Raw genomic sequence first — 53,891 nt, 5'->3', positions numbered from 1 at the left:
AAGTAGGCGTGGGCGTAGGCCCCGATGCCGAGGAAGGCCGCATGGCCCAGCGACACCAGGCCGGTGTAGCCGACCAGCACCATCAGCGAGACGCCGCAGATGCCGTAGATGAACACCCAGGAGATCTCGCCGACCGAGTAGTCGTCGAGCAGCAGCGGCAGGACGAGCACGGCGACGGCGAGCAGGCCGTACCAGAAGGCATCGACCTTGTCGCGGAAGATGCGGATGTCCTGGTTGTAGGAGGTCTTGAACGGGAAGCGCATGACCGCCTACACCTTCTTGCGCGCGAGCGAGCCGAACAGGCCTTGCGGCCGCACGATCAGCATCAGCAGCAGCACGATGTAGGGCGCGGTGTCCTTGAAGCCCTCCGGCAGGGTCGCGCCGGCATAGAGCTCGATCAGGCCGATGATGATGCCGCCGATCAGCGCTCCCGGGATCGAGCCGAAGCCGCCCAGCACCGCCGCCGCGAAGGCCTTCAGCGCCACCGCGAGGCCCATGTTGATGTCGATCAGCGTGACCGGCGCCAGCAGGATGCCGGCAGCCGCCGCGACGCCGGCCGAGATCGCCCAGATCAGCGAGAAGATCAGCTTCACCGGAATGCCCATGTAATAGGCGGCGAGCTGGTTCTGCGAGGTCGCCTGCATGGCGACACCGATCCGGGTGTGGTTGAAGAAGGCGTAGAGCACGCCGCACAGCACCAGCGTGCCGAACACGATCGACAGGTACTGGTGGCTCAAGGTGACGCCGCCGACCGTCCAGACGCCGCCGAACGGTGTCGGCAGGGTGTAGATCTCCGAGCCCCAGGTGACGCTCGCGAAGGTGCGGAACATCGCGCCGAGGCCGATGGTCAGCATGACGACGGCGAACTGCGGCTGGCCGATCACCTGGCGCAGCACCACGCGGTCGAGCAGGGCGCCGAACGCGCCGACCGCGACCACGGCGATCAGGAAGCCCAGCCAGTAGTCGAGGCCCCACCAGACGACCGACATGTAACAGACGAAGGCGCCCAGCATGAGCAGGTCGCCCTGGGCGAAATTCACCAGCTCGGTCGCCTTGTAGATCAGGACGAACCCGAGGGCGACCAGGCCGTAGATGCAGCCCACCGCCAGCCCGTTGAGGGTCAGTTGGAGAAAAATAACCAGTTTCCAGCCCCTGCAGACGTGCGGTCTGTTGCCGCGTGTTGCCTGCCAATATGAACGGCTGTTCAGCAGTGTCAACGAGCGATACGCTGTTCCAATGTCCGAAAACGAATCGCGGCGCGTCGCCCTGCCGGAAGCGGTGCCGGCGAGCCCGTTTTACACGGAAGAGCACGTGGCCTTCCGCGCCACCGTCCGACGCTTCGTCGACCGCGAGCTGATGCCTCACGTCGACCAGTGGGACGAGGCCGAGGAGTTTCCGCGCGAGCTCTACAGGAAGGCGTCGGCCGCCGGCCTGCTGCAGCTCGGCTTCCCGGAGGAATATGGCGGCGTCCCGACCGACCCGTTCTTTGGCATCATCAAGGCCGAGGAAATGGCGCGGCACGGCAGCGGCGGCCTCAACGCCAGCCTGAACAGCCACACCATCGGCTGCCCACCGATCGCGGCGCTCGGGCCGGAATGGATGAAGCGCAAGGTGCTGCCCGAGGTGCTGGCGGGCGACAAGATCAGCGCCCTCGCCATCACCGAGCCGAGCGGCGGCTCCGACGTCGCCAACCTCCGGACCACGGCGCGGCGCGAGGGCGGCCACTACGTGGTCAACGGCTCCAAGATGTTCATCACCTCGGGCGTGCGCGCCGACTACTTCACCGTCGCGGTGCGCACCGGCGGGCCGGGGGCGGGCGGCGTGTCGCTGCTGCTGATCGAGCGCGACCGCGCGGGCTTCTCGCGCACCAAGCTCAAGAAGATGGGCTGGTGGGCCTCCGATACCGCACAGCTCTTCTTCGACAACGTCAGGGTGCCGGTCGAGAACCTGATCGGCGTCGAGAACAAGGGCTTCATCGGCATCATGCTGAACTTCAACCAGGAGCGGCTGGGCATGTCGGCCGGCGCCTGGGGCTATGCCAAGGTCTGCCTCGACGAGGCGATCGCCTATGCCCGCGAGCGCCACACCTTCGGCAAGCCGCTGATCGCCAATCAGGTGGTGCGCCATCGCCTCGTCGACATGGCGATGCGCATCAACGCGGTGAAGTCGACGCTCGAGCTGCTGGCGTATCGCGTGGGGCAGGGCGAGAAGCCGGTAGCCGAGATCTGCATGCTGAAGAACCTCGCCACGTCGGCGATGGAGTTCTGCGCCAACGAGGCGATGCAGATCTTCGGCGGCGCCGGCTACCTGCGCGGCGCCAAGGTCGAGCGCATCTACCGCGAGACCAAGGTGATGGCGATCGGCGGCGGCTCGGTCGAGATCATGAAGGACCTCGCGGCCCGGCAAATGGGGCTGTAGGAAGAGTAAAGATCCCTCGCTGCGCTCGGGATGACAGCCCCCTTTGTCATCCCGAGCGCAGCGAGGGATCCTTAGCGTTCAGGAGCACGGTATGGCCAACCCTCCACTCACCACCCCCGACGAGCGCGTCGCGTTCTTCCAGCAGCTCTTCTCCGATTCCATCCCGCACAACAAGGCGCTCGGCATCAAGGTGCTGGCGGTGGCGCGCGGGCTCGCCTCGATGCGCCTCGACTGGCGCAGAGAGCTCGTCGGCAACCCCGAGACCGGCGTGCTGTCCGGTGGCCCGATCACCGCGATGCTCGACAGCTGCTGCGGCATGGCGGTGGCGACCCTGCTCAAGGAGCCGAAGCCCTTTGCTACCCTCGACCTGCGCATCGACTACGCCAAGCCCGCCGACCCCAAGAGACCGGTGATCGCCGAGGCCGAGTGCTATCGCATCACCCGCTCGGTCGCCTTCACCCGCGCCTTCGCCCACCAGGGCGATCCCAAGGATCCGGTTGCGGCTGCGGCGGGCACCTTCATGCTCGGCACCAAGGGCGAGGCGACCAAGGCGCAGATGGTGAGCCGGGGGCTCCGCCAATGAGCACCAGCAGCCTGATCAAGCGCCTCGACGAGGCACGCAAGAAGGGCGACGTCGCCCGCCTCGCCGAAGCAATCCCTTACGCCAAATGGATGCACATCGCGCCGGAGAACACGATCGGCGAGCTGCTGACCCGCATGCGCTATCACGAGGCGCTGATCGGCAACACCCATCTGCCGGCGATCCACGGCGGCACCCTGGGCGCGCTGCTCGAGATGGCGGCGATCTTCCATCTCTTGTGGGAGACGCGCAGCAACACCGTGCCGAAGATCGTCAACATCACCGTCGACTACCTGCGCTCAGCCGGCCCGCGCGACGTGATCGCCGCGGCCAAGGTCACCAAGCAGGGCCGCCGCATGGTCAACGTTTTCGCTGAAGCCTGGCAGGACGACCGCTCGCGTCCCGTCGCCTCGGCGTCGGCGCACTTCCTGGTGCAGTCCGACGACGAGCCGTCGTCACTCTGAGAGGCGCGGGCTGAGCCTGGCCGGCAGGCGCCAGCCCAGGAACAGCACGATCAGGCCGCCGATCGCCGCCACGAAATAGACGTTGCGCAGCGACAGGGCCATTGCCGTGATCAGCGAGCTGATCTGCTCGACGCCGAGCGCCTGACGCAGGCCCGGCTCCATGAGCTGGTCGGCGACGTGCGGCGCATCGGGAGCGTAGTGGGCGAGGCCGGCATTGAGCAGCGCGCCGAACAGGGCAGCGCCGGTCGATTGGCCGACGATGCGCATGAACATGTTCGACGCGGTCGCGGCGCCGCGCTCGCGCAGGGCCGCCGCGGCCTGCACCGAGACCAGATAGGTCGTGTTGCACGAGCCCATGCCGAGCCCGACCAGCAGCGCACCGAAGACCGGCCACGCGAGGCCGCTGTGCGGCGTCATGACGACCAGAACAAGGCTGCCCAGCGCCAGCATGGCGCCGCCCAACATGGCGCTTGCCCGGTAGCTGCTCCGGAGCATCAGGCGGCCGGCGCCGACGCTCGCCACCGCCCAGCTGATCGACATCGCCGCCACCACCGCGCCGACCGCCGACGCGCCGCGGCCCATCACGCCCTGCAGGTAGGTCGGCAGGAAGCCGGTCACGCTCATCATCACCGCGCCGATCGCGAAGCTGCCGAAGTTGCCGAGCGCGATGACCTTGTTGGTCCAGAAGCGGATCGGCAGCATCGGCGCCGGCGCATGGCGCTCGTGCCGCACCAGCGCCCAGAGGGCCGCGATGCCGATCACGGTGCAGGTCACCAGCAGCCAGAGCGGGATCTGCGCCGCCTGGATCATCGCCAGCATCAGCGCGCCGGCGCCCACCGTCAGCAGCAGCGAGGCGACGATGTCGACCGACGGCGGCTTGTGCTGCGGCTGCTCGCGCAGGAAGGCGCCCAGCATCGCCATCGCGATGGCGCCGATCGGCAGGTTGACCCAGAACACCGCCGACCAGCTCGCATGCTGCACCAGGTAGGCGCCGAGGGTCGGGCCGATCACTGCCGAGATGCCGAACACGCTCGACAGGTAGCCCTGGACCTTGGCCCGTTCGGTCGGGGTGTAGACATCGCCGACGATGGCGTAGGCGACTGGTTGCACGGCGCCGGCGCCCATGCCCTGCAGGGCGCGGAAGGCGATCAGCCAGTACATGTCGTGCGCGAAGCCGCACAGGGTCGAGCCGATAAGGAAGATGCCGGCGCCGGCGAAGAAGACGTTCCTGCGGCCGTAGAGGTCGCTCAGCCGGCCGTAGATCGGCACGCTCACCGCCTGGAACAGCAGGTAGGCGACGAACACCCAGGAGAAGAGGTGGAAGTCGCCCAGCGAGCCGACGATGCTGGGCATCGCCGTGCCGACGATGGTGTTCTCCACCGCCGCCATGAAGGTCGCCATCATGCAGGCCGCCAGGATCAGGTGGCGGCGTCCGCTGACAACCGGCGTGTCAGCCGGGGCGTTTGGAGAGGTCGATGCCATAACGTTCGGCGTTGCGCTTCATGTAGGCCTCGCGCGGCTCGACCGCAACGCCGCGCGCCGCTGCATCGACCATGTCGAGGAAGGTGTGCCAGCCCATGGCGTTCAGCTTCACGAAGGCTTCGAGCACCGGCAGATGCGTCAGCGTCAGCCTTCCGCCGTCGAGCTCGAGCGTGAGATAGGACTCAGGGTAGTCCGATTCCGTCTGACCCGGCATGAAGACATTCCAGGTATACGCGAGCTTCTGCTGCGGTTGGCACCGCGTGACGGTTCCCTTGATGTGACCGCCCATCAGGCTGACCACACCGCCGACGCGGGCTTCGATCCGTCCGTCCTCGCCGTACCAGCCCGGCAGGCGTGTGGCATCGGTCAGCACCGCCCAGATCGTTGCCGGTGCAGCGTCGATGGTCCGGTCGAAGCGCACCATATGCGCATGGGTGAATTGCGCGTCTGCCGTCATGGACTTTCTCCGCTCATGCAGTAAACAACGCCCGCCATGGATTTCGATTCCCTCCGCACGGAACGTGACGACGTGGTGCGCGACCAAGCTTCCTTCGAGGCCTACCGCGCACCGGGCGACCTGATCGATTCAAATCACCCGAAAATCCTGTCCTATGCAAGACAGGTCGCGGGCGACGGCAGTGACCGTGAACGGGCGTTACGCCTCTATTACGCGGTGCGCGACGACCTGCGGTACGATCCCTACAACACGCCGATGAAGCGCGACGCCTATCGCGCCAGCACGACCCTGGGGGCGGGGCACGGTTATTGCGTCAACAAGGCCGGGCTGATGGCGGCGGTGTGCCGTGCCGTCGGCATCCCGTCGCGGGTCGGCTATGCCGACGTGCGCAACCACATGACGACGAAACGGCTCAGCGAGCTGATGGGCAACGATACCTTCTATTACCACGGCTACACCGAGGTCTGGCTCGACGGCCGCTGGGTGAAGGTGACGCCGGCCTTCAACAGGGAGCTGACCGAGAAGTTCGGCCTCAAGCCGCTCGACTGGGACGCCTCGAGCGATTCGATCTATCACCCCTACGATCTCAGCGGCCGCCGGCACATGGAGTATCTCGCCTATCGCGGCGTGTTTGCCGACATTCCGTTCGACGAGATCCGCGACGCTTTCCGCCATTACTACCCGCGCATGACCCTCGAGCAGGAGAAGATGCCGCTGGGCGGCTCCCTCGGGGGCGACTTCGGCGCCGAAGGTGCTGCGGAAGCGACCAGGAAGTGAAGGTCGCGCCGCGGTCCGCCGCCTATCTCGCGCTCCTGATCTCGCTGTCGAGCTTCGGTCCGCTGACCATGAGCATCTACACGCCGGTCATGCCGCTGATCGGCAGCGACCTCGGCGCGGGCCCCGATGCGGTGAAGTTCACGCTCACCACCTACATGCTGGGCTTCGCCGTCGGCCAGCTCTTCTACGGCCCGCTCAGCGACCGCTTCGGCCGCCGGCCGATCGTCCTGCTGGGCGTCGCCTTCTTCACCCTGACGACGTTCGGCTGCGCCTTCGCGCCGTCGATCGCCGGCCTGATCGGCTTGCGCATCCTGCAGGGACTGGGCGCGGCCTCGGGCGCGGTGCTGGGCCGCGCGCTCCTGCGCGATGCCTACGACGCCAAGGAGATGCCGCTGGTCATGAGCTGGATTGCGCTGGCGATGAACGTGTCGCCGGCGATCGCTCCGTCGATCGGCGGCTTCCTCGGCCAGCAGTTCGGCTGGCGCGCGACCTTCTGGTTCGTCGGCGGCTTCAGCGTCCTGTTGTTCGTCGCGGTGGCGCTGCTGCTCGGCGAGACCAACCGCTTCCGGAGCACCAAGGTCGATCTCGCCAACCTGACCCGCGGCTCGGGCGAGATGCTGCGCAACCCGCGCTTCCTGGGCTACGTGCTGACGCTGGGCTTCGCCTTTGCCATCAACTTCGGGATGCTGGCGGGCACCCCCTTCATCCTGCAGGACAAATTGGGCTTCTCGCCGCGCGAGTTCGGGCTGATCGTGCTGCTGTCGGTGAGCGGCTTCACCGCCGGCAATTTCGCCAACAACCGCCTGGTTGGCCGCGTGCAGCCGGTCGCGCTGCTGCGCATCGCCGGCTGGTTCCACGTCGTGGCGCTGATCGTCATGGCGGCGCTGTCGCTGGCAGGCATCCAGACCTGGTGGGCGATCATCGGCCCGCACATGGTGCTGAGCTTCGGCTCGGGCATGATCGGCCCCAACGCCAGCGCCGGCGCGGTCAGCCTCTATCCGCGGCTGGCCGGCACTGCCTCGTCGTGGGTCGGCCTCGCCCAGATGGGCATGGGCGCGCTGGGCACGGTGATCGTGGCCGTGCTGACCGCGATCGGCAGCGACTACTTCGCCATGCCGCTGGTGGTCGGCCTGCTGCCGTTCGCGATCGCCACCGTGCTGGCGGCGCGTCTGATCACGGTCACACCGCTCGCGCGATGAGCTCGACCGGCGCGAACACGCCGGCTTCGAGCAGCGCCCGCATGTTGCCGACCTTCTGGACGGCAGTCTCGCCCATCACGACCGGCGGGCCGCCTGTCCGCTGCTGCATCGACTGCAGCCCGGCCTCACGCCGGTTGCGCTCCTTCACGACCTCGAAGCCCGCTTCTTTGAGTGCGGCTTTGTACGCTTCCGGCGTGGCGATGTGGTTGGTCGCAGGCTCCGACGACCACGGCACGGGATAGCTGAAGGTACCGTCGCTCTGGCGCATCGCGTCGTAGATCGCGAACACGCCGCTGGGCTTCAGCACGCGGCGGATGCCGGCGAAGACCGGCTTCTTGTCGGCGATGTTCATGCCGACATGGATCATGTAGGCGCCGTCAAAGCTCGCTGCGTCGAAGGGCAGGGAGCCGGCGCTCGCCTGCCGGAACGAGACCTTGTCGGCCATGCCGACCCGCTTCGACAGCGCCTTCGCGACCTCGACATATTCCGCAGTGAGGTCGATGCCCTCGACCTGCCAGCCGCGCTCGGCGGCAAAGAAGCGCGCCGGGCCGCCGATGCCGCAGCCGACATCGAGCACCTTGGCGCTGGCCGGCAGGTCGATCTGCTCGCCCAGCGCGGCCGTCGCGGGCCGCCCGCCGATATGGAACTCGTCGACCACGGCGAGATCGGCGTAGGTCAGCGTCTCCAGGTTCTTGCCGGCGCGCTGCACGGCGGCGAGCAGTGCGGCTTCCAGGTTTCCGTGGGTGTAGTGCTGGGAGACGGTTTGCTCGAGGCTCATGCTTTCCTCCGCCGGGCGGCCGGGCTAAATCCTCGCGCAGGATTGCGAGGAGAGGAAATACCTATGGCGAACATGCTGAAAGACAAGGTGGTGCTGGTCACCGGCGCCGGCGGCGGCATCGGTCGCGAGATGGCGCTGCTGGCTGCCAAGGAAGGCGCCAAGGTGGTGGTCAACGACCTGGGCGGCGCCGTCGACGGCGAGGGCTCGGGCAACGCGACCCCGGCGCAGAAGGTCTGCGACGAGATCGCGGCGGTCGGCGGCAAGGCCGTGCCCAACGGCGACAGCGTGGCCGATCCGGCCGGTGCCGAGCGCATGGTCAAGGCCGCAGTCGAGAACTTCGGCCGCATCGACGGCGTGATCAACAATGCCGGCATCCTGCGTGACCGCATCTTCCATCGCATGAGCCACATGGACTGGAAGATGGTGATCGACGTGCACCTCAACGGCTCGTTCAACGTCAGCCGCGCCGCCGCCAACTACTTCAAGGAGCAGAAGTCGGGCGCCTTCGTGCACTTCACCTCGACCTCGGGCCTGGTCGGCAACTTCGGCCAGGCGAACTACTCGGCGGCGAAGATGGGCATCATCGGCTTGTCGCGCTCGATCGCGCTCGACATGGCGGCGTTCAACGTCCGCTCCAACTGCATCTCGCCGTTCGCCTGGACGCGCATGATCGGCACCATCCCCGCCGACACCGACGCGCAGAAGGCCCGCCTCGAGCGGTCCAAGAAGATGACCCCGGCCAAGGTCGCGCCGATGGCGGTGTTCCTGCTGAGCGACGCGGCGCAGGAGGCCGGCATCACCTCGCAGATCTTCGGTGTGCGCATGAACGAGATCATGCTGTTCAACGCCAACCGCCCGGTGCGCTCGGTGCACAATTCCGAGGGCTGGACCTTGGAGGCGATCGCCGAGCACGCCGTGCCGTCGATGAAGCCCTACTTCACCGACCTCAAGCGGTCGCCCGAATATTTCACCTGGGATCCGGTCTGATCATGGCCACGCCTGCGCGCAAGAACGAACCGAAGATCGATGCCGACGACGTCCTCGCCGGCATCGTCGAATGGGTGTCGATCGAGAGCCCGAGCCACGACGCCAGGTCCGTCAACAAGGTGGTCGACCATGTCGAGGGCCAGTTTCGCGACCTCGGTCTGAAGCTCGACCGCATCCCCGGCCGCGACGGCTTCGGCGACATCCTGGAGTGCAAGACGACGCCTGACATGAGCCAGCAGGCCGACGGCAAGGGCATCCTGGTACTGGCGCATCTCGATACCGTCCATCCGATCGGCATGATCGAGAAGGACCTCAAGATCCGCCGCGAGGGCGACAGCATCTTCGGGCCCGGCATCTACGACATGAAGGCCGGCGGCTACATCGCTTACTACGCGCTGCGCCACCTGATCCGGCAGGGCAAGAAGACCAGGCTGCCGGTCACCTTCCTGTTCATTCCGGAAGAGGAGGTCGGCAGCCCGACCTCGCGCGCCCGCATCGAGGACGCCGCCCGCGGCCACAAGTACGCGCTGGTCATGGAGCCCGGTCGCGACGGCGACCGCGTCGTCACCTCGCGCAAGGGCGTCGGCCGCTTCACGCTCAAGGTGAAGGGCGCCGCCAGCCATGCCGGCGTCCGCCACCAGGACGGCCGCAGCGCCATCGCCGAGATGGCGCGGCAGATCGTCCGCATCGAAGCCAAGACCGACTACGAGCGCGGCATCACCTGCAATGTCGGCCTGATCACCGGTGGCACCGGTGTCAATGTCGTGCCGGCGGAATGCGTCGCCGAGGTCGACCTGCGCGTGCCCTCCCAGCAGCTCGCCGAGGAGATGACGCACTGGTTCCTGGGCCTCGAGCCGATCGGCAAGGACGTCGAGCTGACGGTCACGGGCGAGATGAACCGGCCGCCGTACCAGAAGGATGCCGGCATCGCGTCGCTGTTCGAGAAGGCGCAGGCGATCTACGCCGAGATCGGCAAGGAGCTGAACGACGTGCCGCTCACGGGCGGCGGCAGCGACGGCAACTTCACGGCGGCGCTCGGCATCCCGACGCTCGACGGCCTCGGCGCCGACGGCAAGGGCGCGCACGCCGCCTACGAGCAGATCTACTATTCGTCGCTGGTGCCGCGGACCTATCTCTGCACGCGCCTGCTCGAGACGCTCGACTGATGACCACCGTCTATCATGCGACGAACACGCGCTCGATGCGCGTGCTCTGGGTACTGGAAGAGCTGGGCGTGAAGGCCGAGATCAAGAGCCTGCCGTTCCCGCCCAGCAAGCTGCAGCCCGACTATCTCGCGGTCAATCCGACCGGCACGGTGCCGACGCTGGTCGATGGCTCGGTGCGGCTCACCGAGTCGATGGCGATCTGCGAGTACCTCGCGGCGAAGCACCACTCGTCGCTGCTGGTCGGCCCCGGCGATCCGGCGCGCACCGACTTCGTGCAATGGCTGTGGTACGGCGAGTCGACGCTGATGACGCCACTGTCGCGCATGGCGACGGTCGGCCGGCTGCAGCGCAAGGGCGCCGACATCGATGCCGTCCTCGAAGACGCGCGCGGCAATGCCGGCGTGCGCCTGACCGCGCTCGAGTGGCGCCTCGAGGGCCGCGACTTCCTGGTCGCGGGGCGGCTCACGCTGGCCGACATCTCGGCCGGCTATCCGCTGCACCTGGTCGGCCTGTTCGGCATGGATCGTCTGCTCGGGCCGCGTTCCACGGCCTATCGCGAGCGCCTGCGCGCGCGTCCGGCCTATCAGCGGGCGATCGCCGTTCCCTGACCGACCGCGCGGGCGGCGGCCTGCATGTCGTGAGCGAGATCGATGGCATGCGCGCGGCCGAGCTGGCCGCTGATGCCGACCGCCGCGATGCCGCGTGACAGAGCGCCCCCGTCCAGCACCGGCACCGAAACGATGGTGACGCCCGCGATATAGGTGTCGCGGTCGATGCTGTAGCCCTGGCGGCGCGTCGTCTCGACCTCCTTGCACCACGCCGGCCAGCTCGGCGCATTGTCCCAGCGCAAGGCCTTGAAGCGCTTCTCGAGCTCGGCGGGCGGATGGCTGCCGAAGGCGGCGACGCAGCGGCCGGTGGCGCTGATCAGGGTGGGGAAACGGCTGCCGACATCGACATGCAGGCGGACCGGCGCCGCGCTGCGCGACAGCGCCACCACGATCATGTGCTGCAGGTTGGGCAGCTCCAGGCCGATCGCGGTGACGCCGTAGCGCTTCGACAGGGCGTCGAGATGCGGCTGCACCCGCGGCGGGAAATCGTCGCTCTCCAATGAAGCGCGGGCGAGCGCCAGCGTGCCCGTGCCGAGCGTGTAGCGCTTGTCGGCGTCGACCTTCACCAGCTCCTCGGCGACCAGCACCCGCAGGATGTGCAGCGCCGTGCTCGGCACCAGGTCGAGCGCGTCGGCGATCGTCTTCATCCCCATCGGCGCGCGGGTGCGGCCGAGCAGGCGGAGGATGGCGATGCCGCGCGAGAGGGCAGGGACGGCGCGAACGGTCATGATTGTCTATATACAATTAAAAATGCCTCTGGACAATCAACCCATGGCGAAGGCACCTTCGCGCGCGATGAAGCTCACCGACTTCACGAGTTACGCCGACGCGCAAAAGCATTTCGCGAGCGCCAGGCTGTGGGAGCTGTTCGACGGCGACCGCGAGCGGCTGAACATCGCGCACGAATGCATCGACCGGCATGTCGCCAAGGAATCTGGGGGCGAGAAGACTGCCGTTATCGTCGTTAAGGCGGCCGGCGGCGAGGAGGTCCTGAGCTACCGCCAGATCAGCGAGGACTCCGCGCGCTTCGCCCATTGGCTGGTCGCCAAAGGCGTCGTGCCGGGCGACCGGGTAGCGATCAAGCTGGAGCCGTCGCGCGGCTTCTATGCCGCGGTGTTCGGGGCGATGAAGGCCGGTGCGATCGCGGTGCCGCTGTTCACGCTGTTCGGGCCCGACGGCGTGAAGCTCAGGGTCGAGGACTGCAAGCCGAAGCTGCTGATCGAGAGCGACGATTTCCTGGCCGAGCTCGCGGCCTATCCGGCGACCTTCACGCCCAATACCCGCGGCGACGATCTGGCGATCTTCCAATACACCTCGGGCACCACGCGCGAGCTGCCGGAGGCGGTGAAGCACACCCATCGTGCCATCGTCACGGTGATGGTGGCGGCGCTCTACGGCACCGGCTTGAGGCCGGGCGACCGGTTCATCTGCCCGTCGTCGCCGGCCTGGGGACACGGGCTGTGGCACGGCACGCTGGCGCCGCTCGCCATGGGCCTGACCATCGGCTGTTACGCCGGCAAGTTCGACGCGGCGCGGCTGTTGCAGGCGCTGGAGCAGCATCGCTTCACCAACATCTCGGCGGCCGCCACGCACTACCGCATGATGCGGGTGTCGGGCGCGGCGCCGAAGCATCGCTACTTCCTCGAGAAGACCTCGTTCACCGGCGAGCCGATCGACGGCGAGACCGCCGCCTTCTGCGAGGCCGCGTTCGGCCGGCCGATGTGCAGCATGTACGGCACCACCGAGATCGGTGTGATCCTGGTGAGCTATCCCGGCGCGCCGGACTTCGCGGTGAAGCCGGGTTCGCTCGGCAAGGCGATCCCGGGCGGCAAGGTCGAGGTGCAGGACGGCGAGGGCAAGCCGTGCCTGCCTGGTGTCACCGGCGAGATGAAGGTGTGGCGACGCGACAAGTGGATCGCGACCAAGGATCTGGGGCGCACCGACGAGGACGGCTATTTCTTCCACGGCGGCCGGGCCGACGACGTCATCATCTCGGCCGGCTGGACCATGAGTGCCATCGAGATCGAGGACGCCGTCCTGAAGCATCCCGACGTGCGCGAGGTCGGCGCCGTCGGCGTGCCGGACAAGCTGCGCGGCCAGGTGGTGAAGGCTTTTGTCGTCGCCGACCGCCCGGGCGACGACGGTTTCACCCGGGAAATCCAGGATCTCGTGCGGCAGCGGCTCAGCCAGCACGAGTATCCGCGCCTCATCGAATTCGTGACCGAGCTGCCCAAGACGCCGGCCGGCAAGGTCAACCGCAAGATCCTACGCACGAAAGGTTAGAGAGATGGAACGCAGCTTTCCCAAGATCACCGAGGAAGGGCTCGACGCGCTGCGCCAGCGCATCGGCGTCAAGATCGGCCAGACCGCCGAGCCGTGGTGCCACGAGGCCACCCGCGACAACATCCGCCACTACGCCCACGGCATCGGCGACGACAATCCGCTGTGGTGCGTGCCGGAATACGCGAAGAAGACCCGGTTCGGCGACGTGATCGCGCTGCCGTCGTTCCTGTTCACCACCAGCCGCATCATCTCTGGGTACGTCGGCGGCCTGCCGGGCATCCATGCCATGTGGTCGGGCTCGGACTGGCACTGGCACAAGACGGTCAACCGCAACGACGAGATCGCCACCGAGGCCTGGCTCAAGGACCTGATCGTCCACGACACCAGGTTCGCCGGCCGCGCCGTGCAGCAGATCTATCACGTCGATTTCTTCAACCAGAAGGGCGACCTCGTCGCCGGCGCCGACAGCTGGTGCTTCCGCACCGAGCGCGACCACGCGCGCGAGAAGGGCACCAAATACAAGGAGCTGAGGCAAAAGCCGGTGCGCCGGTATTCCGACGAGGAGCTCGCGGAAGCCAACAAGCTCTATGCCGAGGAGAAGATCCGCGGCGCCACGCCGCGCTACTGGGAGGACGTGAAGGAGGGCGAGGCCCTGCCGACCATGGTCAAGGGGCCGATGACCGTGACCGGCTTCATCGCCTACGCCCAGGGCTGGGGCGGGCTCTACATCCGCGCCAACAAGCTCGCGTGGAAGCTCCAGGACGCCCATCCCGGCCTCGGCATCAAGAACCGCTTCGGCATCCCCGACTGCCCCGAGCGCGTGCACTGGGAGGAGGAGTTCGCCCACGAGGTCGGCGCGCCCGGCGCCTACGACTACGGCCCCGAGCGCGCCTCGTGGCTGACCCATCACATGACCAACTGGATGGGCGACGACGGCACCCTGCGCAACGCGACCTGCAAGATCCGTCGCCACAACCCGGCGGGCGATATCCTGTTCATCAAGGGCAAGGTGACCGCCAAGTACGTCGAGGACGGCCGCCACCTGGTCGCGATCGAGCAGGAGGCGCGCCAGCAGGACGACGAGCTGTCGATCCTCGGCACCGGCATCGTCGAATTGCCGAGCAAAGCAAGCAAGTAATCGAGGGAAGGGAGAGAAACCAATGAGGCGGGTGGTCTTGGCTTTATCGCTGCTGCTGATGTTGGCATTGCCGGCGGCGGCGCAGAATTATCCCAACAAGCCGGTTCGCATGATCGTGCCGTACCAGGCGGGGCAGGGCACCGACGTGGCGGCCCGCTTCGTCGCCGAGCGGCTGGGCAGCGCGCTCGGCCAGCAAGTCATCGTCGACAACAAGCCCGGCGCCGGCGGCAACATCGGCACCGAGGCGGCGGCGCATTCGCCCAACGACGGCCACACGCTGCTGATGGGCACGGTCGCCACCCAGACGATGAACGAGTTCCTCTATCCGTCGACCGGCTACGACTCGGCGAAGGACTTCGTGCCGGTCATCCTGGTCGGCATGCTGCCGATGGTGATCTCGGCCAATCCCGAGTTCAAAGCCGGCACGATCCAGGAGCTGATCGCTGCGGCCAAGGCGCAGCCCGACAAGATCAACATCGCGCTGCCCAGCACGACCGCGCGCCTGGTCTACGAGCTGTTCAAGGCCAAGACCGGCGCGCCGCTGTTCGGCGTGCCCTACAAGGCCTCGGCGACGGCGATGACCGAGACCATGGGCGGCCAGGTGCCGCTGATCATCGACACCGCGACCGCCACCCGCGGCCACGTCCAGTCGGGCAAGCTCAAAGCCATCGCCATCACCACGCTGAAGACCAGCGAGCTTTTGCCCGGCGTGAAATCGGTGGCGGAGCAGGGCGTCGACAGCTTCGAGGTCACCGCGTGGGCCGCGATGTACGCGCCCGCCGGCACGCCGAAGGAGATCGTGACCCGGCTCAATGCCGAGGTCGCCAAGATCCTGGCGCTGCCGGAGACCAAGCAGCGCCTGCTGCAGCTCGGCTTCGACGTCGCCGGCGGCTCGCCCGAGCAGCTCGGCGCCTTCGAGAAGCAGGAACGGGCCAAGTGGGGCCCGGTGATCAAGGCGGCCGGGCTGAAGGCCGACTGAATGGTGAAAGGGCGCGCCGCGATCGTGGCGCGCCCTTCCGTCAACGGCTACTTGGCGACGTCGTAGCGGTCGAGGTTCATCACCTTGGTCCACGCCGCGACGAAGTCGCTGGCGAACTTCTCCTTCGCGTCGGCGGTGCCGTAGACCTCCGCCAGCGCCCGCAGGACCGCGTGCGAGCCGAAGATCAGGTCGACGCGCGTGCCGGTCCACTTGACCGCCTTGGTCTTGCGGTCGCGGCCCTCGTAGACGCCGTCCTGGCCGTTGGGCTGCCACTCGGTGGCCATGTCGAGCAGGTTGACGAAGAAGTCGTTGCTGAGCGTCCCCGGCTTGTCGGTGAAGACGCCGTGCTTGGACTTCCCGGCGTTGGCGCCGAGCACGCGCAGGCCGCCCACCAGCACCGTCATCTCCGGCGCCGAGAGGGTCAGGAGCTGCGCGCGATCGACCAGCGCTTCCTCCGGCGCCATGAGCGAGCCGCCGTTGGTGTAGTTGCGGAAGCCGTCGGCGCGCGGCTCGAGCGGCGCGAACGAGTGCGCGTCGGTCTGTTCCTGCGAGGCATCCATGCGGCCCGGCGTGAAGGAGACCCTCACGTCGATGCCGGCGTCCTTGGCGGCCTTCTCGACCGCGGCGTTGCCGCCGAGAACGATCAGGTCGGCCAGCGACACCTTCGCGGCCCCGGTGTTGAATTCCTTCTGGATCGCCTCGAGCTTGCCGAGGACGGTCTTGAGCTCGGCCGGCCGGTTGATCGCCCAGTCCTTCTGCGGCGCCAGGCGAATGCGCGCGCCGTTGGCGCCGCCGCGCTTGTCGGAGCCGCGGAAGGTCGAGGCCGACGCCCAGGCCGTCGCGACCAGGTCGGAGACCGAGAGGCCCGAGGCCAGGATCTCCTGCTTGAGCGACGCTGCGTCGGCATCGCCGATCGGCGGATGATCGACCTTGGGGATCGGGTCCTGCCAGATCAGCATCTCCTTCGGCACGAGCGGGCCGAGGTAGCGCTGGATCGGTCCCATGTCGCGATGCGTGAGCTTGAACCAGGCGCGCGCGAACGCGTCGGCGAGCTGCTCGGGATGCTCGAGGAAGCGCCGCGAGATCTTCTCGTAGGCGGGATCCATCCTGAGCGACAAATCGGTCGTCAGCATGGTCGGCACGTGCTTCTTCGACTTGTCGAAGGCGTCGGGGATCGTCGCCTCGGCGTTCTTCGCCTTCCACTGCTGGGCGCCGGCCGGGCTCTTGGTCAGCTCCCATTCGTACTTGAACAGGTTCTCGAAGAAGTGGTTGCTCCACTTGGTCGGCGTCTGCGACCAAGTGACCTCGGGGCCGCCGGTGATGGCGTCGGCGCCGATGCCGGTGCCGTGCTTGCTCTTCCAGCCGAGGCCCTGGTCCTCGAGCGCGCCGCCTTCAGGTTCGGGGCCGATGAGTGACGGGTCGCCCGCGCCGTGCGCCTTGCCGAAAGTGTGGCCGCCGGCGATCAGCGCGACGGTCTCCTCGTCGTTCATCGCCATGCGGGCGAAGGTCTCGCGGATGTCCTTGGCCGCCGCGACCGGATCGGGTTTGCCGTTCGGCCCTTCCGGATTGACGTAGATCAGGCCCATCTGCACCGCGCCCAGCGGGTTCGCCAGCTCGCGCTCGCCGCTGTAGCGCTCGTCGCCCAGCCAGGTGCCTTCCGGACCCCAGTAGAGCTCTTCCGGCTCCCACTGGTCGGGGCGGCCGCCGGCGAAGCCGAAGGTCTTGAAGCCCATCGATTCGAGCGCGACGTTGCCGGCGAGGATGTAGAGGTCGGCCCACGACAGCTTGCGGCCGTACTTCTGCTTGATCGGCCACAGCAGGCGCCGCGCCTTGTCGAGGTTGGCATTGTCCGGCCAGCTATTGAGCGGTGCGAAGCGCTGCTGGCCGCCGCCGGCGCCGCCGCGGCCGTCGGCGATGCGATAGGTGCCGGCGCTGTGCCAGGCCATGCGGATGAAGAGACCGCCATAGTGGCCGAAGTCGGCCGGCCACCAGTCCTGCGAATCCGTCATCAGGGCATTCAGGTCCTTGATCACGGCATCGAGGTCGAGGGTCTTGAACTCCTTGGCGTAGTCGAACGACTCGCCCATCGGGTTCGACTTGTCGGAGTGCTGGTTGAGGATCCGGAGGTCGAGCTGATTCGGCCACCAGTCGCGATTGGTGTGCGCGCGGCGCCCGCCGCCGCCATTGAACGGGCACTTGCTCTCACTCATGTTGTTTCTCCGCAGTTTAGAACGTATCTAAACTAGTAGGCCCCCGCTCTGGGCGATTCAAGCCCTCCCGCGAGAAAAAGCCAGTATCGAATGGTTAATACGCAGCCGTGAACCTTTTGCGGACGTGCCGGGGCGTCTCGATCTCGTCGAGGATGGCGATGGCGAAGTCCTCGCGGCTGATCCGGCTCTCGCCCTGGCTGCCCTCGACCAAGTGGTCGAGGCCGAGGCGGAACTTGCCCGTGCGTTCGCCGGGCTGGATCGAGGCGGCGGGGGAGATCGCCGTCCACTCGAGGTCGTTTGCCTTCTTCATCTCCTCGAAGGCGAGGGCTGCGGGCTTCGAGGTCGGCGGCTGGATGCCCTTCTCGGCCATGTGCTCGAAGTGGGTGCGGCCGTCCTTGCGGATCAGGCTGCCGGCGCCGATCACGAGCAGGCAGCGCTTCACGCCCGACTTGCGGATGGCGTCGAGCACCCGGTGAATGTCGGCCTCGTTCCACTTCACCGACACGATCGCTGCGTCATGGCCCTTCAGCGCAGCGGCGGTCGCGGCGACGTCGGCGATGTTGGCGGCCTTCGCCGTCATGCCGGAACGGGCGCCGAGCTTGTTGGCGGGATCGCGCGAGGTCGCGGTGACGGTGTGGCCGCGGCGCAGCGCCTCGTCGAGGACGCGGCTGCCGATCCCCCCGGTGGCGCCGATCAAGACGATGTTCATGCCTTCGTTCCCTTCAGCACGTCGCGGATCGCCGCGACCGTATCGTTGGGCGCTTCCTGCGGCACGTTGTGGCCGACCCGCGGGATCATGCGCCGCTCGTAGCCGCCGGTGAACTTGGCCGATCCGCCGTCGCGGTCCGACGCGGGACCGACGCCGTCGGCAGCGCCGTGCAGGTTGATGGTCGGCACGGTGATCGTCGGCTGGGCCTGCAGTTTCGCCTCGATGCCGAGGAGCGCCGGGTCGCCCGGCGCGTAGCCATAGCGATGGCGATAGGACTGGATGACGACGGGCACGAAGTCGGGATTGTCGAACGACCGGGCGCTCGCTGCGAAGGTCGCGTCGTCGAATTTCCATTCCGGCGACCACAGCTTCCAGAGCAGCCGGCAGATGTCGCGCCGGTTCTGGGTGAGACCGGCCTCGCCGCGCGCCGAGTGGAAGTAATACTGGTACCAGAGCCGGTGTTCCTGCGCCGCCGCAGCGGGTTTCGCCGAACCCTCGATGTCCTGGAGATTGTAGCCGGTGCAGCTCACCAGCCCGCGCACCCGCTCGGGCCACAGCGCCGACACGATGCAGGCAGCGCGGCCGCCCCAGTCGTAGCCCATCAGGGTGGCGCGCCGGATGCCGAGCGCATCCATGAACTGCAGGAGATCGTTGCCCAGCGCGGCCTGCTCGCCCGAGCGCGGAGTATCGGCCGACAGGAACCGCGTCGGGCCGTAGCCACGCAGATAGGGGACGAGCACGCGGCAGCCGTCCGATGCGAGAGGTGGTGCCACTTCGTCGAAGCAGCGCGGGTCGTAGGGGAAGCCGTGCAGCAGGATCACCGGCGCGCCGTCGGCCGGGCCGTGTTCCTCGTAGGCGATCTCGAGCGTAGGGGTGCGGACTGATTTCATCATGCGAGTTTAGACCCTCCCCCGTCATCGGGGGAGGTGGCGCGGTAATCCGCGACGGAGGGGTCATGAGTCCCGCATAGCAAGACTCTTGACCTCTCCGTCGGTGTATGACGCCGACACCTCCCCCGATGACGGGGGGATTGTTTGACAGAGTCGTGTCCCACGCCCACGCTTCCCGCAAAACAGGAGGAAGCATGGCCCGGTTCGACCGCGTCATTCGCGGCGGCATGATCGTCGACGGCAGCCGCCTGCCGCGCTTCCGCGGCGACATCGGCATCAAGGGCGGCCGCATTGCCGAGATCGGCCAGTTGCGCGCCGACGATGCCGACGAAGTCATCGACGCCGACGGCCTGATCGTGGCGCCGGGCTTCGTCGACCTGCATACGCATTACGATGCGCAGCTCTTCTGGGATCCATACTGCACGCTGTCGTCGTGGCACGGCATCACCTCGGTGGTGATCGGCAATTGCGGCTTCGGCTTCGCGCCGGTGCGGCCGGCCGAGCGCGAACGGGCGATGCTGACCATGACCCGCGTCGAGGCGATCCCGATGGCCTCCATGCAGCAGGGCATGCCGTGGAGCTGGGTGACGTTCCCCGAGTTCCTCGACGCCGTCGATCGCGCCCCCAAGGCCGTGAACATCCTGCCCTACGTGCCGATCTCGCCGCTGCTGATCTGGGTGATGGGCTTCGAAGCTGCCAAGGCCGGGCAGCGGCCGACGCCGGAGCAGCACGCCGAATTGCGGCGTCTTCTGAACGAGGCGATGGATGCCGGCGCCTGCGGCTGGTCGGCCCAGCGCATGCTGCCCACCGGTCCGGCGGCGGTGCAGCGCGACCATGACGGCTCGCCGATGCCGACCGACGTCATGCACGACGACACCTGCCGCGAGTTCGCCAAGGTGCTGGCCGAGCGCAACGACGGCTTCATGCAGATGCTGCTGGTGTCGGGCGACAATGCGCGCGACCGCGCCTTCTACGAGGAGATGGCGACGCTCAGTGGCCGGCCGATCATCATGAACGTGGTGCAGGCCTTCGACGACCGGCCGCACATCCATCGCCGCATCCTGGAATGGCTCAACGGTTGTCGGGAGCGCGGAATCCGCGTGGTCGGGCAGGGGCTGACGACCGATGCCGGCTTCACCTTCACCTTCGAGGAGTGGAACCTGTTCGACGACCAGCAGGTCTGGTGCGACGCCACCACCGGCACCCGCGAGGAACGGCTGGCTAAATTGGCCGATCCGGCGCGCCGGCCGGCGCTGCGCGAGAAGCTGCCGGTCACTGCGACCGGCCCGCTGCCGCAGATCGCAATCGTCGGGCCCAAGCTCGAGAAGAACAAGCAGTGGCTCGACTACACGCTGGCTCATGCGGCCGAGAAGATGGGCAAGCATCCGGTCGACGTGATGCTCGACATGGCGGTCGAGGAGGATCTCAAGACCGAGTTCTTCGCCGCCCCGCCCAACGGCAAGATCGAGCACCTCAAGGAGATCGTCGACGATCCGTACATCCTGTTCGGCGTGTCCGACGGCGGCGCTCACACCAAGTTCCTGACCGCCGGCCGCTATCCGACCGAGACGCTGTGCAAGGTGGTGCGCGAGCACAAGATGATCTCGCTCGAGGAGGCGCACTGGCGGCTGTCGGCGCTGCCGGCCGAGGTCGCGGGTTTCCGCGGCCGCGGCGTGCTGAAACCCGGCGCGCCGGCCGACATCGTGGTCTACGACTTCGATGGCTTGCGCGTGGTGCCCGACGAGATCGCGCACGACCTGCCGGGCGGCGAATGGCGGCGCATCCAGCGCGCCGAGGGCTACAGGTACATCCTGGTCAACGGCTGCATCACCATGCGCGACGGCCGGCCGACCAACACGCATTCGGGCAGGCTGCTGCGCCATGGCGCTTGAGATATCCAAGCTGCTGACGCCCGAGCAGGTCCAGCGCCTGCGGGCCAAGTCGAACGTGATTGGCGCGCTGCTGGTGCTGCATGCCTGGGCACTGATCTTCGGCAGCATGGCGCTGTTCGCGTGGTGGCCGAACCCGTTCACCTTCCTGCTGGCGGCGATGGTGATCGGCGCGCGCCAGCTCGGCATCGCCATCCTGATGCACGATGCGGCGCACGGGCTGCTGTTCTCGAATCGGCGGGCCAACGAATGGGTCGCCACCTGGCTGTGCGCGGCGCCGGTCTTCACCAGCCTGCAGCTCTATCGGCCCTATCACCTGACGCACCATCGCCATACGCAGCAGGCCGAGGATCCCGATCTCGGCCTGTCGGCGCCGTTCCCGATCACGCGCAGAAGCCTGTGGCGCAAGGTCGCCCGCGATCTCACCGGCCGGACCGCCTACCAGCGCCGGTTGGCGCAGTTCCGCCGCGGCCTCACCGGGGAGTGGAAGTCCTTCGTCGCCAACCTGGTGCTGCTCCTTGGCCTGGCGGCAGTCGGCTACTGGTGGCTCTATCCGCTGCTCTGGCTGATGCCGCTCGCGACCTGGTACCAACTGGTGAGCCGCATCCGGAACATCGCCGAGCACGCCGTGGTGCCGGACGACGACGATCCTCTGCGCAATACCCGCACGACGCTCGCCAATTTCTTCGAACGGTTGTTCGTGGCGCCCTACTGGGTGAACTACCACCTCGAGCACCATCTCTTCCTGTTCGTGCCCTGTTGGCGCCTGCCTAAGGCGCATCGCGCCCTGATCGCGGCGGGCTTGCGCGAGCGCATGGAGATCCAGCCGGGCTACGCCGCCGTGCTCAGGCTCGCGACCTCACGCCAGGACGAGGACGCCTCTCGGCGCGGGCCGCGCGGCGCGCAGCGCATCTAGAAAGCCTGTTGATAAGTCGCGCCGACGAATCGGCATTATGGGCAATGGACCGCGATTCGAAGGCGATGAATCGCGGCGTTTTGTGGCGTCCATTGCCCATAATAGGTGTTTGCCGCGCTCACCCTTAGGCTGCGGCGATGTTCGAGTATCTCCGCATCCGCATCCTCATTCGCCGGTGGCTGACGCCGTTTCTATCGACAGCGGCAAAAAACGGCGAAAACGGCTTAAAACCGTCGAAGACGGTCCGTTTGGTCGGTTTACTTCGCCGCGCAGGGATGGATGTTCATGTCCGGCCCCAGGTCGTAGGGCGGCGGGACCAGCGCCAGGCTGGTTGCCTTGGGATCGAGCGCCCATTCGAGCGCGCGCAGGCTGCGCGAGCAGAACTCCTTGTCGACCGGCGCCTTCTGCGCGGTGCGGTTGGCGAATTCGGTCACCACCACGTCGACATTGAAGCGCTTGCGGCGGGAGAGGTCGTTGAGTGCGCGGCCGTTGGTGGCCAGCTCGGGTGTGAACTTGTCGAGGAAGCTCCGATAAGAGCCTTCGTAGGCGCGGCCGCCGCCGGCGGTCTGGCACTGCAGGGTGGCAACCGTCAGCTCCTGGTGCAGCATGCGGGCCTGCATGATGGCGAGATCGGCTTCGTTGTAGCAAGTGGCGCGGTTGGCCGCGGCGGGCGGCGAGGGTGGGGAAGGAGCGGCGTAGTCGGGCGCGGCGGGTTTCTTGACCGGAGTGGCCGTGCGCGGCGTGCAGCCGCTGAAGCCGCTGATGGCCAGCCCGGCCGTCACCAGTACCGCCGCTTGCACAAGCTTGCCGATCATCCGCTCACTCCAAGCCAAAATGCAGGAATTCGAACGCCAGCGGGTACAACAGATAGGGGGCGGTTTCAAACGTTAAAGTGCGCGGGCCAAGGCCTTGTCGAACATGTCGATTCCGAGGTCGATCTCCTGCGGCGTGATGGTAAGCGGCGGCGCTATGCGGAAGATGCCGAAGCCGCCGCGCACCACCGAGGTCATCATGCCGAGTTGCAGGCATTCGCCCATCACGCGCTGGGCGAGCTCGGGGTCGGGCGTCTTGCTGCGCCGGTCCTTCACCAGGTCGAGGCCCAGCAGCAGGCCGCGGCCGCGCACGTCGCCGATGCACTCGTAGCGCTACTGCAGGGCCACCAGCCCGTCCCTCAGCCGCCGCGGCCGAGCTCGGCGGCACGCTCGCTGAAGCGGTCGCGCAGGATGACCTCGATCACCTTCAGCCCGACCGCCGCGGGCAGCGGGTCGGAGGCGTGGGTGGTGTAGAAGAGGTAGCCGCGCTCGGCGGCGACGTCCTCGATCTCGGGCGTGGTCAGCATGGCGGCGAGCGGCAGGCCGGCGCCCAGGGTCTTGGACAGGGTGAGGTACTGCGGTACCACGCCGTCGCGTTCGCAGGCGAACAGGGTGCCGGTGCGGCCGAGCCCGGTCTGCGCCTCGTCGAAGATCAGCTGCATGTCACGCGCCGCACACATCTTTGCGAGCTGGGCCATGTAGCCCTCGGGCGGCTCGAGCACGCCGCCCGAGCTCAGGATCGGCTCGACGATGCAGGCGGCCAGCGCGCCGCTCGACTGGCGGTCGACCAGGTCGAAGCCGAACTCGAGCTCGTCCTGCCAGTCGTAGACGCCGCGATCGTCGATGAAGCGCGAGCGGTAGGTGTCGGGCGCCGGCAGCACCAGCGCGCCGGGCTGCGGCGGCCCGTAGCCCTTGCGGCTCGAGGAATAGGTGTTGGAGGCAGCACCTCCGGTGACGCCGTGCCACGAGCGGCTCATGGCGACGACCTCGTGCTTGCCAGTGACGAGTTTGGCCATGCGCAGCGCCGCCTCGTTCGACTCGCCGCCGGTCGAGACCAGCAGCACACGGTCGAGCTGGCCGGGCGAGATCTTGGCGATCAGGGCCGCGAGATCGACCACGGGGCGGCTCAGCACCGTCGAATAGAGATGATCGAGCTCGCCGACGTAGTGGCGCGCGACGGCGACGATCTCGGGATGGCTGTGGCCCAGGATCGCGCTCATCTGGCCGGAGGTGAAATCGAGGATGCGACGGCCGTCGGCGTCGGTGAACCAGTTGCCCTGGGCGCTCTCGGCGATCACCGGCGCGAAGGCGCCGCCGTAGCGCACGAGATGCGCGTTGGCCTTGGCCCAGAAATCCGGATCGGTGTTCTGGCTCATGCCGCCTCCACTGCCGCGCGCACCAGCGGCAGGCGGTCGTTGCCGAAGAACATCGAGTCGCCGACGAACATCGTCGGGCTGCCGAAGCCGCCGCGCTTGATCAGCTCGTCGGTGTTGGCGCGCAGCCGTGCCTTGCAGGCGTCGGCCTCGATGGCCGAGAAGAAGCGTTGACGCTCCAGGCCCGCCTTGGCGGCGATGTCGGCAAGCGCATCCTCTTTGGAGATGTCGCGGTCGTCGCTCCAGTACGCCTCGAACGCCGAGGTCGCGTAGGGGATCAGCTTGCCTTCGTCGAGCGCCACCAAGGCGCCGCGCATGGCTTTCACGCTGTTCACCGGGAAGACGGTCGGCGGGAAGACGATCTTGAGGCCATAGAGCTTCGCCCAGTCGGCGAGGTCCTTCAGCATGTAGGAGGCCTTCAGCGGGTTGGGCTTGCTGCGATTGTCGTAGACGGTCTGGTTGACCGCGTTGAACACGCCGCCGACCAGGATCGGCTTCCAGGCAATCTCTGCGCCAAGCTCCGTGGCGAGCGGCTGCACGGCGTGGAAGGCGAGGTAGGTCCAGGGACTCGAACAGTCGAAGTAAAACTCGATGCGGCGCGCCATTTCGTCCCTCCTGCCCTCACTCCGCCTTGTCGTTGCCACAGGCTGCGCGTATCTTGCAAATCCATGACGGTACCGGCTGAAAAGCCCAATAAAGTAGCAATCGTCGTTCATCAGGAACACTCCCGGCCCGGACGGGTCGGTGCCCTCCTCGAGAAGCGCGGCTACCAGCTCGATCGCCTTTGCCCCAACCTCGGCTGCAACCTGCCCGAAGACATGTCGGATTATGCCGGCGTGGTGATCTTCGGCGGTCCGATGTCGGCCAACGACTGCGGCACGCTCGCCGGCATCAAGTGCGAGCTCGACTGGATCCCGAAGGTGGTCGAGGCGGGCGTTCCCTATCTCGGCCTCTGCCTCGGCGCGCAGCTTTTGAGCCGTGCGGTCGGGGGACGGGTCGGTCCGCATCCCGACGGCAAGGTCGAGATCGGCTATGTCGACATCGAGCCGACCGAAGCCGGCCGGACGTGGTTCCCGGGGCCGATGAAAGTGTATCAATGGCATCGCGAGGGCATGGTCCTGCCCGACGGCTGCGAGCTGCTGGCGACCAACGAGACCTATCCGGTGCAGGGCTTCCGCTGCGGCGAGAACGCCTTCGGCTTCCAGTTCCATCCGGAGGTGACGCTCGAGATGAAGGGCATCTGGACCTTGTCGGCCGCGGAACGCCTGAAGATGCCGGGGGCGCAGCAGCGCGGCGTGCATCTCAGCATGCATCCGCTGTACGACCCGCCGATCGACCGCTGGATCAACCGCTTCCTCGACCGCTGGCTGGCGACCGACCGGCGGCAGCAGGATGTGCCGCGACTTCTCGCGGCGGAGTAACCGCGTTAGGCTTTGCGTCTCTCAGGGAGGCGGGAATGGGCGCGCTGATTTTCGTGGTGGCGTTCGTCGTGGTGGCGTTGGTGCTTGTCTTCGCCGGCGTGAAGACGGTGTCGCAAGGCACCAACTGGACGATCGAGCGGTTCGGCCGCTACACGCGCACCTTGCCGCCGGGGCTGCACCTCATCGTGCCGTTCGTCGACACGGTCGGCCGCAAGATGAACATGCAGGAAAATGTGCTCGATATCCCGCCGCAGAAGGTCATCACCAAGGACAATGCGACAGTGCAGGTCGACGCCGTCGCCTTCTACCAGGTGGTCGACGCGGCGCGCGCGGCCTACGAGGTGCAGAACCTCCATCTCGCCATCACCAACCTGGCGCTGACCAACATCCGCAGCGTCATGGGCAACATGGCGCTCGACGAGGCCCTGTCCAAGCGCAACGACATCAACAATACGCTGCTGGCGGTGATCGACCAGGCGACCAACCCCTGGGGCGTCAAGGTCCTGCGCATCGAGGTCAAGGACATCGCGCCGCCCGACGACATCGTGGTGGCGATGGGCCGGCAGATGAAGGCCGAGCGCGAGAAGCGCGCCACCATCCTCGAAGCCGAGGGCGTTCGCGAATCGAGCATCCAGCGCGCCGAGGGCGAGAAGCAGTCGGCCATCCTGACCGCCGAGGGCCGCCGTGAGGCCGCCTTCCGCGACGCCGAGGCGCGTGAGCGCCTGGCCGAAGCGGAGGCCAAGGCGACCGCGGTGGTGGCCCAGGCGATCGCCGGCAACGGCGTGCAGGCGACCAACTACTTCCTCGGCACCAAGTACGTAGAGGCGCTCGCCAAGATGGGCTCGTCGAACAACGCCAAGATGTTCTTCCTCCCCGTGGAGGCGGCGGGCGTGATGGCCTCGATCGCCGGCATCGGCGAGCTCGCCAAGGAAGCGCAGGCACGGGCGCTCGGCGCCGACGGCGCCAACCGACCGCGCGGCTCGGTGCCGCCGTCGGGCTGACGGGAGGGCGGCGATGTTCAAGATCGTCTTCTGGTACTGGTGGGCGCTGGCGGCGGCTCTGCTGGTCGCCGAGATGCTGGCGCCCGGCGTGGTGTTCCTGTTCCTGGCGATCGGCGCGTTCGTGTCGGGCCTGCTGCTGCTGATCGCGTCGGACCTGTCGCTCGAGCTGCAGCTCGCGGTGTTCGCGATCTTCGCGGTGCTGTCGGCGGTGGGCCTGCGGCCCTATCTGAAGAGCCTGCAACAGAAGACAGCCGACCCAACGCTCAACGCACGCGGCGAGGCGCTGGTCGGCAAAATCATCGTCCTCGATCAGCCGATCCTGGCGGGCCGTGGCCGCGTCAAGCTCGGTGACGGGAGCTGGATCGTCACCGGGCCGGACATGGTCGCGGGCGCCAGGGTTCGGGTCGCGGCCGTGAGCGGCACCGAGCTCAGGGTCGAGCCGGCGCCTTAAGTCGTGTTAGCGCGCCGGGACGTAGACGGTCGACGGCGGCGGATCGGTCACCACCACGGCGGTCGCCGGCGCGGCGGTCGGAACCGGCTTCTCGACGACGGTGCGCTCGCTGCGGAAAGTGCAAGCCGCGGTCAGCGAGCCGACCGCGATCAGGGCAAGAATGGCTTTCGTCATTGTTATTTCTCCTTCAGGCTGGGCTGACGACTTCAACGAAGCCGGCCGCGTGCGGTTGCGCGCCGGAGGAGCCCGGGGAGGACGACGGGGTTGCGCATGAAGATCGCCTACGGATGGGTGGTGGTTGGCGCCGGCATGCTGATCAGTTGCATGGCGATGGGCAGCTGCCTGTCGCTGGGCGTGTTCCTGCAGCCGATGGCCGAGGACACCGGATGGTCACGCACCGGCGTGTCGAGCGCGGGAACCCTGGTGTTCCTGGCGATGGGCGCGTCGGCCTTCGGCTGGGGCTGGCTGAACGACCGCTGGGGCACCCGGCCGGTCGTGCTGTCGGGCGTGGTGCTGCTGGGCATCGGCCTGATCGCCGCCAGCCGCGCCACGACCCTCGCCCAGTTCGAGCTCGTGTTCGGACTGCTGGTCGGCGTGGCCGGCGGCAGCGTCTACGCGCCGCTGATGACCATTGCGTCGGCCTGGTTCGACCGCCAGCGCAATCTGGCGGTGTCGCTGGTCTCGGCCGGCATGGGCATGTCGCCGCTGGTGGTGGCGCCGTTCGTGCGTTGGCTGATCAGCGCCTATGACTGGCGCACCGCCATGCTGGTGCAGGGCATCGTCGCGATCGTGCTGCTGCTTCCGGTGGCGATGCTGATCCGCAAGCCGCCGCCCGTCATCCCGCCGCAGGGCATGCCCGATCATCCGCTGCGCACCGTGCCGGCGGAGCCGCCGATGACGGCGGCGCAGGCCTTCCGCACCTCCGCATTCGTGGCGCTGGCGCTGACCCACTTCGCCTGCTGCGCGGCGCACTCCGGCCCGATCTTCCACATGGTGACCTACGCGATGGTGTGCGGCATCGCGCCGATGGCGGCGGTCAGCGTCTACAGCGTGGCCGGCCTGTCGGGACTGGGCGGCCGGCTGCTGCTCGGCATCGCCTCGGACAAGCTCGGCGCCAAGCCGGTGCTGGTGGCCGGCCTTGCGCTGCAGGCGGCGGCGGCCGGCACCTACTACTTCGTCAGCCAGCTCGGCGAGTTCTATGCCCTCGCGGTGGTGTTCGCGCTCGCCTATGGCGGGGTGATGCCGCTCTACGCCACGCTGGTGCGCGAGTATTTCGGCATCAGGATCATGGGCACGGTGTTCGGCGCGGTGTCGGCCGCGGCGAGCTTCGGCATGGCGTTCGGGCCGGTCGCCGGCGGTTGGGTGTTCGACACCTTCAACGGCTATGGTTGGCTCTATATCGGCTCGTTCGGGATCGGGCTCGGCGCCATGGCCATCGCCCTCACGTTCAAACCGGTAGCGCGGCCGCAACCGCTCAGCATGCAACCAGCCTGAACCAGGGGAGACCGATGAACACCAAAACCGTCGCCGCGGTGTTGGCCGCCGTGTGCGCGCCCTTCGTCGCGCCACTTGTAGTGCAGGCCGCCGACCCCGCCGCGGTGGCGCGCGGCAAGTACCTCGTCACCATCGCGAGCTGCCACGACTGCCACACGCCGGGCTACTTCCTCGGCAAGCCCGACATGGCGCGCTATCTCGGCGGCTCCGATGTCGGCTTCGAGCTGCCGGGCATGGGCGTGTTCGTCGGCCCCAACCTGACGCCGGACAAGGAGACCGGGCTCGGCAACTGGACCGACGCGCAGGTCGTCGCGGCGATCCAGAAAGGCACGCGGCCCGACAGCCGCATGCTGGCGCCGATCATGCCCTATCACGCCTTCGCCAACCTGACGCCGCAGGATGCCCAGGCGATCGTCGCCTTCCTGCGCAGCATCCCGCCGGTCCAGCACAAGGTGGCGGGCCCGTTCGGTCCGACCCAGACACCCGCCGTCTTCGTCATGAGGATCGTCCCGCCGCCCGGCAAGTAAGGGCTTGAAGCGGGCTTGACGGCAGCCCGGGTCCGGCTAATACTTAACTTATTAGTTAAGTATCCTTCAAGGAGGCCGGAACATGAGGCTCCAGTACGGTTGGGTCATAGTGGCGGCGGGCGCGATGATGGGCTGCGTCGCGATCGGCGCGTTGTTCTCGCTGGCGGTGTTCCTGCAGCCGATGTCGGAGGCGACCGGCTGGTCGCGCACCGGCATCTCGACGGCGATGACCCTGGACTTCCTGACGATGGGCATCGCGGCCTTCGGCTGGGGCGCTTTGACCGACCGCTACGGGCCGCGGCCGGTCGTGCTGGCGGGCGCGGTGCTGAGCGGCGCGGGCCTCGCCTTGGCGAGCCAGGCCAGCAGCCTCCTCGAGTTCCAGCTGGTCTACGGCGTCATCGTGGGCATCGCGGCCGGGGCGGTGCTGGCGCCGACCATGGCCACGGTCACCGGCTGGTTCGACAAGCACCGTGCCATCGCGGTCTCGCTGGTGTCGGCCGGCATGGGCATGGGCCCGATGACGATCTCGCCGCTCGCCAGCTGGCTGTTGACGAGCCACGACTGGCGGAGCGCGCAGCTCATCATCGCGATTGTCTGCTGGGTCCTGATGATCCCCGCGGCGCTGTTCATGCGCCGTGCCCCGGAAACCGCTCCCGGCATGGCGGCGACGCCGGGCGGCGCCGATCCCGGCATGACGGTGGGGCAGGCGCTGCGCTCGCCGCAGTTCATCATCCTCGGGCTCACCTATTTCTTCTGCTGCGCCACCCACTCCGGACCGATCTTCCACACCGTGAGCTACGCCATCGCCTGCGGCATCCCCGCGCTGACGGCGGTGTCGATCTACAGCATCGAGGGGCTGGCCGGCCTCGGCGGCCGCCTGCTGTTCGGCCTCGCCGGCGACAAGTTCGGCGCCAAGCAGACGGTGATCTTCGCGCTCGTCGTCCAGGCGCTGGGCGCGGGCGCCTACTACTTCACCCGGCAGATCGGCGAGTTCTACGCCGTCGCCGTGGTCTTCGGCCTGGCTTACGGCGGCGTCATGCCGCTCTATGCCGTGATCGCCCGCGAATACTTCCCGATGCGCATCATGGGCACCGTGATCGGCGCCAGCTCGCTGATCGCCAGCCTCGGCATGTCGCTCGGACCGGCGGTCGGCGGCTGGATCTTCGACACCTTCGGGACCTACGGCTGGCTCTATCTCGGCTCGCTGATCATGGGGCTCGCCGCCGCCGGGATCGCGCTCGCCTTCCCCTCGGCCCCGGTGCCGCAGCGTTCGGCGCCGCAACCGGCCTGATCGGTTACCCGCCGATCAGCTTCTTCTCGATCATGCAGTGGATGCCCTTGTTGCCGTCCACCGTCTGGGTGACGTGAAGGTCGGCCTGCAGGCTGCACAGCATGTAGGCGTCCGACGCCGCCAGGCCGGTCTTGGCGCTGATCAGGCGGATCATGTCGCGCAGCGCCTCCTTGGCGGCGTCGTCGAGATCGGGATCGAAACCGTGGGTGATCCAGTGCGTCGCCGTCTCGGCGCGCGGGTTGGTGAGCTTCATGTCCTTGCGCACGGTGAAGCGGAAGGTGCCGGAGAGGTTGGTCTCGAGCGCCGTCAGGTTGACCTCGCCGTCGCCCTGCACGCCGTGGCCGTCGCCGGTCGAGAACAGGCCGCCCTCGGCAAACACCGGGAAGTAGACCGTGGTGCCGACCTGGAAATGCTTGTTGTCGATGTTGCCGCCGAAGGCGCGCGGCTCGATCGAGCTGCACTGGCCCCATTCGGCCGGCGGCGCCACGCCCATGATGCCGAAGAACGGCCGCAGCTCGACCTCGAGCCCCCACGGCAGGGTGCAGACGCCGCGGTTCGAATCGATCGGGATGTGGGTCAGCTTGTAGAAGGGGAAATCCTCCGGCAGCGTGCCGGCCAGCGGCCGCTGGACGTTCCAGCCCCAGTTGGTGCGGAACTTGATGTCGAGCACCTCGACCGCCAGCACGTCGCCGCGCTCGGCGCCCTCGACATGCACGGGGCCTGTCAGGATGTGCCGGCCGAGGTGAGGCGTGAGCTTGGCCAGGACCTCGCGATGCTCGGGCAGCACGTTCATCGGCGGCTCGGGCAGGATGTCCTTGGAGCCCGACAGGCAGTGGATGGTGGCGACGTCGCCCGACTTGATGCGTAGCTGGGGCGGCAGCTTGCAGTCGAAATAGCCCCAGTGGCAGGTCTCGGGCGAGGAATGAAGCTCGTGCGTGGCCATGCGGTCCCCCTATGCGCATTGGTTTGAAGCACGAAGCGTGCCCCGGGTAAACTCATCGCCATGAAGTATTGGCTGGTTCTGTTGCTCGCGATGTGGGCGAGCAACGCCTCCGCGCAAAAGCTCGTCCCGCCGGACGAAGTCGTGATCCACGTCCACAAGGACATGCCGCAGCAGGATGCCGACTTCGTCGAAGGGCTGGTGTGCGAGCTGGGGCGGGTCCTGGTCGCGCCGGTGCGGGCGACTGGCAGCGACTTGCCGCTCTACCGCAGCTATCTCGCCACACCGACCCAGCTCGATCCGGACAAGGTGAGCCGGTCGTTCGCGCAAGCGACGATGGGCGAGGGCCGTGTCTTCCGCTATCTGATCCTGCCCTATGACCTCAAGGTCGAAGGTTTGAACTACGTGTTCTCCAGCACCAAGCTGAACGGCGACCTCAACGTCGTCATGTCGACCGTCCGCCTGGTGCCGCGCGAACCCGGGCTGACGCGCAAGCGAATCTCGGACGTCACTGGAGATCGCCTCTACAAGCTGATGCTGAAGTCGGTCGCTCTTCTCGCCGGGCTGCGCACCAACGGCTGCGTCATGCTCTTCCCGCGCAGCCTCGATGAGCTGGACCATAAGCCGGCCGAGTTCTGCCCCGACGACAAGGCAGCGCTGATCGTCGCCGGTGTCCTGAAGGAGCGCCCGTTCGGCGCCTGCAACACCGTCGCCATGCTCGTCCGATGAATTACCGACACGGCTACCATGCCGGCAACTTCGCCGACGTCCTGAAGCACGTCGTGCTGGTCGAGCTGCTGCGGCTGCTGACGGCCAAGGACAAGAAGCTGTTCGTACTCGACACCCATGCCGGCGTCGGCGGCTACGACCTGACGGACGGCCGCGCCGCGCGCACGCGCGAGGCCGAGGCGGGCATCGCGCGGCTGATGGCGCTGCCGCGCGCCGGCATGCCGGTCGCCGTCGCGCGCTATCTGGCGGCCGTCGCGGCGTACGATCGCAAGTTCGGGCGCGGGGAGGGGCTGCGGCACTATCCGGGATCGCCGCGGCTGGTGCGGGCAGGCCTGCGGCCAGGCGACCGGTTCGTCGCTTGCGAGTTGCATCCGCAGGATGTGCTAGCCCTGAAGCGCGAGTTCGCCGGCGATCGCGCGGTCGATGTCCGCCAGGCCGACGGCTGGCACGCCTTGAAGGCCTTGCTGCCGCCGGTCGAGCGGCGCGGCCTGGCGCTGATCGACCCACCGTTCGAGGCGGCCGACGAGTTCGACAGGCTGGCGCGCGCTCTCCGGCAGGCGCTGCGCCGCTTCGCCACCGGTTGCTACGCGATCTGGTATCCGATCAAGGACGACGAAGCCGTCGAGGCCTTCACCGCGTCGCTGGCCGGCCTGAAGACCCTCGTCCTGGAACTGCGCCTGAAGGCGGCGCCCGCGGGCAAGCTCGCCGCCTGCGGCGTGGCGGTGATCAACCCACCCTGGACGTTCCAGGAGACGATGGCCGAGGCGCTGCCGTGGCTGGCCGCCGCCCTGGACGCCACGCCGGCGCTTACTTCTCGTCTTTCTTCGGCTTCCAGCCCCACAGCTTGAAGGCGCCGGCGGCGACCTCCGGATCGAGCTCCTGCGGCGCGATCTTCACGCCGCGGCCCAGGATGTCGACCACGATCTCGAGGCCGGCCAGCCGCTCGTGCCGCTTGTCGTCCGTCGCGATGACATGCCACGGCGCGTGGTCGGTATCGGTCTTGTCGAGCATGTCCTTGTAGGCTTCGAGATACTGCTTGCGCTTGGCGATGTTGCGGAAGTCCTCGACTCCGACCTTGTAGCGCTTGTGCGGCTTCTCGAGCCGGCTGATCATGCGCTTCTTCTGCTCCTCCTCGCTGACATGCACCAGCAGCTTGACGAAGCGCACGCCCGAGTCGGCCAGCGTCTTCTCGAACTCGTTGATCTCGTCGTAGGCGCGCTGCCATTCGGCCTTGCTGCAGAAGCCCTCGATCCGCTCGACCAGGACGCGGCCGTACCAGGTGCGGTCGAAGATCGCCCAGTTGCGCGGCGCCGGCACGCGATCCCAGAAACGCCAAAGGAAGTGCTTGCCCTGTTCCTCGGGCGTCGGCGCGCCGATCCGCCAGACCTGCACCGACCGCGGTTCCAGCCCGAACACCAGGCGCTGGATCAGGCCGCCTTTGCCGGCGGCATCCCAGCCGTCGATGCCGATGATCGCGCGGCCACCGGTCCGCAGGTGATGGACCTGCAGATCCAGTAGCTGATTCTGCAGCTTCTTCAGGCGACGCTCGTACTCCTCGTCGGTCAGAGAACTGTCGATCAACTTGATCTTGTCCAACACGGGCCATTTGCTCATGCAGTTCCTCCGCGGCGGATCGTGCCACAGGCGATTGACAGCAGCGAGGGGGCCGACGACTAATCCAACGCGATGGCCGAGCCACACCCTACCATCCGCTACGTCGAGCGCGGCGGCACCTCGGTGCTGGAGGTCGGCGGCACCTGGACCGTGTTCAGCCTGAAGGGGCTGCGGCAACGGCTCGACAAGGCCCGTCGCGCGGCCCCGGGCGGGTCCAAAGCGGCCGCGAGTACGGTCGATGCCACCAAGGTCGAGCGCCTCGACACCGCGGGCGTGCTCGAGATCCTGCAACTGGCCGGCGGCCCGAAGGCCGAAGTCAAGACGGCCGAGCCGGGCCACGCCGAGCTGTTCAAGGTGGTGAAGGACAACATGCACGAGCCGCCCAGGCCGCGGCACGTCGATTTCCTCACCCACTGGCTGGAAGAGCTCGGGCGCGACCTGATCGACCTCGGCAAGCAGATTGCCAATCTCTGCGCCTTCGTCGGCGAGATCATCGTCGTCTTCCTCGAGGCCTGCCTCAGCCCCAAGCGCTTCCGTATCGGCACGGTCGTGCAGCAGATGTTCGAGGTCTGGGTCAAGGCGCTGCTGATCGTCGGCGTGCTCACCTTCCTGATCGGCGTGGTGATCGCCTATCAGGGCGTGCAGCAATTGAGACAATTCGGTGCGGAGACCTTCACCGTCGAGGCGGTCGGCATCGGCATGTTCCGCGAGCTGGGCGTGCTGCTCACCGCGATCATCGTCGCCGGCCGCTCGGGCTCGGCTTTCACCGCCCAGATCGGCACCATGCAGGTCAACCAGGAGGTCGACGCCATGCGCACGATCGGGCTCAACCCGATCGAATGGCTGGTCCTGCCGCGCATCATGGCGCTGTTGCTGTCGATGCCGTTGCTCGCCTTCTGGGGCAACATGACCGGGCTGCTGGGCGGCGCAGTCGCCTGCACGATCTATCTCGATTTCACCCTCGTGCAGTTCTTCGACCGGCTGCGCGACACGGTCGGCATCTGGCATTTCTACACCGGCATGATCAAGGCGCCGGTGTTCGGCTTCATCATCGCCGCGATCGGCTGCTTCGAGGGCTTGCAGGTCCGCGGCAGCGCCGAGAGCGTCGGCCAGCTCACCACCCGCTCGGTGGTCGAATCGATCTTCTGCGTCATCGTGCTCGACGCGGTGTTCTCCATCATCTTCCTGCTGGCCAACGTATGAGCGCAGACGAAGACGCGCCGGCCGGCAGGACGTTGGAGGGTGGCCAGCTCGTCGATCATGGCGACGGCCGCGAGGTCGTGCTGAAGCTGCGTGACGTGCGCACCCAGTTCGGCGACCACGTCATCCACAACAAGCTCGACCTCGACGTCTTCCGCGGCGAGGTCATCGGGCTGGTCGGCGGCTCGGGCACCGGCAAATCGGTGCTGTTGCGCACCGTCATCGGCCTCAACCCGCTGGCCCGCGGCTCGATCGAGATCCTGGGCCAGAACACCCGCGGCGTCCACGGCAAGGCCGAGCAGCGGCTGCTGGCCCACATCGGCGTGCAGTTCCAGGACGGCGCGCTGTTCTCGTCCCTCACGGTGGCCGACAACATCATCGTGCCGATCCGCGAGCACGCCGAGCTCGACGAGCCGTTTATGCAGGCGATCGCCGCCCTCAAGGTCGCGCTGGTCGGTCTGCCGCCCGATACCGGCGACAAGAAGCCCTCGGAGCTGTCGGGCGGCATGCGCAAGCGCGCCAGCCTGGCCCGCGCCCTGGCGCTCGATCCGGAGCTCCTGTTCCTGGACGAGCCGACCGCCGGCCTCGACCCGATCGGCGCCGCCCACTACGACGAGCTGATCGGCCAATTGCGGCAAAGTCTGGGCCTGACCGTGTTGATGGTCACCCACGACCTCGACAGCCTCCACGCGGTGTGCGACCGCATCGCCGTCCTGCTCGACAAGCGCGTCGTGGTAGGTACGATGGAAGAAATGCTCGCCTACGATCATCCCTGGGTGCGGGAATACTTCCACGGTCCGCGCGGCCGGGCAGCGCTCAAGCAGGCGTAGAGTACGGTAACGGTTCATGGAAAAGCGCTCGCCCTACGTCCTGATCGGTGCGGCGATGATGTTGTTCATCGCCGCCGTCGTCGGCTTCGTGATCTGGAAGCTGCGCGCCGGCGACCAGACCTCGTACGCCTACTACGTGATCCTGTTCTCGAGCGACGTGCAGGGCCTGACCCAGGACTCGCCGGTCTACTATCGCGGCCTGCGGGTGGGCCGCGTGCACGACATCGCGCTGACCTCGCGGGTCGATACCCAGCGCAGCACCGGCCGCGAGCGGCTCTCCGAGAAGATCCAGGTCACGGTCGCGGTCGATTCCCAAATCGACATCCGCGAGCGCTCCTACGCGGTGTTCGAGAAGCCGTTCATCGCCGGCGCCGCCTTCGTGCAGATCGTCGGCCGCGTCGACATCGACCAGGTGAAACCCAAGAAGAAGCTGGGCGACAAGCCGTACCCCGAGATCCGCGAGGGCGCCTCGTTCCTGCAGGTCACCTCGACCTCGGCGCAGGAGCTCCTGTCCAAGGCCGGCACCACGGTCGACCGGCTGAACGAGCTGCTCAATCCCGACAACATCCAGGCGGTCAGCGATTCGCTGCGCAGCCTCAACACGACCCTCGCCGGCATCGCCAAGCAGGACACCAACATCCAGCAGACGCTGGCCGAACTGCCCAAGGCGATGGCCGAGTTCCAGAAGACCTTCGCCAAGCTCAACGACGCCGCCGACCGGCTCAACCTGATCGCCATGGAGTTCGGCCCCCAGGATGCCGAGACCAGGAAGGCGCTGGCCGGCAAGGAGCCGAGCGACCTGCGCAAGACGCTGGTCGAGGCGCAGAAGGCATTGTCCAACATCGACGGCGCCGCGCTGCAGCTCAACCGGCTGGTCGCCGACAGCAAGGGCGGCATCCGCCAGTTCTCCGAGAACGGGCTGGTCGAGCTCTCCTACGCCATCCGCGAGCTGCGCCAGCTCACCTCGAACCTCAACATCATCGCCACCAAGATCGAGCGCGACCCGGCGAACTTCCTGTTCACCGGCAAGCAGGGATACACGCCCAAATGAATTTTCGCCCATGCACATGAAGTGGGCCGCCCTCGCGGCCGCCCTGCTGCTCGGCGGCTGCGAGCTGATCAAGGCGGCCGAGGAACCGACCGACCTCTATACCATCACGCCCAAGAGCACCTTCGACGCCGACATGCCGTCGGTGTTCTGGCAGCTCGCTGTCGAGGCGCCGAACGCGTCGGCCAACCTCAACACCAGCCGCATCGCCATCGCCCAGTCGCCGACCTCGTCGGACTACTACGCCAAGACGGCCTGGACCGACCGCACGCCGCTGATGGTGCAGACGCGGATCGTCGATTCGTTCGAGAACAGCCACAAGATCATCGCCGTGGCGCGCGAATCGATCGGCCTGCGGGCCAACTACGTGCTGCAGTCGGACCTGCGCAATTTCGAGGCGATGTACTTCTATGGCGGCATGCCGATTGCCCACGTCCGCATCGTCGCCAAGCTGGTGCGCATGCCCGACCGGCAGATCGTCGGCGTCGGCACCTTCGAGCGCTGCGTGCGCGCCCGCGCCGACAAGGTGCCGAAGGTGGTCGAGGCGTTCGACCAAGCGCTGGGCAGCGTCATGAAGCGGCTGGTCGCCTGGACTCTCGCCGCTGCGCCGCCCCGGCCGCCGAACGACGAGACGCCGTACGACATCGCCCGCTACCGCAACCCGGCCAACGCTTTCCTCGACAGCGCCAATTGCCCCAAGGGCAACGACGCGTCGATGGTGCCGCTGACCGACGAGTAGGGACAATGCGCGAGCTGTTCCTCACCGTCGCCCTGGTCGCGACCGCCCTGCTGATCACCTTCGGCGTCGGCGCCTATCTCGAGCACAACACCTTCCGCGCGGGGCCCGAACCCGGTGTCGGCGCACCCTCCGGCCCGACCCCGCCGCCCGCCGAACGCCGCGGCCGCACCCGGCACGTCGTCTAGTCTTCCCGGACCGCGGACCTCCAGGTCCGCTCATGATCGTGAGGCGGACCTGGAGGTCCGCGGTCCGGCAAGACTTACGCTCTTGCTTTCACCAGGGACCAGCCGAGCTCGGCCAGCACGCGGGCGCGGTCGCCGTAGCCCTTCGCCGTCTCCGACGAGGCGTTGCCGTCGAGGCCGCGCTTGTAGACGCCCTGCACGATGGCGGCGAGGCGGAACAGCGAGAAGGCGACGTAGAAGTCCCAGTCGGCAATCTCCTGGCGGCCGGTGCGCCGCGCGTAGGCCGCGACGTAGTCCTTCTCGCTCGGGATGCCGAACCCCGCGAGGTCCATGCCGGCATAGCCCTCGGACGCGCCGAAGCCTTCGCCGAAATGCCAGATCATGCAGTTGTAGCCGAGGTCGGCCAGCGGATGGCCGAGCGTCGACAGCTCCCAGTCGAGCACCGCGATGACGCGCGGCTCGGTCGGATGCACGATGGTGTTGCCCAGCCGGTAGTCACCGTGGTTGATCCGCGTCTCGTCGCCCGGCGGGATGTGCGCCGGCAACCAGCTCTTGAGGTTCTCCATCGCCGCGATGTCGTGCGTGCGGGAAAGATCGTACTGGCTCGACCAGCGCGCGATCTGGCGCTGGATGTACTGGCCCTCGCGGCCGTAGTCGCCGAGGCCGGCGGCCTTGTAGTCGACGTTGTGGATGCGCGCGAGGACGTCGTTCATCGAATCGAAGATCTTGCCGCGGTCGGCCGGCGAGATGCCGGGCATCTTCGGATCGGCGAGGATGCGGCCCGGCAGGAATTCCATGATGTAGAAGGCGGTGCCGATCACCGCGTCGTCCTGGCACAGCGCATAGGGCTTCGGCACCGGCACGTCGGAATGGTCCGACAGCGCCTTGATCACGCGGTACTCGCGATCGACCTGGTGTGCCGACGGCAGCAGCTTGCCCGGCGGCTTCTTGCGCAGCACGTACATGCGGCCGCCGGCGTCCGTCAGGTGGAACGTCGGATTGCTCTGTCCGCCTTCGAATTGGAGGACGCGCAGGGGCGCACGGAAGCCTTCGACATTCGCCTTCATGTAGTCGGCGAGGCGTGCTTCGTCGAAGACGTGGGCGGCGCGGACGGGAGTGAGGTTCTCGGGCAATTCGGACATCGGCGTGGCGGCGTTGTGACCTTTCAGGGACGTGAAGGTTCTAGCGCTGTGCTCACGATTTTTCGAGGGATGTTTGGAGAGAGATGGGCGTAGCGAATCTCAAGACGGGTGATCCGTCGATACACGCCCAGAGGACAATGAATGCCCAAACTTCGCCTCATCCCCTACGCCGTACTGACGGCGGGCGGCCTGCTCGCCGGCGCCGGCGGGGCCTCCGCGCAGTCGATGTGGAGCATCGACCAGCGCGAGGCCGAACAGCAGCAGCGCATTCGCGACGGCATACGCGACGGCTCGCTCAGCCCCAGCGAGGCGCGCCGCCTCGAGCAGGGCGAGCGGCGCATCGAGCGCTACGAACGGAACGCCCGCTCGGACGGAGGCGTCTCGCCGTATGAGCGGCAGCGGCTGGACAACATGCTCGATCGAGAGGGCAGGCAGATCTACCGCGAGCGCCATGACGGCGACGGCCGCATGGGCGACCGCGACGGCTGGGGCCGCAACGGCTGGGGTGATCGTCGAGAGGACCGTCGCGAGGCGTGGAGCGACCGTCGCGAGGATCGCCGTGAGGCGTGGGCCGACCGTCGCGAGGATCGCCGCGAGGCGCGGGACGATCGTCGCGAGGATCGTCGCGACTGGGCCCGCGACCACAACAACGGCACCTGGAATCAGGGTCGCGACCACAACGGCTGGAACCGCGGCGACAACACCGCGTCGAACGGCTGGACTCACAACGGCGGCTGGAACCAGAACGGCAACACTGGCTGGAACCATGCCGGCGGCCAGAACGGCAACGATGGCTGGACCCATAACGGCAGCGGCACCGGTACGACGACCGCCGGCAACGGCTGGAACCACAATGGCGGCGGGAACGGCGGCGGCTGGAACGGCGGCGGCACGACGGCTCCCGGCACGACGCCCGCCACCGGCACGACCGGCGGCACGAACGTGGCGAGCAATACCGGCACGCATTCGTGGGGCAACTGGGGCGGCCAAACCCGCCCCGCGAGCTACACCGCCACGACCACGACGAACACGCGCAGCTCCAGCAACTACACCGCCAGCAACACGGGCGCGCGCAGCTCCGGCGGCGGCCGCAGCTTCGGCAGCAGCCATCGCTAAGATCTCCTCTCGTGTGAAACTGAGGCCCGGCGGCTCCGCGAAGAGTCGCCGGTTTTCTTTGCGGTCAGTTCACCTGGCGCTCGCGCGTGCCCCAGTAGGGCTTGCGCAGCTCGCGCTTCAGGATCTTGCCGGTCGGGTTGCGCGGCAGGACGTCGACGAAGTCGACCGACTTGGGCAGCTTGTAGCCGGCGATGCGCTCGCGCGCCCAGCCGACCAGCTCGGCCGGCGTGACCTCGGCGCCGGGCTTGCGGACGACGACCGCCTTCACGGCTTCGCCCCAGCGCTCATCGGGCACGCCGATCACCGCCACGTCGGCGACGGCGGGATGGCCGAACAGCGCGCTCTCGACCTCGGCCGGATAGATGTTCTCGCCGCCCGACACGATCATGTCCTTCACGCGGTCGTAGATGTAGAGGTAGCCCTTGGCGTCGAGGTAGCCCGCGTCGCCGGTCAGGAACCAGTCGCCCTGGATCGCCCGCGCCGTCGCGTCGGGCAGCTTCCAGTAGCCGCGCATCACCTGGGCCGAGCGCACCGCGATCTCGCCGACCTCACCGGTCGGCCTGTCGGTGCCGTCGTCGCCGACGATGCGCAGCTCGACGCCCTTCTGGGCGTAACCGCAGGACAGCAGTTTCTTCGCGTCGCTGGGATCATGGTCCTCGGCCGGCAACAGGGTGATCGCGCCGGTGGTCTCGGTGAGGCCGTAGACCTGCTGGAAGCCGCAGGGGAAGACCGCCATCGCCTGCTTGAGCAGCTCGACCGGCATCGGTGCCGCGCCATAGACGATCAGGCGCAGGCTCCCGAGGTCGGTCTCGCGGATCTGCGGCGCCTGCAAGAGGAACAGCACCATCGCCGGCACCAGCAGCATGACCTGCAGGCGCTCGCGCTGGATGATCTCGAGGATCTGCGCCGGCACGAACTCGCGCACCACGTGGTTGGTGGCGCCGGCGAACAGCCCGGCGATGCCCCAGCCGGCGCCACCGATATGGAACATCGGCAGGCAGACCAGGTTGGGCACGCCCGGGCCGAGCAGCCAGGTCGCGGTCCACGACGGCAGCAGCGCGCCGAAGTTGGCATTGGTGAGCTCGGCGCCCTTCGGCAGGCCGGTGGTGCCGCTGGTATAGAACTGCACCGCCGTATCGGTCGGCCTGGTCGGCAGGTGCGGGTCGGTCGCCGGCTGGCGGTCGCGCCACGCCTCGAACGACTCCCATTCGGCGTGCGGGCCGAAGGCCACGATCTTTCGCACCCTCGTGAGTTTGTCGCGGATCTGCTCGATCACCGGGAAGTATTCCTCGCCGACGAACAGGATCTCGGCCTCGGCGTCGTTGACGATGTGCAGCATCTCGGGCGGGGCGAGCCGCCAGTTGACCGACACCATCACCGCATTGGCCTTGGCGACGCCGAACAGCAATTCGAAGGAGAGATCGCTCGACTTGTCGAGATGGGCGACGCGGGTCTGCGGCGCGATGCCTGACGCGATCAGCGCATTGGCGACCTGGCTCGCGGTTCGGTCGAGGGCGGCGTAGGAGGTCTTGCGGCCTTCGTAGACGATGGCCGGCGTGTCCGGCTGCTGGCCGCCGTGTCGACGCACGATGTCTGCAAGGCCCGCAATCTCGATGGCCATCCTGTGAGTTTCCCCTGATGTCTTTGGCGTGTAGTGTCCGACGCTGCGTGGGGAAAGTTCAAGAGGCGACGTCCGAAGGGGGAATATGGGCAAGCGGATTCTGGTGACCGGCGGCGCCGGCTTCCTGGGCTCGCATCTGTGCGAGCGGCTGCTGGCGATGGGCCACGACGTGCTGTGCGTCGACAACTATTTCACGGGCAACAAGGACAACATCGCCGCCTGCATGGGCAATCCGCATTTCGAGCTGATGCGGCACGACGTGACCTTCCCGCTCTACGTCGAGGTCGACGAGATCTACAACCTCGCCTGCCCGGCCTCGCCGATCCACTACCAGCACGACCCGGTGCAGACGACCAAGACCAGCGTCCACGGCGCCATCAACATGCTGGGGCTGGCCAAGCGGGTGCGGGCGAAGATCTTCCAGTCCTCGACCAGCGAGGTCTATGGCGACCCGACGGTGCATCCTCAGGTCGAGGGCTATCGCGGCAACGTCAATCCGCTGGGGCCGCGCGCCTGCTACGACGAGGGCAAGCGCTGCGCCGAGACGCTGTTCTTCGACTACCACCGGCAGCACAAGCTCCGCATCAAGGTGGCGCGCATCTTCAACACCTACGGCCCGCGCATGCATCCCAACGACGGCCGCGTGGTCTCGAACTTCATCGTCCAGGCGCTGAAGGGCGAGGACATCACGCTCTACGGCGACGGCATGCAGACGCGCGCCTTCTGCTACGTCGACGACCAACTCGACGGCTGGCTGCGCCTGATGGATCACACGCCGGACGAGTTCACCGGCCCGGTCAACATCGGCAACCCCGTCGAGATCCCGGTCAAGGAGCTTGCCTCGCGCATCGTCAAGATCGTGAACGGCAAGTCGAAGATCGTGCACACGCGGCCGCTGCCGGTCGACGATCCGCTGCAGCGCTGCCCCGACATCACACTGGCGCGCAAGGAGCTCGAGTGGGAGCCCAAGGTCGATCTGGAGACCGGCCTCAGGAAGACGGTCGAGTACTTCGACACCCTGCTGAAGAGCAACCGCGCCGCCGCCGCGATCGGGCGCTAGTCTTGCGCTGGGGGCGCGCCACTCCAGTGGCGCGTTATGGGCCAATGACCCACAAAGGGTGGCATTCCCGCAACTACCTGCCGCATTTCGATTCCCAGGATGTCATCCAGTTCGTCACGTTCCGGCTGGTCGACAGTCTACCGGCTGCCGCATTGGCGCGGCTGCAGGACACTGAGTGTTCCGAAGCTCTGCGTCATGAAATACTGGACCATGGCTGGGGCGCGTGCTGGCTGAGGTCGGAGCCAATCGCACGCCTTGTCGAAGACGCCTTCTTTGCGTTCGATGGAACGCGCTACCGGCTGCATGCGTGGACGATCATGCCGAACCACGTGCACGTCTTGTTCAGCGTCCGGCCGAATCATCCGCTTGGTTCGATCGTCGGCTCGTGGAAGCGGTTCACTGCTCGGAAGGCGAATGGATTGCTCAGGAGATCCGGCGAGTTCTGGCAAACCGAGTATTGGGACCGGTTTATCCGGAACGAAGAGCACTTCGGCAGGACCGAAGAGTACATCGACCAGAATCCGGTCAAGGCCGGGCTCGTGTCAGAGCCTCGACTTTGGCCTTACGGCAGCGCTCGGTTGGAGGCATGACGCGCCACTGGAGTGGCGCGCCCCCAGCATAAGACTACTGAGCGGCGAGTGCCTGCTTGGGCAGGGCGTTGACCACCGAGACCTTGCCGGAGGTCATCTCGTCGTGGATCCACCTGTAGGTCTTCTCCATGCCGTCCTCGAGACGGATGGACGGGGCCCAGTTCATCAGCTTCTTGATCAGCGCGTTGTCGCTGTTGCGGCCGCGCACGCCCTTGGGCGCGTCGAGCTTGTAGGAGCGCTTGAGCTTCACGCCGGCAATCTTCTCGACGATGTCGACCAGGCGGTTGATCGAGACCAGCTCGTCCGAGCCGATGTTCAGCGGCTCGACGATGTCGCTCTGCGCGAGCTTGAGCGTGCCCTCGGTGCAGTCGTCGATGTACATGAACGAGCGGGTCTGCTCGCCGTCGCCCCAGATCTCGATCTCGTGCTTGCCGGAGAGCTTGGCGGCGATGACCTTGCGGCAGATCGCGGCCGGCGCCTTCTCGCGGCCGCCGTCATAAGTGCCCTCGGGGCCGTAGACGTTGTGGTAGCGGGCGACGCGAGTGGCGATGCCGTAATCCTCGCGGTAGTGGCGCGCCATGCGCTCGCTGAACAGCTTCTCCCAGCCGTAGCCGTCCTCCGGGAGGGCGGGGTAGGCGTCCGATTCCTTCAGCGCCGTGACGTTGGCGTCGGTCTGCTTGTCGCCGTTGTAGACGCAGGCCGAGGACGAATAGAAGAACCGCTCGGTGCCGGCTTCCTTGGCGGCGACCAGCATGTGGGTGCTGACCAGCACCGACAGCATGCACTCGGCCTTGTGGGTCTCGATGAAACCCATGCCGCCCATGTCGGCGGCGAGGTTGTAGATCACCTTCGCGCCCTTGGCGGCGGCCCGGCAGGGCTCGAGCAGGGCGAGGTCGCCCACCTGGTTCTCGACGCCGGGATGCTTCTGGTACCACTCGGCGAGCGGCTTCACGTCGACGGCGCGGATCTTCTTGTGGCCGCGCTGCTGCAGAACCTTGACCAGATGGCCGCCGATGAAGCCACCGGCGCCCGTCACGACGACGAGATCATCCTTAGACATGTGTCCTCAAGCCTTTGACTTTTAAGGGTCCCGGGGCGCTCGTTTGCGCGCTTGGGACGGAAGCGTCAACCCGTCGGGGCGGTTTTGTCACGGATAAATTTGCAATTTTGATGAAAGTAACTGGTTTCGGTCAGAATCTTCCCCTATAGCCACCGCGAATTGGCCTAGGTTCGGCTCGTCTCCCGGGGGGTCTCTTGCGCGTCTTGGTTGCCGGCGGCGCCGGCTACATCGGTTCGCACACCTGCAAGGTGCTGGCCGCGGCGGGCCATACCCCGGTCGTGTTCGACAACCTGCAGACCGGCCACGACTGGGCGGCCAAGTGGGGCCCGCTCGAGCGGGGCGACATCAACGATCCCGAGGCGCTCGGCGCTGTGCTGGCCCGCCACAAGCCCGAGGCGGTGATCAACTTTGCAGCACTCGCCTATGTCGGCGAGTCCAGCCGCGAGCCGACCCGCTACTACCGCACCAATGTCGGCGGCCTGCTGACCCTGATCGAGACCATGCGCACGGCCGGGGTGGGCAAGATGGTGTTCTCCTCGAGCTGCGCCACCTACGGCGTGCCGGACACGCTGCCGATCGTCGAGGGCATGCGCCAGGACCCGATCAATCCCTACGGCCGCACCAAGCTGATGGGCGAGCAGGTGCTGCGCGACGCCTGCGCGGCGCACGGCCTCGCCGCCGTGGCGCTGCGCTATTTCAATGCCGCCGGCGCCGACGCCGACGGCGAGACCGGCGAGGAGCACGAGCCCGAGACCCACCTGATCCCGCTGGTTCTGCAGGCCGCCTACGGCACGCGGCCGCACATCGCCGTGTTCGGCACCGACTACGACACGCCGGACGGCACCTGCATCCGCGACTACGTGCATGTGACCGATCTCGCCAACGCCCACGTCGCGGCGCTCGGCATCTGCCGCGAAGGCGCGTTCGCCGCCTACAATCTCGGCGCCGGCAAGGGCAGCAGCATCGAGGAGGTGATCGCCCGGGCGCGCGAGATCACCCAGCGCCGCATCGCCGTGAAGGCCGGGGCGCGTCGTCCCGGCGATCCGCCGGTGCTGGTCGCCGATCCGTCGGCCGCCCAGAAGGCGCTGGGCTGGACGCCGCAGCATTCGAGCCTCGACACCATGATCGAGACGGCGTGGCGCTGGATGACGGAGCATCGGTCGCGCGCGATGCGCAAGGCGGCCTGACGCGGCCATGCAGTTCCTCGACGGCGTCACGCCGCTGATCATCACCTTCAACGAGACGGCCAACATCGAGCGCACCCTGGCGCCGCTCGGCTGGGCGCGTCGCATCGTGGTGATCGACAGCGGCAGCACCGACGGCACGCTCGAGATCCTGGCGAAGGACCCGCGCATCGTGGTCCATCACCGGCCGTTCGACAGCTTCGCCGATCAATGCAACTTCGGCCTGACCAAGATCGAGACCGATTGGGTGCTGTCGCTCGATGCCGATTACGAGCTCAGCCCCGCCCTGGTCGAGGAGCTGAAGAGCCTGTGGCCGGCCGACACCTGCGCCGGCCTCCGCGCCGCCTTCGTCTATCGCATCTACGGGCGACCCTTGCGCGGCTCGCTCTATCCGCCGCGTACCGTGCTCTACCGGGTCAAGAGCGGCCAGTACGCCAACGAGGGGCACGGCCATCGCGTGCGCATCGCCGGCGGCGACGTGGCGGCGCTGCGCGATCCGATCTACCACGACGACCGCAAGCCGTTGTTGCGCTGGCTGCAATCGCAGCTCAAGTACGCGGCGCGCGAAGCCGCGCACCTGCTCGCGATGCCGCGCGATGAGATGAGCCGCGCCGACCGGGTGCGGGCGATGGGCTGGCCGGCGCCGATCCTGGTCTTTCTCTACGTGCTCTTCGCGAAGGGCGCGGTGCTCGACGGGCCGGCCGGCTGGTACTATGCGTTCCAGCGGCTGCTCGCCGAGGTGTTGCTCGCGTTGGAACTGCTCGATAGGCGACTGAAATCATGACGTATGTTCTCGGCCTCAATGCCTATCACGCCGACGCCGCGGCCTGCCTGGTGAAGGACGGCGACCTCGTCGCCGCGGTCGAGGAGGAGCGCTTCCGCCGCATCAAGCACTGGGGCGGCTTCCCCAGCGAATCGATCCGCTACTGCCTGCAGGAGGCCGGCATCTCGCTGGCCGACGTGTCCCACGTCGCGGTCAACAGCGACAATGCGGCCAACCGCTGGCGCAAACTCGCCTATGTGCTCACCGCAGGCGTCAGCCCGAGCTACGTCCTGAAGCGCCTGCACCATCGCGGCGACCGTGCCGACGTCGCCGGCAACCTGCAACGCACGCTGCCGGACGAGAAATTCACCGGCGAGGTGCATGCCGTCGAGCATCACCTCTGCCACCTTGCGTCCGCCTTCCTCGTGTCGCCCTACGACAAGGCGGTCGCCGTGTCGGTCGACGGCTTCGGCGATTTCTCCTCGGCGGCATGGGGGCTGGGCGAGGGCGGCAGGCTTGGCGTCGAGGGCCGGGTCTACTTCCCGCATTCGCTCGGCGTGTTCTACGAGGCGATGACCCAGTTCATCGGCTTCCCGCACTACGGCGACGAGTACAAGGTGATGGGGCTGGCGCCTTACGGCGAGCCGACGCTGGTCGACAAGATGCAGGAGATCGTGCGGCTCAGGGACGACGGCAGCTTCGCGCTCAACCTGCGCTACTTCCGCCACGCCTCGGGCGAGGGCGCCAACTACCAGGTGAAGGAAGGCATCCCGTCGGGCGGCCGGCTGTGGAGCGACGCGCTCGGCGCGCTGCTCGGCCCGGCGCGCGACCCTGCGGCGGCGCTCGAGGACCATCATCGCAACATCGCGCGCTCGGCCCAGGTCACCTACGAGAACGCCTTCTTCAACCTGCTGACGGCGCTGCACAAGCGCTACCAGACCGATGCCGTCGTGATCGCCGGCGGCTGCGCCTACAACTCGGTCGCCAACGGCAAGATCCTCGAACGCACGCCGTTCAGGCATGTCTATGTCCAGTCGGCGGGCGGCGATGCCGGCGGCTCGATCGGCGCCGCCTTCGCGACCTGGCACAAGGTCGAGGGCGCCAGGGCCAAGCGCCACTTCGTGATGGACCATGCCTACTGGGGTCCGTCGGCGACTCCGGAGCAGATCGCCGTGGCGATCGCCAGGCGGCGCGACGACTTCGACGCGGCGGGTTGCAAGATGATGCGCATCGCCGACGAGGCGACCTTGTGCAAGCGCACCGCTGCGGCGATCGCCGAGGGCAAGGTGATCGGCTGGTTCCAGGGCCGCCTCGAATGGGGCCCGCGCGCGCTCGGCAACCGCTCGATCCTGGGCGATCCGCGCCGCGCCGACATGAAGGACATCCTCAACCTCAAGATCAAGCGGCGCGAATCGTTCCGGCCGTTCGCGCCCTCGATCCTGCGCGAGGCGGTGAAGGACTGGTTCGAGACCGACGACGACGTGCCCTTCATGATGCAGGTCTTCAGGATCAAGGCCGACAAGCGCAAGGAGATCCCGGCGGTCACCCATGTCGACGGCTCGGGCCGCCTGCAGACGGTCACTTGGGCGGGCAATCCGCGCTATGCCCGGCTGATCCAGACCTTCGGCGAGATCACCGGCGTGCCGATCGTCCTCAACACCAGCTTCAACGAGAACGAGCCCGTGGTGTGCAAGCCCGAGGAAGCGATCGACTGCTTCCTGCGCACCAGGATGGACGTCCTCGTGCTGGGCGACACCTTCATCGAGAGATGATCGTCACCGTCAACGGCACGCGGCACGCGGTCGACGTCCCGGCCGACAAGCCGCTGCTGTGGGTGCTGCGCGAGGACCTCGACATCACCGGGCCGAAGTTCGGCTGCGGCGTCGCGGCCTGCGGCGCCTGCACCGTCCATCTCGACGGCGCGGCCGTGCGCTCCTGCTCGCTGCCGGCGAGCGCTGCGGCGGACAAGGCGGTGGTCACCATCGAAGGATTGGGCGCGGGGCAACTCCATCCGGTGCAGCGCGCCTGGATCGAGGAGCAGGTGCCCCAGTGCGGCTACTGCCAGCCGGGCTTCATCATGGCGACGGCGGCGCTGCTCAAGGCCAAGCCCAAGCCGACCGACAAGGAGATCGACGACGCGCTGACCAACATCTGCCGCTGCGGCACCTACGGCGCGTTGCGCCGCGCCGTGCACCGCGCGGCGGCGCTGATGGGCGGCCCATGAGAGGGCAGTCGTGAAGCTCGGCCGCCGCACGGCGATCGTCGGCGGCGTGTTGGGCGCGGGCTTCGTCGGCGTCGGCTGGTGGTTCGCGAACGAGCGCGATCGGCTGGGCGACCGCAGCCTGTTCAACGTGAAGCCCGGCGAGGCGGGCCTCAACGGCTGGGTGAAGATCGCGAAGGACGACGCCGTGATCGTCGCGGTGCCGCGCGCCGAGATGGGGCAGGGCGTGCACACCGCGCTCGCCATGCTGGTCGCCGAGGAGATGGAGGCGCGCTGGGACCAGGTCCGCGTCGAGGACCCGCCCGAGCACGTCGTCTACCGCAATGTCGAGATCCTGATCGACGGCCTGCCGTTCTCGCCTGAGGAGACGGGCTCCGTGGTCGACATGGCGCACTGGGCGGCCGGCAAGCTGGGCGGCGTGCTGGGCGTCTCGGCGACCGGCGGCTCGACCACGGTGCGCGACGCCTGGACGCCGATGCGCACCGCGGGCGCCATCGCCCGCGAGCTGCTGCTGATGGCGGCGGCCCTCAAGTCGGGCGTGCCGGTGGCCGGGCTGGTCGCGGCCGACGGCGCGGTCCGCCGGCGCGACGGCGGCGTCGTCGCGCGCTTCGGCGAGCTGGTCGACCATGTCGGCGACCTCGGGCTGATGGTGCCGCCGCCGCTCAAGCCAGCGGCGCAGTTCAAGCTGATCGGCAAGCCGCAGACCCGGCTCGACATCCCGGCCAAGGTCGTGGGCGCGGCGACCTTCGGCATCGACGTGCGCCGGCCGGGCCAGCTCTACGCCGCAGTGCGCCACGCGCCGACCTTCGGCGGCGAGGTCGCGGGCTTCGCGCTCAAGGGCGTCAGTAAGCCACCCTCAAAGCCCAAGGGCATCGAGGAGATCGTGATCGTGCCCGGCGGCCTGGCGGCGGTCGGCACGAGCTGGTGGCAGGCCCAGCGCTTCCTCGACGACGGCGTCGACATCACCTGGCGCGACGGGCCCGAGCCCAAGCTCGACAGCGCGACCTTGTGGAAGCGCTACGAAGGCCTGCTCGACACGGCCGCGCCGGCGCTGACACGCACGCTCGGCAGTGCGCCCGCGGCACCGGCCGGACAGAAGCTGGAGGCGGTCTATCGCGCGCCCTACCTCGCCCACACGCCGATGGAGCCGATGAACTGCACGGCGCTGTTCACCGGCGCGCTCGAGCTCTGGATGCCCAACCAGTCGCCGACCCTGGTGCGGCTCGCTGCCGCCCGCGCCGCCGGCCTCGCGCAGGAACACGTCACGGTGCACACCACCTTCCTCGGCGGCGGCTTCGGCCGGCGTGCCGAGGTCGATGTGGCTCGCGAGGCCGTGGCCTGCGCCCTGCAGCTGCCGGGCAAGCCGGTGCAGGTCCTGTGGTCGCGCGAGGAGGACATCCGCCACGACATGTATCGGCCGATGGCTTTGGCGCGCTGGACGGCAACCTTCGACAAGGGCCTGGCCACGGTGATCAAGCGGCAGGTCGGGCAGTCGCCGACCGACCAGTTCGGCAAGCGCGCGGTCGGCCTGCCGGGTCAGGGCAAGCCCGAGGGCAATGCGGTCGAGAACCCGCCCTATGCCTTCCCCTACTACAAGCTCGAGGCGATCGTGCCCGACGGCGTGGTGCCGGTCGGCTTCTGGCGCTCGGTCGGCCATTCGCACACGGCGTTCTTCGACGAATGCTTCCTCGACGAGATTGCCCTGCACCTGAAGCAGGATCCGTTCGCGTTCCGCCGCACGCTGCTGGCCGGCAAGCCGCGTCATCTGAAGGTGCTGGAGACGGCGGCGCGGGAAGCGGGCTGGGGCGCGAAGCTGCCGGCCGGGTCGGGGCGCGGCATCGCGCTGCGCGCCTCGTTCGGCTCGATCGTGGCCCAGGTCGCCGAGGTCGAGGTCGCCGATCGCACGCTGCGGGTGAAGCGGGTGACCTGCGCGATCGACTGCGGCCCGGTGGTCAATCCCGCGATCGTGCGGGCGCAGATGGAGAGCGGCATCGTCTACGGCCTGTCGGCGGCGCTCTATGGCGAGATCACCCTGAAGGACGGCGCGGTCGAGCAGTCCAACTTCACGGACTACGACGCCGTCCGCCTCGCCGATGCGCCGGCGATGGCCGTGCACATCGTCGACAGCGGCGCGGCGGAGCTCGGTGGTGTCGGCGAGCCGGGCACGCCACCGATCGCCCCGGCGGTCGCCAACGCGGTATTCGCCGCGACGGGCCGTCGGCTGCGTAGCCTGCCGCTCAGGCTCGCTTAGTTCCGGCGGCGTCCGGCCGGACACCGGCCGGACGCCGGACACCTCCGATGCCGATTCCATAAGGATTTGAGCCGAGAATCCGGAATCCGGCGCCACCCCCTCGGCCGGACGCTTCCGGACGGTCCGGACGCGCCGGACGAGAGATTGCAAATTCTTCAGCGCGGCATCGTGCGGCGCCAGCGCAGCGTGTCCTCGATCTGCTGGGAGAGATCGCGCGTCGGCCGCCAGCCGAGCTCGCGGCCGGCCTTGGCGATGTCGCCGACCAGACGCGGCGAATCGCCGGCGCGACGCGGGCCGACCTGGTGCGGCACCGGACGGCGGGCGATGCGGGCGGTCTCGGCGATCGCCTGGCGCACGCTGTAGCCCGAGCCGCTGCCGAGGTTGAAGGCCTCGTGCCGGCCGTCGGCGGACTGCCCGCGCAGCCACTGCAGGGCGCGGACATGGGCGTCGGCGAGGTCGCCGACATGGATGAAGTCGCGCACGCAGGAGCCGTCCTCGGTCGGATAGTCGGTGCCGAGCAGGGTGAGCGGCGGCGCCAGGCCGAGCGCGGCATCGACGGCGAGCGGCAGCAGATGCGTTTCGGGCGCATGCGCCTCGCCGATACAGCCGCCGGGATCGGCGCCGGCGGCGTTGAAGTAGCGCAGCGAAGCCGCGCGCAGGCCGCGCGCCGCGGCCCCGCCGAGGGCGACCTCGACCCGCGCCTTCGATTCGGCATAGGGGCTGAGCGGCGCGATCCGGTGCGTCTCGGCCAGCAGCGCCGACTGCGGCACGCCGTAGACCGCACAGGTGCTGGAGAAGACGAAGGCCTCGACGGCGTGGCGTAGCGCGGCATCGATCAGCGCGGCGGTCTTGGTGCTGTTGTTGTGCAGATAGCGCTCGGGCTCGCGCACCGATTCGCCGACCTCGATGTAGCCCGCCAGGTGTATGATGGCGCGCGGCCGGTGGCGGGCGAACACCTCGTCGAGCCGCTCGCCGTCGCCGATGTCGCCGCGCTCCAGCGGGCCCCAGCGCACCGCCCAGCGATGGCCTTTTTCCAGTGTATCGTAGCACACCGGCGTAACCCCCTGCTCGGCGAGCGCCTTGCAGACATGGCTGCCGATATAGCCGGCGCCGCCGGTGACGAGAACTTGTTGGGGCATGGACGTTATATAGGCGGGCTCGACCGGGCGCGGCCGTGGCCTTGCTGGGACCTATCGATCGATTGAGGCCGGACATGATGCTTTGGGGGAGGCTCGCGAGACTGTGGCGCCGCTGGCGCCATCCGAAGTCGGCCGGTGAGCCGGCGGCACTGCGCCTGTTCTTCGCACCGCAGGCACCGTGGCCGGCGTGGCATCCGACCAAGGGGCCCGACGGCGCGACGATGCTGCAGATCGTGGTCGAGCTCGAGGCCGCCAACCGGACCGAACGCGACATCCGCATCGTGCGCGCCCGGCTGCGCGATCATCCGGCCGAGCAGACGGTGTTCACCGTGGGCTCGCGGCGCGGCGGCAAGTTCAACAAGGACTTTCCGGTGCGCCCGCACACCCGGGCGCACATCATCGCGATGTTCTTCGTGAAAGGCCGGCGCTATGCGCCCGGCCAGGCCTTCAGCGACGTCATCATCCTGGGCGACGACGAGGGCAACGAGCACCGGCTGAAGATCGGCGTGCGCGGGCGGTAGCGACCAGTAACGCCCCTGTCATCCCGAGCGGAGCGAGGGATCTTTCCCTTTTCCCGAAGGATCCCTCGCTGCGCTCGGGATGACACCCGTCAGACGTCCCACGGTTCCCACACGCGTGGGAAGCCTCCGATGCGTCCGGCGGGAGGATGGTGCCGGGTGAGGGATTTGAACCCCCGACCTTCGGTTTACAAAACCGCTGCACTACCGCTGTGCTAACCCGGCCGGCTCACTTCTATTTAACAGGCTTCGCCTGCCGCGCCCACTCGTAGGCCGCGACGGCGGCCGCGTTTGAGACGTTGAGCGCGGCGAGCGCGGCCTGTGTCGGGATCGTCACAAGGCGGTCGCACTTCTCGGCGGTCAGCCGGCGCAAGCCTTCGCCTTCGGCGCCGAGCACGATGCAGACGCGGCCCTTGAGGTCGAGCATGTCGATCGCGGCGTCGCCGCGCTCGTCGAGGCCGTAGAGCCAGAAGCCGGCCTCCTTCAACTGCTCGAGCGTGCGCGCGAGGTTCACGGCGCGCACCAGTGGCACGATCTCCAGCCCGCCCGACGCTGCCTTGGCCAGCACGCCGGTGTCGGCCGGCGCATGGCGCTCGGTCACGATCACGCCGGCCGCGCCGAACGCGGCGGCAGTGCGCAGGATGGCGCCGACATTGTGCGGGTCGGTCACCTGGTCGAGCGCCAGCACCAGCGCATCGTCGCCGCAGCGGGCCAGCACATCCTCCAGCACCGGCTCCTCGAGCGGCGCCGCCAGGACGGCCAGTCCCTGATGCACGGCGCCGGCCGGTAGCCGCTGCGCCAGCTCCTCGCGGGAGAGGGTCTGCAGGTTCCGGCCGGCAAATTCCTTGGCGTGGCGCTCGGCCACGTCCTTGGTCGCCAGCAGGCGCTCGATCCGCCGCTCGGGATTGGCCAGCGCAGCCAGCACCGGATGCCGGCCGTACAGCCAGACGGCCTGGTGGCCGCCCCTGGGCGTGCTACGGGGAGCATTGCGCGGCGCGTTACGCGACGGTTTGGCGGGACGGTGCTGGTGTGGGCGCATTTATGGGCGTTGTAACGGGATTTGGCGCTTGACGTAACTCATTGGATTTGCGAGCAACGCCCGCCCGTAAGGACGGGCTGAACAGGTCAAACTCGCGCTGCGTGCCGCAGGTTCGGAGGGGTGGCCGAGCGGTCAATGGCAGCAGACTGTAAATCTGCCGACTTCGCGTCTACGAAGGTTCGAATCCTTCCCCCTCCACCAGCGGCTCAGCAGCGTGCGAGTGTGGCTCTGTTCAGGAGTTGCGGGTGTAGCTCAATGGTAGAGCAGAAGCCTTCCAAGCTTACGACGAGGGTTCGATTCCCTTCACCCGCTCCAGTTTGAAGGCCCCGTTAGGGCCAGATTTGAGGCATCGAGGGTCGTGACACCATGACGAAGGCGAAATTCGAGCGGAACAAGCCGCACTGCAACATCGGGACGATCGGGCACGTTGATCATGGCAAGACGTCGCTGACGGCAGCGATCACGAAGATCCTGGCGAAGACGGGCGGAGCGACGTTCACGGCGTACGACCAGATCGACAAGGCGCCGGAGGAGCGCGAGCGCGGCATCACGATCTCGACGGCGCATGTCGAGTACGAGACCAAGAACCGGCATTACGCGCACGT

General features: G+C 67.8%; 55 protein-coding genes, 3 tRNA genes and 1 pseudogene (1 of these 59 running past the window's edge). 38 read left to right on the top strand and 21 right to left on the bottom strand.

Annotated elements, in window-relative coordinates; translation table 11 throughout:
- Together J0J01_RS22550 and J0J01_RS22545 are read right to left on the bottom strand one after the other, a co-directional pair.
- Positions 1 to 263, bottom strand: the 5' end (the start) of a protein-coding gene (locus J0J01_RS22550; RefSeq protein ID WP_296384782.1) for a branched-chain amino acid ABC transporter permease. It extends 880 nt beyond the left edge of the window; only the first 263 of its 1,143 coding nucleotides appear in the window; its start codon is at positions 261 to 263; its stop codon lies off the left edge, out of view.
- Positions 264 to 269: 6 nt separating this feature from the next.
- A complete protein-coding gene (locus J0J01_RS22545; protein WP_296384958.1) occupies positions 270 to 1,124 on the bottom strand; it encodes a branched-chain amino acid ABC transporter permease in 855 nt (284 codons plus the stop codon).
- 112 nt (positions 1,125 to 1,236) lie between these two features.
- Here J0J01_RS22545 and J0J01_RS22540 point away from each other — a divergent pair, with 112 nt between their 5' ends.
- From J0J01_RS22540 to J0J01_RS22530, 3 genes are all read left to right on the top strand, one after another.
- Positions 1,237 to 2,418 carry an acyl-CoA dehydrogenase family protein gene (locus J0J01_RS22540; protein ID WP_296384780.1) on the top strand — a complete coding sequence of 394 codons (1,182 nt, stop codon included), beginning with the start codon at positions 1,237 to 1,239 and terminating at the stop codon, positions 2,416 to 2,418.
- A gap of 91 nt (positions 2,419 to 2,509) precedes the next feature.
- Positions 2,510 to 3,001 (top strand): PaaI family thioesterase, encoded by a 492-nt coding sequence (locus tag J0J01_RS22535; protein ID WP_296384778.1) that lies wholly within the window; start codon positions 2,510 to 2,512, stop codon positions 2,999 to 3,001.
- Positions 2,998 to 3,462 carry a PaaI family thioesterase gene (locus J0J01_RS22530; RefSeq protein ID WP_296384776.1) on the top strand — a complete coding sequence of 155 codons (465 nt, stop codon included), beginning with the start codon at positions 2,998 to 3,000 and terminating at the stop codon, positions 3,460 to 3,462. Before J0J01_RS22535 ends, J0J01_RS22530 begins: the two co-directional genes overlap by 4 nt.
- Here the strand turns inward: J0J01_RS22530 and J0J01_RS22525 are convergent.
- Together J0J01_RS22525 and J0J01_RS22520 are read right to left on the bottom strand one after the other, a co-directional pair.
- Complete coding sequence (locus J0J01_RS22525) at positions 3,454 to 4,866, bottom strand: MDR family MFS transporter (protein ID WP_296384775.1); 1,413 nt, start codon at positions 4,864 to 4,866, stop codon at positions 3,454 to 3,456. The two genes, J0J01_RS22530 and J0J01_RS22525, sit on opposite strands and share 9 nt — an antisense overlap.
- 46 nt (positions 4,867 to 4,912) lie before the next feature.
- Positions 4,913 to 5,401: an SRPBCC domain-containing protein gene (locus J0J01_RS22520; protein ID WP_296384773.1), complete on the bottom strand. Its 489-nt coding sequence runs from the start codon at positions 5,399 to 5,401 to the stop codon at positions 4,913 to 4,915.
- Positions 5,402 to 5,437: 36 nt separating this feature from the next.
- On the opposite strand from J0J01_RS22520, the gene J0J01_RS22515 reads away from it, so the two are divergent.
- Positions 5,438 to 6,178, top strand: a complete 741-nt coding sequence (locus J0J01_RS22515; protein WP_296384771.1) for a transglutaminase-like domain-containing protein — start codon at positions 5,438 to 5,440, stop codon at positions 6,176 to 6,178.
- A complete protein-coding gene (locus tag J0J01_RS22510) occupies positions 6,175 to 7,377 on the top strand; it encodes a multidrug effflux MFS transporter (RefSeq protein ID WP_296384769.1) in 1,203 nt (400 codons plus the stop codon). The genes J0J01_RS22515 and J0J01_RS22510 overlap by 4 nt, the downstream gene beginning before the upstream one ends.
- Here the strand turns inward: J0J01_RS22510 and J0J01_RS22505 are convergent.
- Positions 7,358 to 8,155, bottom strand: a complete 798-nt coding sequence (locus J0J01_RS22505) for a class I SAM-dependent methyltransferase (RefSeq protein WP_296384767.1) — start codon at positions 8,153 to 8,155, stop codon at positions 7,358 to 7,360. The two genes, J0J01_RS22510 and J0J01_RS22505, sit on opposite strands and share 20 nt — an antisense overlap.
- 63 nt (positions 8,156 to 8,218) lie before the next feature.
- Between J0J01_RS22505 and J0J01_RS22500 the strand changes: the two genes are divergently transcribed.
- Genes J0J01_RS22500 through J0J01_RS22490 form a run of 3 tightly spaced genes read left to right on the top strand, consistent with a single transcriptional unit; the run spans position 8,219 to position 10,916 of the window.
- Positions 8,219 to 9,142, top strand: a complete 924-nt coding sequence (locus J0J01_RS22500) for an SDR family NAD(P)-dependent oxidoreductase (RefSeq protein ID WP_296384766.1) — start codon at positions 8,219 to 8,221, stop codon at positions 9,140 to 9,142.
- 2 nt (positions 9,143 to 9,144) lie between these two features.
- On the top strand, positions 9,145 to 10,308 hold the full coding sequence (locus J0J01_RS22495) for a M20 family metallopeptidase (RefSeq protein ID WP_296384764.1): 1,164 nt from the start codon (positions 9,145 to 9,147) through the stop codon (positions 10,306 to 10,308).
- Positions 10,308 to 10,916 (top strand): glutathione S-transferase family protein, encoded by a 609-nt coding sequence (locus J0J01_RS22490; RefSeq protein ID WP_296384762.1) that lies wholly within the window; start codon positions 10,308 to 10,310, stop codon positions 10,914 to 10,916. The genes J0J01_RS22495 and J0J01_RS22490 overlap by 1 nt, the downstream gene beginning before the upstream one ends.
- On the opposite strand, the gene J0J01_RS22485 is transcribed toward J0J01_RS22490, so the two are convergent.
- Positions 10,892 to 11,644 carry an IclR family transcriptional regulator C-terminal domain-containing protein gene (locus J0J01_RS22485; protein ID WP_296384761.1) on the bottom strand — a complete coding sequence of 251 codons (753 nt, stop codon included), beginning with the start codon at positions 11,642 to 11,644 and terminating at the stop codon, positions 10,892 to 10,894. The genes J0J01_RS22490 and J0J01_RS22485 overlap by 25 nt on opposite strands.
- Before the next feature lie 43 nt (positions 11,645 to 11,687).
- Here J0J01_RS22485 and J0J01_RS22480 point away from each other — a divergent pair, with 43 nt between their 5' ends.
- The 3 genes from J0J01_RS22480 to J0J01_RS22470 are packed head-to-tail and all read left to right on the top strand — an operon-like array spanning position 11,688 to position 15,316.
- A complete protein-coding gene (locus tag J0J01_RS22480) occupies positions 11,688 to 13,199 on the top strand; it encodes an acyl-CoA synthetase (RefSeq protein ID WP_296384759.1) in 1,512 nt (503 codons plus the stop codon).
- Positions 13,200 to 13,203: 4 nt separating this feature from the next.
- Positions 13,204 to 14,337 (top strand): MaoC family dehydratase N-terminal domain-containing protein, encoded by a 1,134-nt coding sequence (locus J0J01_RS22475; protein WP_296384758.1) that lies wholly within the window; start codon positions 13,204 to 13,206, stop codon positions 14,335 to 14,337.
- A 22-nt stretch (positions 14,338 to 14,359) separates the two neighbouring features.
- Positions 14,360 to 15,316 carry a tripartite tricarboxylate transporter substrate binding protein gene (locus tag J0J01_RS22470; protein ID WP_296384756.1) on the top strand — a complete coding sequence of 319 codons (957 nt, stop codon included), beginning with the start codon at positions 14,360 to 14,362 and terminating at the stop codon, positions 15,314 to 15,316.
- Between the two features lie 47 nt (positions 15,317 to 15,363).
- On the opposite strand, the gene katG is transcribed toward J0J01_RS22470, so the two are convergent.
- The 3 genes from katG to J0J01_RS22455 all read right to left on the bottom strand — a co-directional run bounded on the left by katG (position 15,364) and on the right by J0J01_RS22455 (position 19,125).
- On the bottom strand, positions 15,364 to 17,526 hold the full coding sequence (gene katG / locus J0J01_RS22465) for a catalase/peroxidase HPI (protein WP_296384755.1): 2,163 nt from the start codon (positions 17,524 to 17,526) through the stop codon (positions 15,364 to 15,366).
- A 94-nt stretch (positions 17,527 to 17,620) separates the two neighbouring features.
- On the bottom strand, positions 17,621 to 18,235 hold the full coding sequence (locus tag J0J01_RS22460) for an NAD(P)H-binding protein (RefSeq protein ID WP_296384753.1): 615 nt from the start codon (positions 18,233 to 18,235) through the stop codon (positions 17,621 to 17,623).
- Entirely contained in the window at positions 18,232 to 19,125 is an 894-nt protein-coding gene (locus J0J01_RS22455; RefSeq protein ID WP_296384956.1) for an alpha/beta hydrolase, read from the bottom strand. The genes J0J01_RS22460 and J0J01_RS22455 overlap by 4 nt, the downstream gene beginning before the upstream one ends.
- A gap of 194 nt (positions 19,126 to 19,319) precedes the next feature.
- Between J0J01_RS22455 and J0J01_RS22450 the strand changes: the two genes are divergently transcribed.
- Positions 19,320 to 21,017: an amidohydrolase family protein gene (locus tag J0J01_RS22450; RefSeq protein WP_296384752.1), complete on the top strand. Its 1,698-nt coding sequence runs from the start codon at positions 19,320 to 19,322 to the stop codon at positions 21,015 to 21,017.
- A complete protein-coding gene (locus J0J01_RS22445; RefSeq protein WP_296384750.1) occupies positions 21,007 to 21,930 on the top strand; it encodes a fatty acid desaturase family protein in 924 nt (307 codons plus the stop codon). Before J0J01_RS22450 ends, J0J01_RS22445 begins: the two co-directional genes overlap by 11 nt.
- Before the next feature lie 257 nt (positions 21,931 to 22,187).
- Here the strand turns inward: J0J01_RS22445 and J0J01_RS22440 are convergent, their stop codons facing one another.
- The 3 genes and pseudogenes from J0J01_RS22440 to J0J01_RS22430 form a co-directional block, all read right to left on the bottom strand.
- Entirely contained in the window at positions 22,188 to 22,745 is a 558-nt protein-coding gene (locus J0J01_RS22440; RefSeq protein WP_296384748.1) for a hypothetical protein, read from the bottom strand.
- A gap of 72 nt (positions 22,746 to 22,817) precedes the next feature.
- Positions 22,818 to 24,118, bottom strand: a pseudogene (locus tag J0J01_RS22435) (aspartate aminotransferase family protein).
- Positions 24,115 to 24,720, bottom strand: coding sequence for a 2-hydroxychromene-2-carboxylate isomerase (locus J0J01_RS22430; RefSeq protein ID WP_296384747.1), 606 nt, complete (start codon positions 24,718 to 24,720; stop codon positions 24,115 to 24,117). Before J0J01_RS22430 ends, J0J01_RS22435 begins: the two are co-directional and overlap by 4 nt.
- Before the next feature lie 63 nt (positions 24,721 to 24,783).
- Here J0J01_RS22430 and J0J01_RS22425 point away from each other — a divergent pair, with 63 nt between their 5' ends.
- The 3 genes from J0J01_RS22425 to J0J01_RS22415 are packed head-to-tail and all read left to right on the top strand — an operon-like array spanning position 24,784 to position 26,988.
- Positions 24,784 to 25,536 (top strand): glutamine amidotransferase, encoded by a 753-nt coding sequence (locus J0J01_RS22425; protein WP_296384745.1) that lies wholly within the window; start codon positions 24,784 to 24,786, stop codon positions 25,534 to 25,536.
- Between the two features lie 35 nt (positions 25,537 to 25,571).
- Positions 25,572 to 26,537, top strand: a complete 966-nt coding sequence (locus tag J0J01_RS22420; protein WP_296384743.1) for an SPFH domain-containing protein — start codon at positions 25,572 to 25,574, stop codon at positions 26,535 to 26,537.
- Positions 26,538 to 26,550: 13 nt separating this feature from the next.
- Positions 26,551 to 26,988 (top strand): NfeD family protein, encoded by a 438-nt coding sequence (locus J0J01_RS22415; RefSeq protein WP_296384742.1) that lies wholly within the window; start codon positions 26,551 to 26,553, stop codon positions 26,986 to 26,988.
- 6 nt (positions 26,989 to 26,994) lie between these two features.
- Here J0J01_RS22415 and J0J01_RS22410 read toward each other — a convergent pair whose 3' ends face one another.
- Positions 26,995 to 27,162, bottom strand: a complete 168-nt coding sequence (locus tag J0J01_RS22410) for a hypothetical protein (RefSeq protein WP_296384740.1) — start codon at positions 27,160 to 27,162, stop codon at positions 26,995 to 26,997.
- 96 nt (positions 27,163 to 27,258) lie between these two features.
- On the opposite strand from J0J01_RS22410, the gene J0J01_RS22405 reads away from it, so the two are divergent.
- The 3 genes from J0J01_RS22405 to J0J01_RS22395 all read left to right on the top strand — a co-directional run bounded on the left by J0J01_RS22405 (position 27,259) and on the right by J0J01_RS22395 (position 30,300).
- Positions 27,259 to 28,482 (top strand): MFS transporter, encoded by a 1,224-nt coding sequence (locus J0J01_RS22405; protein WP_296384738.1) that lies wholly within the window; start codon positions 27,259 to 27,261, stop codon positions 28,480 to 28,482.
- A gap of 14 nt (positions 28,483 to 28,496) precedes the next feature.
- A complete protein-coding gene (locus J0J01_RS22400; RefSeq protein ID WP_296384735.1) occupies positions 28,497 to 29,009 on the top strand; it encodes a c-type cytochrome in 513 nt (170 codons plus the stop codon).
- 82 nt (positions 29,010 to 29,091) lie between these two features.
- Entirely contained in the window at positions 29,092 to 30,300 is a 1,209-nt protein-coding gene (locus J0J01_RS22395) for an MFS transporter (protein ID WP_296384733.1), read from the top strand.
- Between the two features lie 4 nt (positions 30,301 to 30,304).
- Here J0J01_RS22395 and J0J01_RS22390 read toward each other — a convergent pair whose 3' ends face one another.
- On the bottom strand, positions 30,305 to 31,243 hold the full coding sequence (locus J0J01_RS22390; RefSeq protein WP_296384731.1) for an acetamidase/formamidase family protein: 939 nt from the start codon (positions 31,241 to 31,243) through the stop codon (positions 30,305 to 30,307).
- Between the two features lie 60 nt (positions 31,244 to 31,303).
- Here J0J01_RS22390 and J0J01_RS22385 point away from each other — a divergent pair, with 60 nt between their 5' ends.
- Both J0J01_RS22385 and rlmJ read left to right on the top strand, forming a co-directional pair.
- Positions 31,304 to 31,969 carry a hypothetical protein gene (locus tag J0J01_RS22385; RefSeq protein ID WP_296384729.1) on the top strand — a complete coding sequence of 222 codons (666 nt, stop codon included), beginning with the start codon at positions 31,304 to 31,306 and terminating at the stop codon, positions 31,967 to 31,969.
- Positions 31,966 to 32,817, top strand: coding sequence for a 23S rRNA (adenine(2030)-N(6))-methyltransferase RlmJ (gene rlmJ / locus J0J01_RS22380; protein WP_296384727.1), 852 nt, complete (start codon positions 31,966 to 31,968; stop codon positions 32,815 to 32,817). The genes J0J01_RS22385 and rlmJ overlap by 4 nt, the downstream gene beginning before the upstream one ends.
- On the opposite strand, the gene J0J01_RS22375 is transcribed toward rlmJ, so the two are convergent.
- Positions 32,777 to 33,583: a polyphosphate kinase gene (locus J0J01_RS22375; RefSeq protein ID WP_296384725.1), complete on the bottom strand. Its 807-nt coding sequence runs from the start codon at positions 33,581 to 33,583 to the stop codon at positions 32,777 to 32,779. The two genes, rlmJ and J0J01_RS22375, sit on opposite strands and share 41 nt — an antisense overlap.
- 72 nt (positions 33,584 to 33,655) lie before the next feature.
- Here J0J01_RS22375 and J0J01_RS22370 point away from each other — a divergent pair, with 72 nt between their 5' ends.
- Genes J0J01_RS22370 through J0J01_RS22350 form a run of 5 tightly spaced genes read left to right on the top strand, consistent with a single transcriptional unit; the run spans position 33,656 to position 37,585 of the window.
- Complete coding sequence (locus J0J01_RS22370) at positions 33,656 to 34,786, top strand: ABC transporter permease (protein ID WP_296384723.1); 1,131 nt, start codon at positions 33,656 to 33,658, stop codon at positions 34,784 to 34,786.
- A complete protein-coding gene (locus J0J01_RS22365; RefSeq protein WP_296384722.1) occupies positions 34,783 to 35,613 on the top strand; it encodes an ATP-binding cassette domain-containing protein in 831 nt (276 codons plus the stop codon). Before J0J01_RS22370 ends, J0J01_RS22365 begins: the two co-directional genes overlap by 4 nt.
- A gap of 16 nt (positions 35,614 to 35,629) precedes the next feature.
- Positions 35,630 to 36,664 (top strand): MlaD family protein, encoded by a 1,035-nt coding sequence (locus J0J01_RS22360; RefSeq protein WP_296384720.1) that lies wholly within the window; start codon positions 35,630 to 35,632, stop codon positions 36,662 to 36,664.
- Between the two features lie 16 nt (positions 36,665 to 36,680).
- Positions 36,681 to 37,400 (top strand): ABC-type transport auxiliary lipoprotein family protein, encoded by a 720-nt coding sequence (locus J0J01_RS22355; protein ID WP_296384717.1) that lies wholly within the window; start codon positions 36,681 to 36,683, stop codon positions 37,398 to 37,400.
- A 5-nt stretch (positions 37,401 to 37,405) separates the two neighbouring features.
- Positions 37,406 to 37,585 carry a hypothetical protein gene (locus J0J01_RS22350; RefSeq protein WP_296384716.1) on the top strand — a complete coding sequence of 60 codons (180 nt, stop codon included), beginning with the start codon at positions 37,406 to 37,408 and terminating at the stop codon, positions 37,583 to 37,585.
- A 74-nt stretch (positions 37,586 to 37,659) separates the two neighbouring features.
- Here J0J01_RS22350 and J0J01_RS22345 read toward each other — a convergent pair whose 3' ends face one another.
- Entirely contained in the window at positions 37,660 to 38,724 is a 1,065-nt protein-coding gene (locus J0J01_RS22345; RefSeq protein ID WP_296384714.1) for a phosphotransferase, read from the bottom strand.
- 141 nt (positions 38,725 to 38,865) lie between these two features.
- On the opposite strand from J0J01_RS22345, the gene J0J01_RS22340 reads away from it, so the two are divergent.
- Complete coding sequence (locus J0J01_RS22340) at positions 38,866 to 39,840, top strand: hypothetical protein (protein WP_296384712.1); 975 nt, start codon at positions 38,866 to 38,868, stop codon at positions 39,838 to 39,840.
- Positions 39,841 to 39,904: 64 nt separating this feature from the next.
- Here the strand turns inward: J0J01_RS22340 and J0J01_RS22335 are convergent, their stop codons facing one another.
- On the bottom strand, positions 39,905 to 41,461 hold the full coding sequence (locus J0J01_RS22335) for a long-chain-fatty-acid--CoA ligase (RefSeq protein WP_296384710.1): 1,557 nt from the start codon (positions 41,459 to 41,461) through the stop codon (positions 39,905 to 39,907).
- Between the two features lie 85 nt (positions 41,462 to 41,546).
- On the opposite strand from J0J01_RS22335, the gene J0J01_RS22330 reads away from it, so the two are divergent.
- Positions 41,547 to 42,521, top strand: coding sequence for a UDP-glucuronic acid decarboxylase family protein (locus J0J01_RS22330; protein ID WP_296384708.1), 975 nt, complete (start codon positions 41,547 to 41,549; stop codon positions 42,519 to 42,521).
- A gap of 44 nt (positions 42,522 to 42,565) precedes the next feature.
- Positions 42,566 to 43,111 carry a transposase gene (locus J0J01_RS22325; RefSeq protein ID WP_296384706.1) on the top strand — a complete coding sequence of 182 codons (546 nt, stop codon included), beginning with the start codon at positions 42,566 to 42,568 and terminating at the stop codon, positions 43,109 to 43,111.
- 34 nt (positions 43,112 to 43,145) lie between these two features.
- Here J0J01_RS22325 and J0J01_RS22320 read toward each other — a convergent pair whose 3' ends face one another.
- Positions 43,146 to 44,171 (bottom strand): NAD-dependent epimerase/dehydratase family protein, encoded by a 1,026-nt coding sequence (locus tag J0J01_RS22320; protein WP_296384703.1) that lies wholly within the window; start codon positions 44,169 to 44,171, stop codon positions 43,146 to 43,148.
- Positions 44,172 to 44,365: 194 nt separating this feature from the next.
- On the opposite strand from J0J01_RS22320, the gene galE (J0J01_RS22315) reads away from it, so the two are divergent.
- The 5 genes from galE (J0J01_RS22315) to J0J01_RS22295 are packed head-to-tail and all read left to right on the top strand — an operon-like array spanning position 44,366 to position 50,590.
- Positions 44,366 to 45,358: a UDP-glucose 4-epimerase GalE gene (gene galE / locus J0J01_RS22315; protein WP_296384702.1), complete on the top strand. Its 993-nt coding sequence runs from the start codon at positions 44,366 to 44,368 to the stop codon at positions 45,356 to 45,358.
- Positions 45,359 to 45,365: 7 nt separating this feature from the next.
- A complete protein-coding gene (locus J0J01_RS22310) occupies positions 45,366 to 46,139 on the top strand; it encodes a glycosyltransferase family 2 protein (protein WP_296384699.1) in 774 nt (257 codons plus the stop codon).
- Positions 46,136 to 47,890: a carbamoyltransferase C-terminal domain-containing protein gene (locus J0J01_RS22305; RefSeq protein ID WP_296384697.1), complete on the top strand. Its 1,755-nt coding sequence runs from the start codon at positions 46,136 to 46,138 to the stop codon at positions 47,888 to 47,890. Before J0J01_RS22310 ends, J0J01_RS22305 begins: the two co-directional genes overlap by 4 nt.
- On the top strand, positions 47,887 to 48,342 hold the full coding sequence (locus J0J01_RS22300; RefSeq protein WP_296384696.1) for a (2Fe-2S)-binding protein: 456 nt from the start codon (positions 47,887 to 47,889) through the stop codon (positions 48,340 to 48,342). The genes J0J01_RS22305 and J0J01_RS22300 overlap by 4 nt, the downstream gene beginning before the upstream one ends.
- A 10-nt stretch (positions 48,343 to 48,352) precedes the next feature.
- Positions 48,353 to 50,590 carry a molybdopterin cofactor-binding domain-containing protein gene (locus tag J0J01_RS22295; RefSeq protein WP_296384694.1) on the top strand — a complete coding sequence of 746 codons (2,238 nt, stop codon included), beginning with the start codon at positions 48,353 to 48,355 and terminating at the stop codon, positions 50,588 to 50,590.
- 155 nt (positions 50,591 to 50,745) lie between these two features.
- On the opposite strand, the gene galE (J0J01_RS22290) is transcribed toward J0J01_RS22295, so the two are convergent.
- Positions 50,746 to 51,729, bottom strand: coding sequence for a UDP-glucose 4-epimerase GalE (gene galE, locus J0J01_RS22290; protein ID WP_296384692.1), 984 nt, complete (start codon positions 51,727 to 51,729; stop codon positions 50,746 to 50,748).
- Between the two features lie 74 nt (positions 51,730 to 51,803).
- Here galE (J0J01_RS22290) and J0J01_RS22285 point away from each other — a divergent pair, with 74 nt between their 5' ends.
- On the top strand, positions 51,804 to 52,250 hold the full coding sequence (locus J0J01_RS22285; protein ID WP_296384691.1) for a hypothetical protein: 447 nt from the start codon (positions 51,804 to 51,806) through the stop codon (positions 52,248 to 52,250).
- A gap of 147 nt (positions 52,251 to 52,397) precedes the next feature.
- On the opposite strand, the gene J0J01_RS22280 is transcribed toward J0J01_RS22285, so the two are convergent.
- Both J0J01_RS22280 and rlmB read right to left on the bottom strand, forming a co-directional pair.
- Positions 52,398 to 52,472 (bottom strand) — tRNA-Thr (locus J0J01_RS22280).
- Positions 52,473 to 52,482: 10 nt separating this feature from the next.
- Positions 52,483 to 53,286: a 23S rRNA (guanosine(2251)-2'-O)-methyltransferase RlmB gene (gene rlmB, locus J0J01_RS22275; protein WP_296384689.1), complete on the bottom strand. Its 804-nt coding sequence runs from the start codon at positions 53,284 to 53,286 to the stop codon at positions 52,483 to 52,485.
- Positions 53,287 to 53,400: 114 nt separating this feature from the next.
- On the opposite strand from rlmB, the gene J0J01_RS22270 reads away from it, so the two are divergent.
- From J0J01_RS22270 to J0J01_RS22260, 3 genes are all read left to right on the top strand, one after another.
- A tRNA-Tyr gene (locus tag J0J01_RS22270) sits at positions 53,401 to 53,487 on the top strand.
- A gap of 40 nt (positions 53,488 to 53,527) precedes the next feature.
- Positions 53,528 to 53,601: transfer RNA gene (locus J0J01_RS22265), tRNA-Gly, on the top strand.
- A 51-nt stretch (positions 53,602 to 53,652) separates the two neighbouring features.
- Positions 53,653 to 53,891 (top strand): GTP-binding protein (locus tag J0J01_RS22260; RefSeq protein WP_296384688.1); only part of this gene is annotated, 239 nt, incomplete at its 3' end.

It is taken from the genome of Reyranella sp., assembly GCF_017305915.1.
Lineage (GTDB): Bacteria > Pseudomonadota > Alphaproteobacteria > Reyranellales > Reyranellaceae > Reyranella.
This window is presented reverse-complemented; position numbering and strand designations above follow the sequence as displayed.

Excerpts from the sequence above, each read along its gene's own strand:
- J0J01_RS22540 (WP_296384780.1), top strand. The coding sequence starts at position 1,237 with ATGTCCGAAAACGAATCGCGGCGCGTCGCCCTGCCGGAAGCGGTGCCG.
- J0J01_RS22535 (WP_296384778.1), top strand. The coding sequence starts at position 2,510 with ATGGCCAACCCTCCACTCACCACCCCCGACGAGCGCGTCGCGTTCTTC.
- J0J01_RS22530 (WP_296384776.1), top strand. The coding sequence starts at position 2,998 with ATGAGCACCAGCAGCCTGATCAAGCGCCTCGACGAGGCACGCAAGAAG.
- J0J01_RS22525 (WP_296384775.1), bottom strand. The coding sequence starts at position 4,866 with ATGATGGCGACCTTCATGGCGGCGGTGGAGAACACCATCGTCGGCACG.
- J0J01_RS22520 (WP_296384773.1), bottom strand. The coding sequence starts at position 5,401 with ATGACGGCAGACGCGCAATTCACCCATGCGCATATGGTGCGCTTCGAC.
- J0J01_RS22515 (WP_296384771.1), top strand. The coding sequence starts at position 5,438 with ATGGATTTCGATTCCCTCCGCACGGAACGTGACGACGTGGTGCGCGAC.
- J0J01_RS22505 (WP_296384767.1), bottom strand. The coding sequence starts at position 8,155 with ATGAGCCTCGAGCAAACCGTCTCCCAGCACTACACCCACGGAAACCTG.
- J0J01_RS22500 (WP_296384766.1), top strand. The coding sequence starts at position 8,219 with ATGGCGAACATGCTGAAAGACAAGGTGGTGCTGGTCACCGGCGCCGGC.
- J0J01_RS22495 (WP_296384764.1), top strand. The coding sequence starts at position 9,145 with ATGGCCACGCCTGCGCGCAAGAACGAACCGAAGATCGATGCCGACGAC.
- J0J01_RS22490 (WP_296384762.1), top strand. The coding sequence starts at position 10,308 with ATGACCACCGTCTATCATGCGACGAACACGCGCTCGATGCGCGTGCTC.
- J0J01_RS22485 (WP_296384761.1), bottom strand. The coding sequence starts at position 11,644 with ATGACCGTTCGCGCCGTCCCTGCCCTCTCGCGCGGCATCGCCATCCTC.
- J0J01_RS22480 (WP_296384759.1), top strand. The coding sequence starts at position 11,688 with ATGGCGAAGGCACCTTCGCGCGCGATGAAGCTCACCGACTTCACGAGT.
- J0J01_RS22475 (WP_296384758.1), top strand. The coding sequence starts at position 13,204 with ATGGAACGCAGCTTTCCCAAGATCACCGAGGAAGGGCTCGACGCGCTG.
- J0J01_RS22470 (WP_296384756.1), top strand. The coding sequence starts at position 14,360 with ATGAGGCGGGTGGTCTTGGCTTTATCGCTGCTGCTGATGTTGGCATTG.
- katG (WP_296384755.1), bottom strand. The coding sequence starts at position 17,526 with ATGAGTGAGAGCAAGTGCCCGTTCAATGGCGGCGGCGGGCGCCGCGCG.
- J0J01_RS22460 (WP_296384753.1), bottom strand. The coding sequence starts at position 18,235 with ATGAACATCGTCTTGATCGGCGCCACCGGGGGGATCGGCAGCCGCGTC.
- J0J01_RS22455 (WP_296384956.1), bottom strand. The coding sequence starts at position 19,125 with ATGAAATCAGTCCGCACCCCTACGCTCGAGATCGCCTACGAGGAACAC.
- J0J01_RS22450 (WP_296384752.1), top strand. The coding sequence starts at position 19,320 with ATGGCCCGGTTCGACCGCGTCATTCGCGGCGGCATGATCGTCGACGGC.
- J0J01_RS22445 (WP_296384750.1), top strand. The coding sequence starts at position 21,007 with ATGGCGCTTGAGATATCCAAGCTGCTGACGCCCGAGCAGGTCCAGCGC.
- J0J01_RS22440 (WP_296384748.1), bottom strand. The coding sequence starts at position 22,745 with ATGATCGGCAAGCTTGTGCAAGCGGCGGTACTGGTGACGGCCGGGCTG.
- J0J01_RS22430 (WP_296384747.1), bottom strand. The coding sequence starts at position 24,720 with ATGGCGCGCCGCATCGAGTTTTACTTCGACTGTTCGAGTCCCTGGACC.
- J0J01_RS22425 (WP_296384745.1), top strand. The coding sequence starts at position 24,784 with ATGACGGTACCGGCTGAAAAGCCCAATAAAGTAGCAATCGTCGTTCAT.
- J0J01_RS22420 (WP_296384743.1), top strand. The coding sequence starts at position 25,572 with ATGGGCGCGCTGATTTTCGTGGTGGCGTTCGTCGTGGTGGCGTTGGTG.
- J0J01_RS22415 (WP_296384742.1), top strand. The coding sequence starts at position 26,551 with ATGTTCAAGATCGTCTTCTGGTACTGGTGGGCGCTGGCGGCGGCTCTG.
- J0J01_RS22410 (WP_296384740.1), bottom strand. The coding sequence starts at position 27,162 with ATGACGAAAGCCATTCTTGCCCTGATCGCGGTCGGCTCGCTGACCGCG.
- J0J01_RS22405 (WP_296384738.1), top strand. The coding sequence starts at position 27,259 with ATGAAGATCGCCTACGGATGGGTGGTGGTTGGCGCCGGCATGCTGATC.
- J0J01_RS22400 (WP_296384735.1), top strand. The coding sequence starts at position 28,497 with ATGAACACCAAAACCGTCGCCGCGGTGTTGGCCGCCGTGTGCGCGCCC.
- J0J01_RS22395 (WP_296384733.1), top strand. The coding sequence starts at position 29,092 with ATGAGGCTCCAGTACGGTTGGGTCATAGTGGCGGCGGGCGCGATGATG.
- J0J01_RS22390 (WP_296384731.1), bottom strand. The coding sequence starts at position 31,243 with ATGGCCACGCACGAGCTTCATTCCTCGCCCGAGACCTGCCACTGGGGC.
- J0J01_RS22385 (WP_296384729.1), top strand. The coding sequence starts at position 31,304 with ATGAAGTATTGGCTGGTTCTGTTGCTCGCGATGTGGGCGAGCAACGCC.
- rlmJ (WP_296384727.1), top strand. The coding sequence starts at position 31,966 with ATGAATTACCGACACGGCTACCATGCCGGCAACTTCGCCGACGTCCTG.
- J0J01_RS22375 (WP_296384725.1), bottom strand. The coding sequence starts at position 33,583 with ATGAGCAAATGGCCCGTGTTGGACAAGATCAAGTTGATCGACAGTTCT.
- J0J01_RS22370 (WP_296384723.1), top strand. The coding sequence starts at position 33,656 with ATGGCCGAGCCACACCCTACCATCCGCTACGTCGAGCGCGGCGGCACC.
- J0J01_RS22365 (WP_296384722.1), top strand. The coding sequence starts at position 34,783 with ATGAGCGCAGACGAAGACGCGCCGGCCGGCAGGACGTTGGAGGGTGGC.
- J0J01_RS22360 (WP_296384720.1), top strand. The coding sequence starts at position 35,630 with ATGGAAAAGCGCTCGCCCTACGTCCTGATCGGTGCGGCGATGATGTTG.
- J0J01_RS22355 (WP_296384717.1), top strand. The coding sequence starts at position 36,681 with ATGAAGTGGGCCGCCCTCGCGGCCGCCCTGCTGCTCGGCGGCTGCGAG.
- J0J01_RS22350 (WP_296384716.1), top strand. The coding sequence starts at position 37,406 with ATGCGCGAGCTGTTCCTCACCGTCGCCCTGGTCGCGACCGCCCTGCTG.
- J0J01_RS22345 (WP_296384714.1), bottom strand. The coding sequence starts at position 38,724 with ATGTCCGAATTGCCCGAGAACCTCACTCCCGTCCGCGCCGCCCACGTC.
- J0J01_RS22340 (WP_296384712.1), top strand. The coding sequence starts at position 38,866 with ATGCCCAAACTTCGCCTCATCCCCTACGCCGTACTGACGGCGGGCGGC.
- J0J01_RS22335 (WP_296384710.1), bottom strand. The coding sequence starts at position 41,461 with ATGGCCATCGAGATTGCGGGCCTTGCAGACATCGTGCGTCGACACGGC.
- J0J01_RS22330 (WP_296384708.1), top strand. The coding sequence starts at position 41,547 with ATGGGCAAGCGGATTCTGGTGACCGGCGGCGCCGGCTTCCTGGGCTCG.
- J0J01_RS22325 (WP_296384706.1), top strand. The coding sequence starts at position 42,566 with ATGACCCACAAAGGGTGGCATTCCCGCAACTACCTGCCGCATTTCGAT.
- J0J01_RS22320 (WP_296384703.1), bottom strand. The coding sequence starts at position 44,171 with ATGTCTAAGGATGATCTCGTCGTCGTGACGGGCGCCGGTGGCTTCATC.
- J0J01_RS22310 (WP_296384699.1), top strand. The coding sequence starts at position 45,366 with ATGCAGTTCCTCGACGGCGTCACGCCGCTGATCATCACCTTCAACGAG.
- J0J01_RS22305 (WP_296384697.1), top strand. The coding sequence starts at position 46,136 with ATGACGTATGTTCTCGGCCTCAATGCCTATCACGCCGACGCCGCGGCC.
- J0J01_RS22300 (WP_296384696.1), top strand. The coding sequence starts at position 47,887 with ATGATCGTCACCGTCAACGGCACGCGGCACGCGGTCGACGTCCCGGCC.
- galE (WP_296384692.1), bottom strand. The coding sequence starts at position 51,729 with ATGCCCCAACAAGTTCTCGTCACCGGCGGCGCCGGCTATATCGGCAGC.
- J0J01_RS22285 (WP_296384691.1), top strand. The coding sequence starts at position 51,804 with ATGATGCTTTGGGGGAGGCTCGCGAGACTGTGGCGCCGCTGGCGCCAT.
- rlmB (WP_296384689.1), bottom strand. The coding sequence starts at position 53,286 with ATGCGCCCACACCAGCACCGTCCCGCCAAACCGTCGCGTAACGCGCCG.